The organism is Enterobacter sp. 241F3 (genome assembly GCF_034106785.1).
In the GTDB taxonomy this organism is placed as follows: Bacteria; Pseudomonadota; Gammaproteobacteria; order Enterobacterales; family Enterobacteriaceae; genus Enterobacter; species Enterobacter vonholyi.
The window spans coordinates 1-57,671 of record NZ_JAWNDD010000013.1; the positions used below are offsets into that span (position 1 = coordinate 1).

General features: G+C 54.6%; 46 protein-coding genes (1 of these 46 running past the window's edge). 11 read left to right on the plus strand and 35 right to left on the minus strand.

Features of this window, described 5'->3' with window-relative positions; translation table 11 throughout:
• Nucleotides 1–9: 9 nt before the first annotated feature.
• The 29 genes from UR504_RS20580 to UR504_RS20720 all read right to left on the minus strand — a co-directional run bounded on the left by UR504_RS20580 (nucleotide 10) and on the right by UR504_RS20720 (nucleotide 31,066).
• The gene (locus UR504_RS20580) at nucleotides 10–534 is read right to left on the minus strand and encodes an acyltransferase (RefSeq protein WP_233462372.1); all 525 of its coding nucleotides are present in this window, start codon (nucleotides 532–534) and stop codon (nucleotides 10–12) included.
• Nucleotides 535–596: 62 nt separating this feature from the next.
• Nucleotides 597–1,106, minus strand: a complete 510-nt coding sequence (locus UR504_RS20585) for an acyltransferase (protein ID WP_271369745.1) — start codon at nucleotides 1,104–1,106, stop codon at nucleotides 597–599.
• A 1-nt stretch (nucleotide 1,107) separates the two neighbouring features.
• On the minus strand, nucleotides 1,108–2,604 hold the full coding sequence (locus tag UR504_RS20590) for an oligosaccharide flippase family protein (RefSeq protein ID WP_302235149.1): 1,497 nt from the start codon (nucleotides 2,602–2,604) through the stop codon (nucleotides 1,108–1,110).
• Nucleotides 2,601–3,431 carry an NAD-dependent epimerase/dehydratase family protein gene (locus UR504_RS20595; protein ID WP_271369748.1) on the minus strand — a complete coding sequence of 277 codons (831 nt, stop codon included), beginning with the start codon at nucleotides 3,429–3,431 and terminating at the stop codon, nucleotides 2,601–2,603. The genes UR504_RS20590 and UR504_RS20595 overlap by 4 nt, the downstream gene beginning before the upstream one ends.
• 1 nt (nucleotide 3,432) lies before the next feature.
• Nucleotides 3,433–3,984: a dTDP-4-dehydrorhamnose 3,5-epimerase gene (rfbC, locus tag UR504_RS20600; RefSeq protein ID WP_210867544.1), complete on the minus strand. Its 552-nt coding sequence runs from the start codon at nucleotides 3,982–3,984 to the stop codon at nucleotides 3,433–3,435.
• A 14-nt stretch (nucleotides 3,985–3,998) separates the two neighbouring features.
• A complete protein-coding gene (gene rfbA, locus UR504_RS20605) occupies nucleotides 3,999–4,862 on the minus strand; it encodes a glucose-1-phosphate thymidylyltransferase RfbA (RefSeq protein WP_210867545.1) in 864 nt (287 codons plus the stop codon).
• Nucleotides 4,862–5,947 carry a dTDP-glucose 4,6-dehydratase gene (rfbB, locus tag UR504_RS20610; RefSeq protein ID WP_252093232.1) on the minus strand — a complete coding sequence of 362 codons (1,086 nt, stop codon included), beginning with the start codon at nucleotides 5,945–5,947 and terminating at the stop codon, nucleotides 4,862–4,864. The genes rfbA and rfbB overlap by 1 nt, the downstream gene beginning before the upstream one ends.
• A 355-nt stretch (nucleotides 5,948–6,302) precedes the next feature.
• Complete coding sequence (gene galF / locus UR504_RS20615; RefSeq protein ID WP_017383282.1) at nucleotides 6,303–7,199, minus strand: GalU regulator GalF; 897 nt, start codon at nucleotides 7,197–7,199, stop codon at nucleotides 6,303–6,305.
• A gap of 215 nt (nucleotides 7,200–7,414) precedes the next feature.
• Nucleotides 7,415–8,410: an NAD-dependent epimerase/dehydratase family protein gene (locus UR504_RS20620; RefSeq protein WP_211438253.1), complete on the minus strand. Its 996-nt coding sequence runs from the start codon at nucleotides 8,408–8,410 to the stop codon at nucleotides 7,415–7,417.
• A gap of 182 nt (nucleotides 8,411–8,592) precedes the next feature.
• Nucleotides 8,593–9,990, minus strand: coding sequence for a colanic acid biosynthesis protein WcaM (gene wcaM, locus UR504_RS20625; RefSeq protein WP_047652462.1), 1,398 nt, complete (start codon nucleotides 9,988–9,990; stop codon nucleotides 8,593–8,595).
• Nucleotides 9,991–10,002: 12 nt separating this feature from the next.
• Nucleotides 10,003–11,223: a colanic acid biosynthesis glycosyltransferase WcaL gene (gene wcaL, locus UR504_RS20630; RefSeq protein ID WP_302235146.1), complete on the minus strand. Its 1,221-nt coding sequence runs from the start codon at nucleotides 11,221–11,223 to the stop codon at nucleotides 10,003–10,005.
• The gene (wcaK, locus tag UR504_RS20635) at nucleotides 11,220–12,500 is read right to left on the minus strand and encodes a colanic acid biosynthesis pyruvyl transferase WcaK (RefSeq protein WP_127731616.1); all 1,281 of its coding nucleotides are present in this window, start codon (nucleotides 12,498–12,500) and stop codon (nucleotides 11,220–11,222) included. Before wcaK ends, wcaL begins: the two co-directional genes overlap by 4 nt.
• A gap of 17 nt (nucleotides 12,501–12,517) precedes the next feature.
• On the minus strand, nucleotides 12,518–13,996 hold the full coding sequence (wzxC, locus tag UR504_RS20640) for a colanic acid undecaprenyl disphosphate flippase WzxC (RefSeq protein ID WP_044596701.1): 1,479 nt from the start codon (nucleotides 13,994–13,996) through the stop codon (nucleotides 12,518–12,520).
• A gap of 1 nt (nucleotide 13,997) precedes the next feature.
• Nucleotides 13,998–15,392: an undecaprenyl-phosphate glucose phosphotransferase gene (wcaJ, locus tag UR504_RS20645; protein WP_115875793.1), complete on the minus strand. Its 1,395-nt coding sequence runs from the start codon at nucleotides 15,390–15,392 to the stop codon at nucleotides 13,998–14,000.
• Between the two features lie 46 nt (nucleotides 15,393–15,438).
• On the minus strand, nucleotides 15,439–16,809 hold the full coding sequence (gene cpsG / locus UR504_RS20650) for a colanic acid biosynthesis phosphomannomutase CpsG (RefSeq protein WP_302235141.1): 1,371 nt from the start codon (nucleotides 16,807–16,809) through the stop codon (nucleotides 15,439–15,441).
• Nucleotides 16,810–16,920: 111 nt separating this feature from the next.
• A complete protein-coding gene (cpsB, locus tag UR504_RS20655; protein WP_274240332.1) occupies nucleotides 16,921–18,357 on the minus strand; it encodes a mannose-1-phosphate guanyltransferase in 1,437 nt (478 codons plus the stop codon).
• 3 nt (nucleotides 18,358–18,360) lie between these two features.
• Nucleotides 18,361–19,584: a colanic acid biosynthesis fucosyltransferase WcaI gene (wcaI, locus tag UR504_RS20660; protein WP_271368674.1), complete on the minus strand. Its 1,224-nt coding sequence runs from the start codon at nucleotides 19,582–19,584 to the stop codon at nucleotides 18,361–18,363.
• On the minus strand, nucleotides 19,581–20,060 hold the full coding sequence (locus tag UR504_RS20665; RefSeq protein ID WP_115875796.1) for a GDP-mannose mannosyl hydrolase: 480 nt from the start codon (nucleotides 20,058–20,060) through the stop codon (nucleotides 19,581–19,583). Before UR504_RS20665 ends, wcaI begins: the two co-directional genes overlap by 4 nt.
• A gap of 2 nt (nucleotides 20,061–20,062) precedes the next feature.
• The gene (gene fcl, locus UR504_RS20670) at nucleotides 20,063–21,028 is read right to left on the minus strand and encodes a GDP-L-fucose synthase (RefSeq protein WP_045403007.1); all 966 of its coding nucleotides are present in this window, start codon (nucleotides 21,026–21,028) and stop codon (nucleotides 20,063–20,065) included.
• Nucleotides 21,029–21,030: 2 nt separating this feature from the next.
• On the minus strand, nucleotides 21,031–22,152 hold the full coding sequence (gene gmd, locus UR504_RS20675) for a GDP-mannose 4,6-dehydratase (protein ID WP_003863514.1): 1,122 nt from the start codon (nucleotides 22,150–22,152) through the stop codon (nucleotides 21,031–21,033).
• 24 nt (nucleotides 22,153–22,176) lie between these two features.
• On the minus strand, nucleotides 22,177–22,725 hold the full coding sequence (gene wcaF, locus UR504_RS20680) for a colanic acid biosynthesis acetyltransferase WcaF (protein ID WP_045908623.1): 549 nt from the start codon (nucleotides 22,723–22,725) through the stop codon (nucleotides 22,177–22,179).
• A gap of 15 nt (nucleotides 22,726–22,740) precedes the next feature.
• A complete protein-coding gene (gene wcaE / locus UR504_RS20685) occupies nucleotides 22,741–23,487 on the minus strand; it encodes a colanic acid biosynthesis glycosyltransferase WcaE (protein ID WP_008499420.1) in 747 nt (248 codons plus the stop codon).
• A 16-nt stretch (nucleotides 23,488–23,503) separates the two neighbouring features.
• The gene (wcaD, locus tag UR504_RS20690) at nucleotides 23,504–24,724 is read right to left on the minus strand and encodes a colanic acid polymerase WcaD (RefSeq protein ID WP_008499419.1); all 1,221 of its coding nucleotides are present in this window, start codon (nucleotides 24,722–24,724) and stop codon (nucleotides 23,504–23,506) included.
• Nucleotides 24,699–25,916, minus strand: coding sequence for a colanic acid biosynthesis glycosyltransferase WcaC (gene wcaC, locus UR504_RS20695; protein WP_111965782.1), 1,218 nt, complete (start codon nucleotides 25,914–25,916; stop codon nucleotides 24,699–24,701). Before wcaC ends, wcaD begins: the two co-directional genes overlap by 26 nt.
• On the minus strand, nucleotides 25,913–26,404 hold the full coding sequence (gene wcaB, locus UR504_RS20700; protein WP_115875801.1) for a colanic acid biosynthesis acetyltransferase WcaB: 492 nt from the start codon (nucleotides 26,402–26,404) through the stop codon (nucleotides 25,913–25,915). Before wcaB ends, wcaC begins: the two co-directional genes overlap by 4 nt.
• A complete protein-coding gene (gene wcaA, locus UR504_RS20705) occupies nucleotides 26,404–27,246 on the minus strand; it encodes a colanic acid biosynthesis glycosyltransferase WcaA (protein ID WP_023312403.1) in 843 nt (280 codons plus the stop codon). The genes wcaB and wcaA overlap by 1 nt, the downstream gene beginning before the upstream one ends.
• A 65-nt stretch (nucleotides 27,247–27,311) precedes the next feature.
• A complete protein-coding gene (wzc, locus tag UR504_RS20710; protein WP_111965784.1) occupies nucleotides 27,312–29,474 on the minus strand; it encodes a tyrosine-protein kinase Wzc in 2,163 nt (720 codons plus the stop codon).
• A gap of 2 nt (nucleotides 29,475–29,476) precedes the next feature.
• On the minus strand, nucleotides 29,477–29,920 hold the full coding sequence (gene wzb, locus UR504_RS20715; RefSeq protein WP_023312405.1) for a low molecular weight protein-tyrosine-phosphatase Wzb: 444 nt from the start codon (nucleotides 29,918–29,920) through the stop codon (nucleotides 29,477–29,479).
• A 6-nt stretch (nucleotides 29,921–29,926) separates the two neighbouring features.
• Complete coding sequence (locus tag UR504_RS20720; protein ID WP_014170829.1) at nucleotides 29,927–31,066, minus strand: polysaccharide export protein; 1,140 nt, start codon at nucleotides 31,064–31,066, stop codon at nucleotides 29,927–29,929.
• A gap of 692 nt (nucleotides 31,067–31,758) precedes the next feature.
• Between UR504_RS20720 and UR504_RS20725 the strand changes: the two genes are divergently transcribed.
• The gene (locus tag UR504_RS20725; protein WP_115875802.1) at nucleotides 31,759–33,342 is read left to right on the plus strand and encodes a TerC family protein; all 1,584 of its coding nucleotides are present in this window, start codon (nucleotides 31,759–31,761) and stop codon (nucleotides 33,340–33,342) included.
• 90 nt (nucleotides 33,343–33,432) lie between these two features.
• Here the strand turns inward: UR504_RS20725 and asmA are convergent, their stop codons facing one another.
• The 3 genes from asmA to udk all read right to left on the minus strand — a co-directional run bounded on the left by asmA (nucleotide 33,433) and on the right by udk (nucleotide 36,620).
• Nucleotides 33,433–35,283, minus strand: coding sequence for an outer membrane assembly protein AsmA (gene asmA, locus UR504_RS20730; RefSeq protein WP_320740093.1), 1,851 nt, complete (start codon nucleotides 35,281–35,283; stop codon nucleotides 33,433–33,435).
• Between the two features lie 22 nt (nucleotides 35,284–35,305).
• Nucleotides 35,306–35,887, minus strand: coding sequence for a dCTP deaminase (gene dcd, locus UR504_RS20735; protein ID WP_111965787.1), 582 nt, complete (start codon nucleotides 35,885–35,887; stop codon nucleotides 35,306–35,308).
• Between the two features lie 91 nt (nucleotides 35,888–35,978).
• The gene (gene udk / locus UR504_RS20740; RefSeq protein ID WP_008500855.1) at nucleotides 35,979–36,620 is read right to left on the minus strand and encodes a uridine kinase; all 642 of its coding nucleotides are present in this window, start codon (nucleotides 36,618–36,620) and stop codon (nucleotides 35,979–35,981) included.
• Nucleotides 36,621–36,963: 343 nt separating this feature from the next.
• Between udk and UR504_RS20745 the strand changes: the two genes are divergently transcribed.
• Nucleotides 36,964–40,293, plus strand: a complete 3,330-nt coding sequence (locus UR504_RS20745) for a diguanylate cyclase (RefSeq protein WP_320740094.1) — start codon at nucleotides 36,964–36,966, stop codon at nucleotides 40,291–40,293.
• Here UR504_RS20745 and alkA read toward each other — a convergent pair.
• On the minus strand, nucleotides 40,264–41,130 hold the full coding sequence (gene alkA, locus UR504_RS20750; RefSeq protein WP_271368670.1) for a DNA-3-methyladenine glycosylase 2: 867 nt from the start codon (nucleotides 41,128–41,130) through the stop codon (nucleotides 40,264–40,266). The two genes, UR504_RS20745 and alkA, sit on opposite strands and share 30 nt — an antisense overlap.
• 130 nt (nucleotides 41,131–41,260) lie before the next feature.
• On the opposite strand from alkA, the gene yegD reads away from it, so the two are divergent.
• The 7 genes from yegD to baeR all read left to right on the plus strand — a co-directional run bounded on the left by yegD (nucleotide 41,261) and on the right by baeR (nucleotide 53,763).
• Nucleotides 41,261–42,613 (plus strand): molecular chaperone, encoded by a 1,353-nt coding sequence (gene yegD, locus UR504_RS20755; RefSeq protein WP_127731634.1) that lies wholly within the window; start codon nucleotides 41,261–41,263, stop codon nucleotides 42,611–42,613.
• 212 nt (nucleotides 42,614–42,825) lie between these two features.
• The gene (locus UR504_RS20760) at nucleotides 42,826–44,028 is read left to right on the plus strand and encodes an MdtA/MuxA family multidrug efflux RND transporter periplasmic adaptor subunit (protein WP_320740095.1); all 1,203 of its coding nucleotides are present in this window, start codon (nucleotides 42,826–42,828) and stop codon (nucleotides 44,026–44,028) included.
• Nucleotides 44,028–47,150: an MdtB/MuxB family multidrug efflux RND transporter permease subunit gene (locus tag UR504_RS20765; protein ID WP_320740096.1), complete on the plus strand. Its 3,123-nt coding sequence runs from the start codon at nucleotides 44,028–44,030 to the stop codon at nucleotides 47,148–47,150. Before UR504_RS20760 ends, UR504_RS20765 begins: the two co-directional genes overlap by 1 nt.
• Entirely contained in the window at nucleotides 47,151–50,228 is a 3,078-nt protein-coding gene (gene mdtC / locus UR504_RS20770) for a multidrug efflux RND transporter permease subunit MdtC (RefSeq protein ID WP_115875809.1), read from the plus strand.
• Nucleotides 50,229–51,644, plus strand: a complete 1,416-nt coding sequence (locus tag UR504_RS20775) for an MFS transporter (protein ID WP_302235127.1) — start codon at nucleotides 50,229–50,231, stop codon at nucleotides 51,642–51,644. It abuts the gene before it with no gap.
• Nucleotides 51,641–53,044 (plus strand): two-component system sensor histidine kinase BaeS, encoded by a 1,404-nt coding sequence (gene baeS, locus UR504_RS20780; RefSeq protein ID WP_111965795.1) that lies wholly within the window; start codon nucleotides 51,641–51,643, stop codon nucleotides 53,042–53,044. Before UR504_RS20775 ends, baeS begins: the two co-directional genes overlap by 4 nt.
• Entirely contained in the window at nucleotides 53,041–53,763 is a 723-nt protein-coding gene (baeR, locus tag UR504_RS20785; RefSeq protein ID WP_115875811.1) for a two-component system response regulator BaeR, read from the plus strand. The genes baeS and baeR overlap by 4 nt, the downstream gene beginning before the upstream one ends.
• A gap of 55 nt (nucleotides 53,764–53,818) precedes the next feature.
• On the opposite strand, the gene UR504_RS20790 is transcribed toward baeR, so the two are convergent.
• Complete coding sequence (locus tag UR504_RS20790; protein ID WP_048976170.1) at nucleotides 53,819–54,820, minus strand: hypothetical protein; 1,002 nt, start codon at nucleotides 54,818–54,820, stop codon at nucleotides 53,819–53,821.
• A 419-nt stretch (nucleotides 54,821–55,239) separates the two neighbouring features.
• Here UR504_RS20790 and yegQ point away from each other — a divergent pair, with 419 nt between their 5' ends.
• On the plus strand, nucleotides 55,240–56,601 hold the full coding sequence (gene yegQ, locus UR504_RS20795; protein ID WP_023312421.1) for a tRNA 5-hydroxyuridine modification protein YegQ: 1,362 nt from the start codon (nucleotides 55,240–55,242) through the stop codon (nucleotides 56,599–56,601).
• A gap of 161 nt (nucleotides 56,602–56,762) precedes the next feature.
• On the opposite strand, the gene UR504_RS20800 is transcribed toward yegQ, so the two are convergent.
• Nucleotides 56,763–57,263 (minus strand): DUF523 domain-containing protein, encoded by a 501-nt coding sequence (locus tag UR504_RS20800; protein ID WP_115875813.1) that lies wholly within the window; start codon nucleotides 57,261–57,263, stop codon nucleotides 56,763–56,765.
• Between the two features lie 140 nt (nucleotides 57,264–57,403).
• Between UR504_RS20800 and yegS the strand changes: the two genes are divergently transcribed.
• Nucleotides 57,404–57,671, plus strand: partial view of a lipid kinase YegS gene (gene yegS, locus UR504_RS20805; RefSeq protein WP_047174536.1) — the 5' end (the start) only. It continues 632 nt past the right edge of the window; 268 of the gene's 900 nt are visible here — the first part of the coding sequence; it begins with the start codon at nucleotides 57,404–57,406; its stop codon lies off the right edge, out of view.

The following is a 57,671-nucleotide window of genomic DNA, read 5'->3' on the forward strand; positions in this document are numbered from 1 at the left end:
ATCTTAGGGTTATTCATATTTATAGCTTTCCCATGTGTTACTCTTTAAATTCAATGATTTTATAATTCGTGCAGGATTACCGGCCACTACGCAATTATCCGGTATATCTTTTGTAACAACCGATCGTGCCCCGACTACACAATTTTTACCTATTTTAACGCCAGGGTTGATATGTGAGCCAAAACCGATGAAACTATTATCACCGATTGAGACCGGCAATACTTTATTAGAAATACGATTACCAATTTTTTCTATTTCGTATTGCTCATCGAAAGGATGGATAATATCAACAATAGAGCAACAACCTGTGATAGAAACATTATTTCCAATTTTTATATGGTCTTTTGCTACAATATGCACATACTGTTCGATATTAACATTATCACCGATATCAATAACAACTCCCTTGCCACTATTCAAAACCTCAATTCTGGCACCATTGCGAATAAGAACATTTCGACCTATCGCAACACGCGAAGTATTCACCATAAGTAATGGTTTAATTATACGACTCCCATTGCCAAATTTAGCCATGATAATCCGATATCGTATAAGATCGATAAAATACATAATCTTATTACAGATTTTTTTTAATATCATGGCGCAACCCATTCACCGGTATTTTTATTGTAGTGTTTAATTATACGTGCCGGATTACCAGCAATCATAACAAAACCATCGGGAAAAGATTTTGTCACAACAGCGCCTGTCCCAACGATAGTCCAACTACCCAAGACTACCCCAGGTAGAACTTTTGCACCAAACCCAAGGAATACATTATCCTTAAGCACTATTTCCCCTTTATCAATATCTTTCTGGGAAAGAATTGGACCAGCAGAAGGCGCCATTCCATGCGCCAATGTGCTTAAAAAAACATAATCGCTTAGTACCGAGTTCTCACCAATGACAATTTTTGAATTTGTATGAATATTAGCATATCGACCGATATAAACGCCGGACGCAATCTCTATTGAAGCTTGCGAATTATCACGGATGATGAACGTTGCGCCATGATGAATAAATGCTGATTTATCGATATTAACTCTGCGATCCGTAAAGTATAAATATTTTATTTTGTAATATACGTTTAATATTCTGCTTAGCACATTACCTCCCTAATATATGTTTTATTTTTATTGTGTTTTTTAAAATAAATATTGCAGTCAACACTAAAAGTACAAACATAGACGTGGAAAAAAGTATATATTCTGTTCCATCTGTTATGTTCATTTTTACCTTCATAACCGAAAGGATTACCGTAAACAAAACTAATGGTCCACCTGCCAGCAGTAACCTATAGCGAAGCCTACTTCCTTCCTGAGCAGAGATTCCTATTAGTTTGAATGAATATATAAGCATGATAAGGGCTGTTGATATTGCCAAGGATATTGCAGAAGCATATATACCGTACTTGCTAACAAACACATATGTAAGAACCACACTTACTACTCCTTCGAGTAATGGTAAATACATAATCTCATTTTGTTTGCCCTTTGCCAGGTAAACGAGTCCCAGCGGGGAACCAATCAATCGAGTTAAGTTAGTCAACAGTAAGAATGAAAAAATGGGGTATGTCCGTATCGCCACATCATACCCTACCCATAATTCCATTACATATTTACCAATACAGAAATTAGCGATTAGGATAAAGAAAGAAAGATATAAAAGTGTTTGTGATAACAAAAACACAAAGCGATCAAGCGAATTTTTATCGTCCCGATGAACCATTTTAATCAAAGGCTGCAATACTGGAGTAATTGCTGCATTCAAAAAACCAACCACAGCAGTTACTAATGTAATCGACAATGCATAATATGCATATTCTTTGAATGCAAACTTGCCAATCAAAACACTATTTAGGTTTACAATTAAGAATGTGGATAGATTAAAAATGAAGACACCCAAACAATAATTAACAAACTCACTGAATTTAAAATTACTTATTGAATTTTTAGCTTGCGTATTCCCAATAGTTTTTAAAACGCTAGCTTTCCTATATAAAAGGTAAGTTATTATATAGGAAAAAATATTTATCAATAAAAATACACATGCCATCGTAAGCATACTGTTTCTTGCTGATAAATATATCCCCACCCCAAGAATTATGCGTGAAGTTAAGTTTATATATGCTGGTATTTCGTTTTTCTCAACCCCGGTAAAATAACCATTATATGAACTGGTAATTAATCCTAAAATAAAAGAGAGAGAAACAATAAAAAAAACAACAGGAGCAAAAGGAGAATCTTCCTGCTTTATAGCATTAAAGATTTCATAAAAATTATAATAGCTAAAACAAAGAACAGTAACTGATACCAGCACACCAAGCAAGGATATGATTAATCCGAAATTTATTACACGACGAACTTGTAGTTCATTCTGCTGTGCTTTCGCCAATGTTACGTAACGTGCAACTGATAATTGTCCAGTAAAACCAATTAATGAAAAAAATGCACCAACTTGCAAAGCCAAAGACCAAATGGCAAAATCATTTATTGATAGTATTTTAATCAATAAAGGGGATATAATTATCCCCAAGATTACATTTGAAAACCCATTTATTACATTTGATATGGCATTTTTTATGAGTCGATTAAACCCACTCATTGGTAGTTTACCATCTCAGCTCGGAAACGAGTCACCATATTTTCGATATCATCAAGTACGTTTCTTGGATTATATTCTGGCATAACAGATTTAAGAATACTGATGTCGTTAACGGGAAATACTTCTCTTGGGAAGTTACGCTCGTGCCAGGTTACTGTACAATTTGTTGTTTGAATCAGTACATCAGCAATCTGCTCTGCAGAAATATTATATCCAGCAGCTATATTATAAATATTCCCAGATGTATTCTTATTCTGTGATAAGTTGATGCAAGCTTCCGCCACATCCTCGACCGACACATAATCTTTTTCATAATGTCGATCAATGAACATGTCGATATGACCATTATTAATTGCATTACGTGTAATTGATGGTAAAAATAGCGGGCTATTCAAAGCTACCCCATAAACATTACTTGGTCTGACAATAACAATATCTTTTCCGCTTTTAAGGCATAGCTCTTCTGATACAAGTTTTGTCAGATTAAATAACCGACGAGCATCATCCTCACTAACAACCAAATCGGCATTTTCTCCTGTATCACTGCCATTCATGTAAACACGAGTAGAAGACATAAACACCAAGCGATTAAATTTCGAACGCTGCAAAACTTCAGACAGAAGTGCGCAGTTAGCCTGGAAGACATTAAATGGTGTGTTTTGACAATCACCATTGCCGGCACAATAAATGACGGTGCCCAAGTCTTTTGTAAAGAGGGTTTGCTCGTCTCGTTGTGGAACCCAAACATCGTGTTTTAGTTCTTTTAACTGTTCGACGATCTCGTTACCAATGAATCCCCGTCCTCCAATTACTGTATACTGGGCCATTTTACCATCCCTCCTTAATATTTTTAGTTATTTGTTCTAATGAAGGAAGAATTTTGTCTTTCTCAGATAGAATTGGATCTTTAATTGGCCAATCAATATTCACAATTGAGTCGCTCCAGATTAATCCGCCTTCATCAGATGGATCGTAGAAATCTGTGCATTTATATTGAAAATCAGCACTATCACTTAACACACAAAAGCCATGAGCAAACCCCGGGGGAATGTAAAACTGAATTTTATTCTCTCCGGTTAACACAATAGATTCATACTGGCCAAATGTCGCAGAACCAAATCGGAGATCAACCGCGACATCGAAAACTTCGCCCTGAGTGACTGTTACCAATTTTCCTTGGGGTTTCGTTTTCTGGAAATGGAGTCCTCGTAATACGCCTCCTGTTGAACGAGAGCGGTTATCCTGAACAAATTCCTCCTTAATACCCGCGTCTTTGTAGCGTTTTGCATGAAATGTCTCATAAAAGAACCCACGTTCATCGCCGAAAACTCGAGGCTCAATAACCAGTACACCTTCCAACTTTGTTTTAATAACGTTCATGATGAAATGGACTCTTATTTTACGAGATTTAACAAGTAGTTACCGTAACCAGTTTTAGATAAAGTGTTGCCAATAGACTTGACCATTTCTTTATCTAACCACCCTTGGTTGTATGCAATTTCTTCGAGGCACGCAATTTTAAAACCTTGCCGTTTCTCGACAGTTTGCACAAATTGTGATGCCTCAAGTAACGAATCATGCGTACCGGTATCCAGCCATGCGAAACCACGACCTAGTTGCTCAACTTTCAGCTCACCCATTTCGAGATATTTTTGGTTAACACTAGTTATTTCAAGCTCGCCCCGCTCCGAAGGCTGTACTTTCTTAGCAATATCAACAACACGATTATCATAAAAATAAAGGCCCGTAACGGCCCAATTTGATTTTGGCGCTTTTGGTTTCTCTTCTATGGATATTGCATTAAAATCTTTATCAAATTCAACGACCCCAAAACGTTCAGGATCCATAACTTTGTAACCAAACACTGTCGCACCATTAAGATTTTCGACTGCATGTTTAAGTTGTTTTCCAAAAGACTGACCAAAGAAAATGTTGTCACCTAGCACCAGGCAAACACTATCATCACCGATGAAATCTTCACCCAAAATAAATGCCTGAGCGAGCCCATCTGGAGTAGGTTGAACCTGATACTGTAAATTGATACCAAACTGATTACCATTGCCAAGAATACGTTTAAAGCTTGCCTGATCTTCCGGTGTCGTAATCAATAAAATGTCGCGAATCCCGGCCAGCATCAGCACCGACAGAGGATAATAAATCATAGGTTTGTCATAAATAGGTAATAACTGCTTAGACGTACCCAATGTAATCGGATGCAAACGCGAACCAGAACCGCCCGCAAGAATAATGCCTTTCATTAATTATTATCCCCATATTGTTTTGAAAGCCATGAAGCATATGCTCCACTTTTTACATTATTTACCCACGATTCATTAGATAAATACCACATAACTGTTTTACGAATACCACTCTCGAAAGTTTCTTGAGGATGCCAACCAAGCGCATTGCCAATTTTAGTTGCATCGATTGCATAACGACGATCGTGCCCAGGCCGATCCTTAACATAAGTAATCTGATCGCGATAAGATCCTTCTTTAGGCACAATTTCATCCAGCAGGTCGCAAATCGTATGCACCACCTCGAGGTTCTGCTTCTCGTTATGACCGCCGATATTGTACGTTTCACCCGGTTTCCCCTGAGTGACAACGGTGTACAGTGCGCGCGCATGATCTTCGACATACAACCAGTCACGGATCTGATCGCCTTTACCGTAAATTGGCAGAGCTTTACCTTCCAGCGCATTCAGAATAACCAACGGGATCAGCTTTTCAGGGAAGTGGTACGGACCGTAGTTATTCGAACAGTTGGTGACAATAGTTGGGAAACCATAGGTACGCAACCAGGCACGAACAAGATGGTCGCTTGAGGCTTTCGACGCTGAATACGGGCTGCTAGGTGCATAAGCCGTGGTTTCGGTGAAGAGCGGCAGCTTAGTTGATGCCGGATGCTCATCAGGATGTGGCAAATCACCATACACTTCGTCGGTAGAGATATGATGGAAACGAAACGCTTTCTTCGCCTGTTCCTCCAGCGTTGACCAATACGCACGAGCGGCTTCCAGCAGCACATACGTGCCGACGATATTGGTTTCGATAAACGCAGCCGGGCCGGTAATAGAACGATCGACGTGACTTTCAGCGGCCAGGTGCATCACCGCATCAGGCTTATGCTTTGCGAAGATGCGATCTATAGCGTCTTTATCACAAATGTCCGCATGTTCAAAGGCATAGCGGTCGCTTTCGCTGACTTCACTAAGCGACTCAAGATTACCGGCATAGGTCAGCTTATCCACATTGACGACATCGTCTTGGGTATTTTTAATAATATGTCGTACAACTGCTGAGCCGATAAAGCCGGCCCCCCCCGTCACAAGAATTTTCACGTTATCTGTTCCGTCTAGTGTATATGTCTGGATACTGGCGTTCTGAAACCTGAGCTTGTATAAGCGGTTTCAGAAATTGAGCACGCTACCGCCCCTGGCTTAACAGCTACCAGTGCACTGAGCGATGTTTGATTAAATGATTTTTCTCGTCTGTTTACAGACAAAAAACTGCCGTTAATTGTCGTCCTAAACGACCTCAGAAACAAGCACAAATCGCTACAAAGCGGTCCAGGAGCGGTCTGGATAACTCTATGTAAATATTGAATTTATAACAAAAAACGGCAGTCATCATTTTGGTTGGATATTAACACACCAAAATAATGACTGCCGCTTGCTCAGGTCGGAGACAGAAATATCAGTCGTTAGCCAGCAGCTTCTCAATGCGGCTTCTGAACTTCGCCCCTTCCTTCAGGTTACGCAGGCCATAGTTCACGAACGCCTGCATATACCCCATTTTCTTACCGCAGTCGTAGCTGTCGCCGGTCATTAACATCGCGTCGACAGACTGCTTCTTCGCCAGTTCGGCAATCGCGTCGGTCAACTGAATACGATCCCAGGCGCCTGGCTCAGTTTTTTCCAGTTCTGCCCAGATATCTGCGTTCAGAACGTAACGGCCTACGGCCATCAGATCTGAATCCAGCGTCTGTGGTTGATCCGGTTTTTCGATAAACTCAACGATGCGGCTCACCTGCCCTTCCGTCTCCAGCGGTTCTTTGGTCTGGATGACGGAGTACTCAGAAAGATCGCCTTTCATGCGTTTCGCCAGGACCTGGCTACGGCCGGTTTCATTGAAACGTGCTACCATTGCCGCCAGGTTGTAACGCAGCGGATCGGCAGAAGCGGTATCGATGATGATGTCCGGAAGAACAACAATGAATGGGTTATCACCCACAACCGGACGGGCACACAGAATAGAGTGCCCCAGACCCAGCGGCTGCGCCTGACGGACGTTCATAATGGTCACGCCCGGTGGACAAATAGACTGTACTTCCGCCAGCAGTTGGCGCTTAACGCGCTGCTCAAGCAGCGCCTCAAGTTCGTAAGAGGTGTCGAAGTGGTTTTCTACCGCGTTCTTGGACGAGTGAGTAACCAGGACGATTTCTTTGATCCCTGCAGCAACAATCTCGTCGACAATGTACTGAATCATTGGCTTGTCGACGATCGGCAGCATCTCTTTTGGAATGGCTTTTGTGGCCGGCAGCATATGCATGCCCAGGCCTGCTACCGGAATGACTGCTTTCAAATTGATCATTATCTCTTCCACCTTAATATGGTTGACGAAGTATAAACTGTGTCAGGAAAAATGCCTGTAGAAGAAAGTCTACTTCGTCGAATGCAAATCACGTTTGGCTCATAACTCTGATTACTAAAGCTCATTACGCTATAAGTGTGACCCAGAATCGTCGGAAACCCTACCAATAAAGAAGAAGAAAAACGTGTTTCCGACAAATCCCAGATTCTAAGTCATTACTCCGAAACGAACGTGATGTCATCTTTCTTCTCATGTACGAACTCATACTTCAACGTACGGTCCAGCCCTTGAGATAAGGTATAAGGCGCTTTAAAACCTGAGGCGTGCACTTTCGTCGCATCAAATTGAGTGGTGGCACAGAATTTTTTGACACGCACGGAACTGATCGCATACTTCTTTCCGGTGACTTTGCTAAGAATATCAAAGCAATAACCGCCAAGCATCCCTAAAGGATAAGGGAGATGAACTGATGGGATTTTTTTGCTAAGGCTCTTTTCTACCTCGGCAACGAGCTGATTCATATTCAGATCGGGTTTATCTACATAGTTGTATACGTCGTAACCAGGTTTGACGTTGCTCAATCGGAATTTGATAAACTCAACAATATTACCGACATAAGCCATAGACTTATAGTTAGTTCCGGCACCTACCATTGCGAATTTTCCACCCGCAATTTGCTTAAGAAGATTGAAGACATTGCCTCGATTGCGTTCACCAAAAATGACCGTTGGACGAACAATTGTCAGAGATCGCTCTTCTGGAGCTTTGTTGAACCATTCGCGCAGTACCTCTTCCGCCTGCCACTTACTTTTACCATAGTGGTTAAAAGGATCGTGCGGGTGAGATTCATCAGGATTGACTTTATTTAGACCATAAACGGCAACTGAGCTGGTAAAAATAATGTTCTTAACATTATTTTTTTCCATAGCTGCCAGTACGTTACGCGTTCCCTGAACGTTTACATCGTAGTAAAGCGAGGTTGGGCTAACATCATCACGATGTTCGGCAGCGAGTAATACTACCGTGTCGAAACCGGCAAGAGCATGATCGAGTTGCTCCTGATTGCGTACATCTCCGGAGACAGTAATCTCAGGGTAGAAATGGCTTTGCTGCTTGTCGAAGTTGGTAACATCAAACTCAGCCTTAGAAATCTCGATCAAACGAGTCCCAACGAAACCGGACGCGCCAATAAACAAAACTTTATCGTTCATAAACCACTCAGTGCGTTATGTGTGTTTGGCAAACCTCCGGTAATCACTGTATTCCCTGAGGTATCGCTAAAGATAAGACAGAACTGACGAAAATGTGGCACGGATTATAAACCCTAAAATCGCTGAGTTCAGTAACAAATTTTAGGGGTTACCGCGCACTCAATGAGATGTGACGTCAATACTTACTTTCTGAAGGAAGGAAGCGCAAAGTTCAGCCTTTCCACATTCACTACCTGCTGGTCGACCCGGTCAATATCCACCGAACTCTGCCCCTTCTCATTCACAGCTTTTATGTTCGCCAGTGACAGCAACGTCTCGTCTTTCGCCATAAACTTGCCCCGCACATCCTTGCGCAGGTCGAAGTTGATCTTCAGGGCAGGACCCACGGCGGCTTCCTGCATCACATTGATATTGCGTAAGAAAAGATGCTGCGGTTTGTTGTGCAGTTCCAGCGTTGCACGCTGCATTTCCACATTGGTTATCGCCACAAACGACGTGGCGTTGCCGGATGAAATCTGTATTCCGCGCAATTTATACGCAAGCTGGCGGTTATCGAGGTGAATATTATTGAGCTTGAAGTTCTGCGGGATGGACAAATAATCGCCTTTTATAACCCCATAGCCGATTAACATTCCGGCACTGTTAACCATGTCGACATTATCAATAATGAAATTATCACAGCCATAAATGGCCACGGTGGCGTTGTCTATTCCCGCTTTTTTACTGAAGTCGGGAGTAATATTTTTGGCTTTGATATTACGAATAACAAAATGCTTACCGTTTTCAACATGCACCAGCTGGCGACAGTTGCTGCCGGTGATGTTTGCCACCACGAAGTTCTTAACGGTTTGTTTTTCCGGGTAGTCGTTGTCGTAGGTGCTGCCGGCGAGGCCAATACCGATGCCCCAGTTGATTTTGCCGTTGGTGCAGTTGATGTTGTCGATAACATGGTCGGAGATCAGGATATTGCGATCGTTGATGGCGACGTTCCACTCGATTGCATCGCCCTGCAGATGGCTAAATTTGCTGTTGGTGATGCGGGCGCCATCCACCTGGTTATGGAAACCCTGGCGCAGAATGGCGTAGTTGGCCTGGCTCACGCTAATGTTGTCAATCAGCAGATTGCGCATCACGCTGGGTTTCTTGCCGCCGATGTAGATCTGCGTCACCGGGCCAAAACCGCTCATGGCCAGCCCTTTGATAACGCAGTCAGAGCCGCGAACGTCGAGCGTAATGTTCTCCGTGCGACCAGCACCTTCGCCTATCACTTTGCTGCCTTCCTGCAGAACAAAGCGGCCGCGCCCGTTGCCGGTTAACGCCCCGCGGATCAGCAAGGTTTTACCGTCGGGAATGAAAATACCCGTATTGATGTTTTCGCAGGTGAGCCCGGCCGGGACCACGACGGTGTCACCGTCATTAAACGCCTGCTTAAAAGCGGCGATCCAGTCGTTGTTATTGTACTGATTGACAGAGACCGTTCTGCCGCTTGCCGCCCGCGCAATGCGGGACGACAGCAGGGGCGTGGCCGCCAGAACGGACAGAGAAGAGACAAAGGTGCGTCGGGTAATCTTTTTCAGCATACATCCTCGGCGTTACAGCGTTTGCAGCAGGCTCGCTAGCTGGCGGTTAATCACCTGCTGGTTAAAATCGGCTTCAACTTTTTGTCGGGCGTTGTGGAGCACGGGCTCCAGCGCCTGCTGGTCGATGTCGCTGAAGGCAGCTAATCGGTCCGCCAGGGCCATCGCGTTATTCTCCGGCACCAGCCAGCCGGAATGGTCAGACTTGATCAGCTCCGGGATCCCGCTGTGCAGAGTCGATACCACCGGAATACCTACGGCCATCGCCTCCATCAGCGCCACCGGAATGCCTTCCATATCGCCATCGGCGCCCGTCACAGAGGGCAGCAGAAACACATCCGCCTCGTCGAGCATGGTCTTGACCTCGTGGCTCGGCTTAAAGCCCGGCATCTCTACGACATCTTCCAGCTGATACTGTTCGATAAGCGTGCGCAGGCGGCGCTCCCACGGCCCAATGCCGAGAATGCGGTAGTGGAAATCCACCCCGCGCGCTTTCAGCTGGCGGCAGGCTTCAATCGCCACATGCAGGCCTTTCTTCTCGGTCAGACGGGCTACGGAGATGATCTGCAGCGGTTTGCCCGGCACCTTCACCGGACGGCGGGTAAAGCGCGTTAAATCGACGCCCATGCGCGAAACGGCAATTTTCTCTCCCGGGCAGCCCATGTTTTTCAGGCGTCCGGCCCACAGGTCGCTGATGGGCAGCATCATGTCACCGCGTCTGAACAGCTGCTGATACTCCGGCGTGTAGTGGTTCAGCACTTCTCGACTGGAGATATCGATACCGTGGAAGATGGTCGCAATTTTACCGTCAATCACGCCCAGTTCGCGCAGCTTCGCGGCGGTGACGCCCGCTGGGCCAAAGTGGGCGATAAACACGTCGGCACGATACGGCTGCGCCGTTTGCCCGCAGATGGCCGACAGGATCAAATTGCGGGATTCGGACCCATAGCGGGAAATATTCAGCGCCCGCCACGTCGACGCGCGGTGGATCCCGCGCAACGTCTGGCTGGCCCGGTGGCGTAGCTTGCTCAGCTTCCCGGACGGCTCATCCTGCAGCCAGCGGGTTTTAGCCTCCAGCCCATACTGGGTATATGCCGCATGGGTATTTTGGGTATCGCCCTTTTGCAGGGCGATAATCTCCACGTCATATCCCATATCGATAAACGCGGTGATTTGGTTCAGGACAAACGTTTCAGACGACAGCGGAAATTTCAGTAAGAAGAAACCAACCTTCATTTCCCCTCCCGCACGCGGTCAAGTACCGATTTCACCATTCCAATGCCTTTTTCGCGCTCTGCTTTCACCGCAACGGCCAGACGCTCATTGATCGCAGGCAGCTGGCCGAGCGTATCCCCCACCATCGCGCCAAGGGAACCATCCAGGAGATGACGAATATCCACGGCCATTTCCGGCATACCGAGCTGCTGCATGATCCCGGCGGACTTGTGTTCGTAGTTGATGGCTATGGCAGGCGTGCCAAAGTTCATGGAGATAATCGCCGAGTGCAGACGCGTGCCCACCGTCAGATCGCAGGCGGAGAGCAGCTTGCCCATCTCCAGGTCGTTCAACTCGTCCATCACCACATGATAGCGGGACGGATCGTTCACCTGGTTGCGCAGGTTCAGCGCCACCATACGATCGTCTTTGTTGTAGCTGTCGATACCGGTGCAGGTAGAAAGCGCCAGCACCTGATAACCGCTGTCCAGCACGCGGTTCACCACGTCGGCGAACGCTTGCTCATACGCCGCCTGCGTCGTGCCTAAACGTTTATCGAAGGGCGCCAGCTCGCGCAGGGTAATCGCGACGGTTTTCTGTTTCGCCGCCACGTCGAGCCAGTGCTTCACCGCGTAGCTCGGCTGGAAGCTGTCGTCCTGGTGATCCACCAGCCAGGCGGTGTCCACGCCGTGCTCAACTTTTGAGGTGTCTATTTCGCTGCGCTTCATCATGTCGAGGCTGACCGACTCGCGCAGGATCAGCGCGTCGCAGTGGCCGAAGACATAGTTTGCCAGCTGGTTAAACTGCGGATCCTGGAATGGCCCCACGCTGTGGCCAATCATAAACAGCGGCTTTTTCGCCATAAAGGTGCAAAGCGCATGCTCAAACTGCGGCACGCCGTAGAGATCGACGAAGAACGAACCGCCAACCTGGATAATAGCGTCATAGCCGGACAGCAGACGAACAAAGTCGGTGAAGCCCTGCGCGATCGCGATGTTGCGCAGCTTGCCGGTATCGGTCACGCGGGAAAGCAGCACCTGGTGCTGGTAGCGACGACGCAACACTTTCTTCACGCGGCCCATCACGCCCGCGGCGTTATTGTGCTGTTTCATCTGGCTGTAGAGCGGGTCGCCCATCACCGGGCGGTTCAGTAACCAGGATGAGCTAACCGGATAACGGCTCATCACGTCCACTTCGGTCTCAGGCTTAAGGGTGTTGATTGCATCCAGTAAACCGCGCAGAATGGCGCTGTCGCCACGGTTGCCGCAGGTATGGTTGCCAAGAATTAATAATTTCATAATGGCCTCTTAAATAACTAGCCTGCGCGAAGCAGCGTTTTCATTTTTTCGTTACGGCAAAACTGGCGCTTCATCTCCACCACCAGCGCATTGCGTGACAGCACAATCATCACGCCAAATGCCAGCGCGCCCGCGGCAACCTGCACCGCCAGCAGCGCGGCCAGCGGCAGGTGACCGCTGAGGATGATGCCCAGGCCGTAGCTCACCGCCAGGGTCGGCAACGAGAGATAGAACGGCAGCCACAGGCTCAGGATGTACTGACGGTAGCTGGAGCCCAGCACCGGCTTGATCATGATGAAGTAGCTCAGAACGGTATTGACGATCTGCACCAGCAGGAAGCCCAGCGTGACGCCGATGGCGCCCGCCATATGCCCGCCGACGATAATCGCCGGAATAAACAGGAAGGTTTTGAACACGTTGAACTTAAAGCTGATATCCACGCGCGCTTTTGCCATCAGCAGGGAACCAATCGGATTCCCCACGGAGCGCAGGAGCCCCACCACGCACAGCAGCTGCAGGATCGGGATGATGCCGTTCCACTTCTCGCCAAACACCAGCGGCACGAAGTTGCTGGAAACCACCATCAGCCCCAGCAGCACCGGGAAGTTAATAATCCCCACCACGGAAAGCAGTTTGTAGAAGTTGACGCGCAGCTTCTCGGTGTCGTCCTGAATCTTGGCAAACGCCGGGAACAGGACGCGGGTGATTATCGGGTTCAGCTTCATCGGCGGCACCACCGCGACGTTGTAGGCCAGGTTATAGCCCCCCGCCACGCTCGCGCCAAGAATACGCGCCAGCACCAGCGTCGACAGGTTGGTATTCACATAGTTGATGATGCTGTCCGCCGTCAGCCACGCGCCAAAGCGCAGGTTGGACGAGACGGACGCAAGAGAGAAATGAAGCCCGGGACGGTAAATTTTGCGGCCAAAGTAGCCGAACAGCAGCGTACGCACGGCAGAGTTAACCAGGTATCCCAGGATTGCGGTCATCGCCAGCGGCCAGAAATGGGCGCTCACGACGGTAAAGGTAAAGCCCGCCAGCACGGCGCTGGTCTCGATCATGCCGATCTTGTTGAACTCCAGCTCTTTCTGCATCAGCGCGCGGAACTGCTGCCCGTGCGGGATCACCACGAAAGCAAAGGACAGCGTGCGCATCAGCGGAGCGAGATCCGGGTTGTGCAACACGCTGGCGATGGTGTCGCTCAGCAGGAATACCAGCACGAACACGAAAATCCCCAGCCCCACGTTCAGCCAGTAGAGCGTGGTCAGCTCAAGATGGCTGATCTCTTTGCGCTGGATAATCGAGTTGGCGATACCAAAATCAGACAGCGTATCGGCCAGCGCGATAATCACCAGCGAGACGGTCAGCAGGCCGAACTGGTGGTTATCAATGATGCGCGCCAGTACGGTCATCTGCACCAGGCCGAGGCCAATGATGACGATGGTCGCCATCGCTGACCACTTCGCCCCGCTGATGGTTTTTTCACGTAAGCTCATCTTAGTACGCCGCTTTGTTCACGAAACCTTTGAAGATGGTCAGAAAAACAATCTTGATATCGAACCAGATACTCCATTCACGGATGTACTCCAGATCGAATTCGATGCGTTTTTCCATTTTTTCCAGCGTGTCGGTTTCGCCGCGCCAGCCGTTGATCTGCGCCCAACCGGTAATGCCCGGCTTCACCTTATGGCGCAGCATGTAGCCTTCAATCAGCGAGCGGTACTGCTCGTTATGCGCCACCGCGTGCGGACGCGGGCCAACAATCGACATTCCGCCGGTAAAGACGTTGATAAACTGCGGCAGTTCATCCAGCGAGGTACGGCGCAGGAAGTTCCCCACGCGGGTGACGCGCGGATCGTTCTGCGTCGCCTGGGTCACCACCTTGTCATTTTCCATCACCTTCATGGAGCGGAATTTCCACACCATAATCGGCTTACCGTCCATACCGTAGCGGGTCTGGCGGAAAATAACCGGGCCGGGAGAGCTCAGCTTCACCGCCAGGGCAATGCAGCACAGCACCGGGGAGATGAGCAGTAAAATCAGCGAGGAGAGCACGATATCTTCCACGCGCTTGAGCACGCGGTTAATGCCCGACAGCGGGGTGTCGTACAGCGGTACCACCGGCACGCCGTTCACCTCTTCAATGCGTGAATGAAGGATGTTGAAGGTAAAGACGTCCGGGATGAGGATCACCGAACAGGTAGTGTCCGCCAGCTCGCGCATCAGCTGCTTAATGCGGGATTCGTCTCTCATCTGCATGGCGATGTAGACGTTGTGAATTTTACCGGCTTTCGCGTCTTCAATAAGCTGTTCGTAATTGCCCGCCCAGTCCGACGGCACGCCGCCCGGCTTCGCATCGTGGTAAATCCCGACCACTTCAAACCCTAACCACGGCTCTTTGCGGAAGCTGTCGAGCAGAACCTTACCAACCGGCAGATCGCCTGCTACGGCAACGAAGCGACGGTTATAGCCGCGGTTACGCAGCCAGCCCGCACCGAAGCGGATTAGAGAACGGCACACCACCATGCCGACGCTGCTTATTAAATACCAGCAGAGATAGGTGACGAGGCGATTATCAAAATCATGGCTGAACGCCACCAGGCCTGCGCTAAAGATCAGGCTGAGGGTCCAGTTCTGCAGCAGCAGCATCAGTTCGGTGGTCATTTTCACGCCGCGCCACGAGCGGTAGAAATCGGTCATTCCGCCGATCATCTGAAACACGACCAGCGCAATCAGGGCCATCAGTAGATGCATGTATAAGAACGGCAGCCCGCCGATCCGACACACCGCCCACAATCCACCGACCATGATGGTGATATCAGAAAAACGCTGCACCATAGAGATTAACGATGCATTCGTTCTCGCTCGTTCGCGTTTTTTTAGATTCGTCATCGTTGTTCCTGTATTCGGTTCCCCCTCCCACCGGGAGGGGCAAGTATTACTGATTCAACAGCGCCAGAATGTCCTTCGTTCGGGCTTCCATCAGCGCCGTGTCAGCACGGGACTCCACGTTCAGGCGCACCACCGGCTCGGTATTGGACGAGCGCAGGTTAAAGCGCCACTGCGGGAACGCCATGCTGATGCCGTCCGTACGGTCAATTTCCAGCGCGTGAATCGCAAAGTGCTGCTCCACGCGGGCAATCGCCTCGGCCGGCTCCGCCAGCTTGCTGTTGATCTCCCCGCTCGCCGGGAACGCCGCCATACGGTCGCGCACCAGCTCGCCCAGCGTCTGCCCCTTCAGGCACAGCAGCTCGGTCACCAGCAGCCACGGGATCATCCCGCTGTCGCAGTAGGCAAAGTCACGGAAGTAGTGGTGGGCGCTCATCTCGCCGCCGTAGATGGCGTCCTCTTCGCGCATGCGCTCTTTGATGAAGGCGTGGCCGGTTTTGGACATCACCGGCGTGCCACCTGCCGCTGACACCACGTCGACGGTGTTCCAGGAAAGGCGCGGGTCATGAATGATTTTCGCGCCCGGGTTTTTCTCAAGGAACGCTTCCGCCAGCAGGCCGACAATGTAGTAGCCCTCGATGAACTGCCCTTTCTCGTCAAACAGGAAGCAGCGGTCGAAGTCACCGTCAAAGGCGATGCCCATGTCCGCACCGTGCTCAATCACCGCGTTGCGGGTGTCGTCGCGGCACTCCGGCAGCAGCGGGTTAGGAATACCGTTCGGGAAGTTGCCGTCCGGGGTGTTGTGCACTTTCACGAAGGTCACCGGCACGTTCAGGGCCTTAAAGCGCGCTTCCAGGGCATCGACAACCGGGCCGGCCGCGCCGTTGCCGGAGTTAATCACCAGCTTCAGCGGCTTCAGGTTTGCCACGTTGATGTAGCCCAGCAGGTGGTCGATGTACTCTTTCTGCAGGTTGATTTTTTTGTAGCTGCCGCGCTTCGCCTCATTCACCGGCGGGAAATCGTTGGCTTCCGCCAGGCGCTGTACGTCGCGCAGGCCGGTGTCGCCGCTGATAGGACGGGCGCCCTTGCGCACCAGCTTCATCCCGTTGTAGTCCATCGGGTTGTGGCTGGCCGTCACTTCGATACCGCCGTCCACGCCCAGGTGGAAGGTGGCAAAGTAAATCTCTTCGGTTCCGGAAAGACCGATGTCCAGCACGTCCACGCCCGCGTCCTGCAGCCCTTTCGCCAGCGCCAGCTTGAGGGATTCACTGGTCAGACGCACGTCGCCGCCCAGCACGATGGTCTGCGGTTTTAAATATTCGCCGTACGCGCGGCCAATGCGCCACGCAATGTCTTCATTCAGCTCTTCGCCCAGCTTGCCGCGAATATCGTAGGCTTTAAAACAGGTTAATTTATCCATGATGACCCCTTTTTCAGGCAACAGTCGGTCCTGACCACTAAATGGCCAAATTAATTTTTTTGTCATTCGTAGGCCCGGTAAGCGCAGCGCCACCGGGCATGATGCAGAGAGCTACACTCGCCCGTAGCGGTCCTGGAAGCGCACGATATCGTCTTCTTCCAGATACGAGCCGGAGCGCACCTCAATTAAGTCGAGAGGAATTTTCCCCGGGTTCTCCAGACAGTGCGTCGCCCCCAGCGGAATATAGATGGACTCGTTTTCGCCCAGCAGTTTCACTTCACCGTCGATGGTGACTTTGGCGGTACCCGCGACCACCACCCAGTGCTCGGCGCGGTGATGGTGCATCTGCACCGACAGCCCCTCGCCCGGCTTCACGGTGATGCGTTTCACCTGATAGCGGTCACCGGCGTCAATGGAGTCATATTTACCCCAAGGACGGTAGACTTCACGGTGAATGTGGTGCTCGTGGCGTCCATCCGCCTTGATCTTCTCCACCACTTTTTTAACGTCCTGCACGGCGTTACGGTCAGCAATCAGCACCGCGTCTTTGGTCTGGACCACCACCAGATCCTTCACCCCAACCGTGGTGACCAGGCCGGACTCGGCGTAGACGTAGCTGTTTTCCGTTTTGTGGCTAATGACATCGCCGTGGTGGACGTTACCCTCCGGGGTATGGGCGCTGATCTCCCACAGGGAGGACCAGGAGCCCACGTCGCTCCAGCCCGCATCCATCGGCACCACAACGGCGTCCGCCGTGCGTTCCATCACCGCGTAGTCAATCGACTCTTCCGGGCAGGCGAGGAACGCCTCTTCATCCACGCGGATAAAGTCGAGATCCGGGTCCACCACCGCCATCGCTTTCTCGCAGGCGTGCAGAATATCCGGGCGATATTTGCTCAGCTCTTCCAGATAGCGTCCGGCACGGAACAGGAACATCCCGCTGTTCCAGTAATACTCACCGCTGGCGACATACGCCTGCGCGGTTTCCAGATTCGGTTTTTCAACGAACTGCGCCACGTCAAACGCCACGCTGTCGTCTTCACCCGGCGTCACGTTGCCGCGACGGATGTATCCGTAGCCGGTTTCCGGCAGATCCGGCACGATACCGAAGGTCACCAGCTTGCCGTTTTCAGCGTAAGGAATGGCTGCACGCACCGCGTCGCGGAAGGCCTCTTCCTGCTGGATGACATGGTCTGCCGCCAGCACCAGCATCAGGGGGTCACAGTTCGGGCTGCTGCGTTTTGCCGCCAGCGCCGCCAGGGCGATCGCTGGCGCAGTGTTGCGTCCGGCAGGCTCCAGAATGATGTTTTCTGTAAGTTTGTTCAGCTGACGCAGCTGCTCGGCAACGATAAAACGGTGCTGTTCGTTACAGATCACCACCGGGCTTTCACACTCCACGCCGTGGAGACGGTTCACCGTCGTCTGCAGCATGGTGAGATCCCCTTTCAGGCAGAGGAACTGTTTTGGATAGAGCACGCGGGACAGCGGCCACAACCGGCTACCAGAGCCACCAGCCATCACAACCGGATACAAAGTGGTTTGACTCATGATTTATCCCCGTATATCTGCAATAAATTGGCTCAGCACGTTCTCTTTCTCGAGCGTGCGTTCGGCATATTCACGTGCCACCGTGTTCACTTTTGGCATGGCAAGTGCCTGCTCAATTCCGGTGACCAGCGCCGGAACCGATTCCGGCTCTACGCACACGGCAATCCCCGGATAGCTGTCACACAGCTGGCCTAATTCAGTTTCGGCTTCGGCCGTAATCACCGCGTTGCCGCCCACTGCCAGAATGTTGGTCAGCTTGGACGGCAGCACCGCATCCGCCGCGCCGCGTTTTTGCACTACCAGATGGCAGTCGCCCATCTTCAGCAGCGCAGGCAATGCCTCGTAAGACTGAAGCGGGAAGAATTTCACGTTGGTCAGGCCGCGTTCGCTGACCATTTTTTCCAGACGCGCTTTCCCACCGCCCTGCCCGACAATCACAAACGTCCATGGATGTTCGTTCAGCAGTTGAGCCGCCTCGATCACGCTCTCCAGCCCCTGCTTTTCGCCGATGTTGCCTGAGTAAAGAATGATTTTTTGATCTTCAGGCAAACCGAGCTGCGCGCGCAGCGCCTGAGCGTCTTGCTCAGTCACGTCGCGAAAACGCGCCACTTCAGACCAGTTCGGGAAGAAGATCACCTTCTCCGCCGGGACGCCTTTCTCCTGCGCCTTGTTCATCATCGAGCGCGAGATAGTTGAGACGTAATCCACGTTGTGTAAGCCACTGCGCTCAAAGGCGCTGGCGAGCTTCGCCACCTTTCCACCTTTGCTTTTGCCTGCCATCCCCAGGCCCAGCATGGCGTCCACTTCATAATCCTGAATGTGCAGCAGGGTGCGCGCGCCGGAGAGTTTGCCCAGCAGGCGCATGCCCGGCGTGCAAAACAGCGTCGGCACCACGCCGATAATGCGATCCGGCTTCCAGCGCCGCTGCGCCATCAGCGGGAAGAAGCTGCTCAGAGCAAAGCTGCCGAGATGAATCAACCGCTTCAGCGTCGAGGGCTGCTTAGGCACATACAGGGGGCAGCGCCAGACGGTCGCTGCGCCCTCTTCGCGACGGTAGCGCCAGCTTGAGTAGCGCTCCCCCACTTTCCATTCCGGGTAGTACGGCGGCGCGGTAATGACCCGCACGTCATGTCCCTGGCTCGCCATCCACTCGACCATCTCGCCGGTGTATTTCCCGATGCCGGTTAATTCCGGCGAGTAGTTGATTCCGTATACGAGGATCTTCATAAGCCCGGCACCCCGGACTGACGTTCAGCGAGGAAATAGGCGCGACTGTTGTCGTGCACATTATCGCTGGCCAGCAGCGCCTCTGGCGTCTGCCAGCGGTAGTCGTCATGCTGAGAATCAGGCAGACGCAGGTCTGCCTCACTCACCTTCAGGCGGAACCCCAGCACGATGTAGTGCGTGGTGAACCCGGTGCCTGAAAAGTTATCGTCATAGAAGTGCTGCCAGACCCCGTAAAACTGGCCCGCTGCCATCGGCAGCTGCAGACCCAGTTCCGCCAGAGTGAGACGCTCAAACGCATCGGCAAGCGTCTCATCCTTTTGCACGCGCCCACCGGGCACGAACCAGAAGCCCTGCGCAGGACGGTTGGTTCGTTTCCCCAGCAAGAACTCGCCGCGTTCGTTCTCCACGATCAGATCAATTGAGATGAGCGGAGTGGAACGCACTACCGTGGCAAAATCTTCCTGACTTAAAAACATCGTTACCCCCGGAAGCGGTGCTGGTTTTCCAGGAACCACTGGTAGGTACTGGCCAGACCCTGCTCCAGTGACACCTCGTGATACCAGCCCAGCTGATGCAGACGGGTCACGTCCAGCAGCTTGCGCGGCGTGCCGTCCGGTTTCGTGGCGTCAAACACCACGCGGCCTTTATAGCCCACCACCTGCGCGATGGTCTGCGCCAGCTCGCGAATGGTGCAGTCCACGCCGGTACCGACGTTGATGTGCGACAGCATCGGCTCGGTGTTCTCCTGCCACACCTCGCGATCCAGCTCCATCACGTGAATGCTGGCCGCAGCCATGTCGTCCACGTGCAGGAATTCACGCATCGGCGTACCGCTGCCCCACACCACCACGTCCGGGGCGTTCTCGGCAGTCGCCTCGTGGAAGCGACGCAGCAGCGCCGGGATCACGTGCGAGTTGCTCGGGTGGAAGTTGTCGTGCGGTCCGTACAGGTTGGTCGGCATCACCGAACGATAGTCGCGGTTGTACTGACGGTTGTAGGACTCGCACAGCTTGATCCCGGCAATCTTGGCAATCGCGTACGGCTCGTTGGTGGCTTCCAGCGTGCCCTGCAGCAGCTCGCTTTCGGCGATCGGCTGTTTCGCCATTTTCGGGTAAATACAGGATGAGCCGAGGAACAGCAGCTTGTTCACGTTGTGCAGATGCGCCGCGTGAATAATGTTGCTCTCAATCATCATGTTTTCGTAGATGAAATCCGCCGGGTAGGTGTTGTTGGCAACAATGCCACCCACCTTAGCCGCCGCCAGATACACCTGGTCAATGCGTTCGTTCGCAAAGAAGTCCTGTACCGCACGGCTGTCGAGCAGGTTCAGCTCGTCGCGCGTGCGTACAACCACTTCGACGTCACCGCGCTGTTCGAGCAGGCGTTCAATCGCGGAACCCACCATTCCGCGATGACCGGCGACAAAAATACGTTGTTTTGTCATTCTCAGGACTCCAGCGCGATGGCAACCTCGTAGCCATGAGACTTGAGCAGGGAGTGTTTTTTCGCTGCTTCAAGATCTTTGGCTACCATCTCGGAAACCATCTCCTGCAGAGTGGTTTCTGGTTTCCAGCCCAGCTTCTCGTGCGCTTTGGTTGGGTCGCCCAGCAGGGTTTCTACTTCAGCAGGACGGAAGTAGCGCGGGTCAACCTGCACAATCACGTCGCCAGGCTTCACGCCCGGTGCGTCATGGCCGGTCACGGAAACCACGATGCCCTTCTCTTCCACGCCGGTGCCTTCGAAGCGCAGCTTGATGCCCAGCTGTGCGGCAGCCATTTCAACGAACTGACGAACGGAGTACTGCACGCCGGTCGCGATCACGAAGTCTTCTGGCTGTTCCTGCTGCAGCATCATCCACTGCATTTTCACGTAGTCTTTGGCATGGCCCCAGTCACGCAGGGAATCCATGTTGCCGAGGTGCAGGCAAGACTCCAGACCCTGCGCGATGTTGGCGATAGCGCGGGTGATTTTGCGGGTCACAAAGGTTTCGCCGCGACGTGGGGATTCGTGGTTGAACAGAATGCCGTTACACGCGTACATGCCGTAGGATTCACGGTAGTTCACGGTGATCCAGTAAGCGTACAGTTTTGCCACCGCGTACGGAGAGCGCGGGTAGAATGGCGTGGTCTCTTTCTGCGGGATTTCCTGCACCAGACCGTACAGCTCAGAGGTGGATGCCTGATAGAAACGGGTTTTCTTCTCGAGGCCCAGGAAGCGAATCGCTTCCAGCAGACGCAGCGTGCCCATGGCGTCAACGTCAGCGGTGTACTCCGGGGATTCGAAGGAGACCGCAACGTGGCTCATCGCGCCCAGGTTGTAGACTTCATCCGGCTGCACTTCCTGCAGGATACGGGTCAGGTTGGAGGTATCGGTCAGGTCGCCGTAGTGCAGGTGGAATTTCGGGTTCGCCGCGTGCGGATCCTGATAGATGTGATCCACACGTTCGGTGTTGAAAGAAGACGCACGACGCTTAATACCGTGTACTTCATAACCTTTTTCCAGCAGTAATTCTGCCAGGTAAGAACCATCCTGCCCGGTAACGCCGGTGATGAGAGCGACTTTAGACATGTTTATATTCCTCTACTTATGAATTTAATCAGTTTCAACGCGTTCGCGTATCACCACTGCGGGGTTGCCACGGCAAACTTTATTTGCCGGTAGCGATTTAAAAACGCTGCTGCGGGCACCGACTACCGTGCCATCGCCAACAGAAACACCCGGTGCAACAAAAACATCCGTTGCCAGCCAGCATTTTTCGCCAATCACAATAGGCGAGGCGGTAATATCAAAATGCTGACTCATAAAGTCATGGCTTCCGGTACACAAATAACATTTCTGTGAAACCACCGAATTTGCGCCAATCGTAATCTCGCCAAGGGTATATAACACCGCGTCATCCCCTACCCAGGCATAATCCCCGAGCGTTAATTTCCACGGATAGGTAATTTTCACCGAAGGCCGAATGACTACGTTTTTTCCTATTTTTGCGCCAAACAGGCGCAATAAAAATGCTCGCCAGCGGTACAGTATTTGCGGTGACCAGGCAAATAAGGTGGCCTGAACGGCCCACCATAGCTGCACTTTAATACCGCCCGCCCCCCGAAAACCTTTCGGTACGGAGAAACCGTTCAGATCCTGCATTACGTTTCCTTATATTCAGGCTTTGTTATATAAGGCTTTCGTTTTACTCGTGGTGCGCACGCGTAAAAAATAAGATAATTCCGCCCAGAACCCCGGCACGCGTAATATTTTACGCTGTACATTTTTGGCATCCTGGCACAACTCCAGATTATTCGAGGTTGACACACCACCCATTGAAAATTCAGATACTAGCCCTTTAATTCGGCGGAACGGGTAACCTGACTTATACAGACTGGCTGCCAGCGCATAATCGGATGACACTTTATACTGCAAATCGTAAGGCTGTTTTTTCAGACCTTTTACCGGAAAGAAAATGGCCTGATGGCTGGCGGGCAAACTATGGTAGATATACCAGCCCGGCTTCGCGCTGCGGCACACTTTATGTCCGTCGCCAAAATCAAGCAGCGCATCGCCAATATACATGGCGTCCTCTTTCTGGCGCGCCAGCTGACGGGCAAACAGCGCCACGTCGTCATGGAAAATATCACCCGAATTCAGGAAGATGGCATAACGGCCTTGCGCCATATTGATGCCTTTGTTCATCGCATCGTAGATGCCTTTATCTTTCTCGCTGATGTAGCGTAAGTTGAACTCACCGTTGAGTTTTTCCAGAAACTCCGCCGTGCCATCGTTCGAGCCGCCGTCGACCACAATCCACTCAAAGGTGAGGCTTGGATCGCGCGCCAGGTTGCGCAGCGAGCGCCAGGTTTTTACCACCCCTTCGTAATTACGAAAAGCGACAGTAATGACGCTAAGAAACATAAATCACCTCATTTCGTCATACGTGCGTAATATTAAGCGCTTTGCGCAGAATAAACGGACAGACAATCAAGAAAGCATATTCCGGGCTAAATATTGACCCGGTAAAAAACAGCGACACCGGCGTAAACAGATAAAGCTGAACGCGAAAGTTCTGGTTATCACCAAACGCGTTAATCATCATTTTGAAAACTTTAAACAGATACCACAGCGTCAACAGTACGGCGAACCACGAAAAATAAATAATTAACAGATACAGACCATTGTCTATGGTTTTACCGACATCCGCACCGTTAAAGATTCCGAATGATGCAACATATTCGTAAAGTGAGCCGAATCTTACTACACCATCAATATGGGTTAAGGAATAACCCACCATCACCAGCGGTCCAATGATGCGATAATAGGACGAAGACCCTTCCGTTCCCAAATCACCCAGACGTTCTGAGATGTACGGGAAGGCAAATATCACGCCCACCATAAATACCGTCAGGGAGATAATCGCCAGCGGCAGTTTTTTCTTAATCGCATCTTTGTTCAGGTACTGAAACGCCCATTCCAGCAGGTAAAACAGGATAAATGTCATTACCCCTGAGAACGATCCAGACAGAACAATTCCTGCAAGAATCATAGCATCGGTCTTAGGCGTTTTGATACCAAACTGTTTGATGCTGAGCCAAATTGAGATTAACGCCAGAGCGAAAAACGCCGGTTCAAAATAGAGGGCCGTGGTACGCTTCCCGCCGAACTTGATGAAGTTCAATACATAGCTGTTGCTGTAAATGAGATATTTCGAAATTATCTCCATCAGGCTGCTGCCGCCGGTAAGAATAATTTGCGCCATCTCCATGGCAGCAAGCATAACAATTAACGCAACGGCAATATAAAAGAACCTGAGGATTTTCCGATAATTGTGTGGAGAAATCGTTTTGAAGCGAATACTCCAGACCATTCCGATAATAATAACGATATAAACAAACAGCATGGTCGAGGTGACGTATTTACTGGCATCCAGCGACTGGCCAAAGATGTAGTTAAACAGCGTCAGGCCCGTGCCCAACCCTAAGGCAATCATCAGCTTCTTAAGGTTGATTTTATCGACATACAGCAAAAGCAGAACGGGCAAGAAGGTGACGATGGTTATCGGAAAGCTTTCGCCGAGCTGGGCAATTTTGACGTTGACCAGCAGGTAGATCAGCGGCAGCAGCAGATAACTACAGATTCTGATAGAACGAGACATATTCCTCCAGCATCTGTTGTCCACTGTAGGCCTTGCGGCTGCGGTTGCGGAACGATTCCAGGTCAGTGCCAAAAACGGCCTGAGCGATCTGCGCCTTCGGCAGCTGAACCAGCGGCAGAACCTCCTGCTCGGCAAAAGTTTTGCCGCCGGATTTTTCCAGCACTTCACGTGCCGCATCGCTGTGGGTGGCAATCACCGGCACGCCGATGGAGAGCGCTTCACAAAGGATCAGCGGGTAGTTATCCACGCGTGAACTGAATACCAGCGCATCCATTTCATTAAGCGCGCTCATCAGCTTGCGCTTATCGGTTTCAAACCCGTGGTTCACCACGTTAGCCCCTTCGAACGGGGAAAATTTGCCGAAGGTATGAAGCTCAATTTTGTCACCCAGCGCCATCATATCGCGCACCAGCTGCTGGTTGGTTTTCCCGTCGTAGCGCAGGTCATGCGCAACGATAGCGATTTTCGGTTTGCCCGCGGTTTCTGCCACCGGCGTCAGCTCGGCGAGAATGGCTTCCGTCGCCACGTCGATGCCGTTGTTGATAATCTGACAGCGCCCTGCCCCGTACAGGCTGTTGAAGGCATCGGCCACGTGCTGGCTCGGGGAGATAAACGTACAGCCGAGCGACAGCATGTCGCGGAAAAGCTGGCGCTTTCCGGCCACCAGCTGATGCGCGCGATCCACCTTCACCGGCGGATAGTTGCTCAGCGTCGGGCATTTCTGGCAGTTGTTTTTCCAGCCTTCGCAGCCGTCGGTAAACGCGCAGCGTCCGGTTACGCTCCAGTGATCGTGCAGCGTCCAGACGAAGCGGGTGTCGGGCTTGTGGGCCTGCACCTTCTGACAGAACGCCACCACCTCTTCCAGATTCAGCCAGTAGCTGTGCAGCACGTGAAAATGCAGCACAACCGGGCCGGTGGTACGGGTTACCGTGCGGTACAGCGTGTTCAGGTTGCCAAACAGATCGCGGTTAAACAGACGGAACAGCGCAATGTTAGCAATCGAGGTCAGGCGCGGCGTGTGCTTATGCACCTGCGGGAAATTATCGTGGCTAACGCTTTTCTTGCCGCCTTTGCCATAGCCGTAAATAAAACGAGACTGGAGTCCTTTTTGCAGCGCGCGCTGGTGCAGATCCAGCGCCACGCCTGCCGCCCCGCCTTCTGCGAGGCGTACGTTAAATTGCAGAATGTTCATTTAATCACCTTCACGCGGGCTTTTTCTCCCACCACCAGCGCGTTATCCGGAATGCTGTCCAGCACCACGCTGCCAGCACCAATCGTGACGTTATTACCAATCGTAATGTCACCGATGATCACCACGTTCGCGCCCAGCTCGACGTTATTGCCGATAACCGGGCAGGCCAGGCTGTCCGGCCCGCGGTTGCCAATCGTCACCCCATGGCGGATGGTGAAATCATCCCCGGCGACCACGAACTTGTTGATCACCACCGCATAGCCGTGATGGATGGTAAAGCGGCGGCCAATGGTGGCAGCGGCCTGAATTTCATAGCCAAAAAAGCATTCGGTAATGATGCGGTACAGCACCAGCACGGGTGCCGCCCAGATATTGTTCAGCACATTTTTCTTGCGCCACACCGAGCAAAAGTGCGCGATGCGGTACGCCAGAACCATGCAGCACGGACGCAGGCTCCAGCTGTTAGCGCGGCAATCTTCCAGAAACATTATTTCCCCCGAAGTCCATCAGCCAGACGCTTGCCGTTACGCACGGACAGCAGCGTCAGCAGCGTGCGCCAGTTCATGCGCTTATTGCGGATCTGATAGAGGGTAAAGAGCTGATATTTACGGCTGGCACGGTCAAACTTGTCCTTGTGCTTGCGGTAAAAATGGAAGTAGCCGGAGAACTTCTTCGGCGAGGAGGTGATTTGCATCTCCCCGTGGTTGATGTGCAGGATTTGCGTAGCCTCTTCCACTTTCCACGGCTCGCCGTATTCCACCACCATGCGCAGGAAGATATCGTAATCCTGCGCGGCCTTGAGTTCGGTATCGAACAGGCACTCTTTGAAGCGCCAGGCCCAGGTGAATACCTGGTTACCAATAATGTTGCGCTTGTAGAACAGGCGGCGTGAGTACGGTGATTTCGGGTACAGCGGCAGGCTGGCGGGCTGCGAGTAGACCTCGCCCTGGCAGACATAGTCGTTGGCGTACAGGAAAGCGTGCGTAACCAGCTGTTCTTTATGCGACAGGAAAATAGACAGGCGGTTAGGCGTCCATTCGTCGTCGTCGTCAATTCCGGTGAGATACTGCCCTTTGGCCTGCATAATCGCCTGATTACGCACCGCACAAGCGCCGGAGTTGATGGCGTTGTGGGTATAGACCACCCGCGGGTCGTTGAGGTCAGTCACAAACTTTTGCAGCTGTTCATACGAGGAAGAGCAGTCATCAACGATGATCAGCTCCCAGTTATCGTAATCCTGACGTAACACCGACTTGATTGCGCGGATCGCCAGCTGCTGACGATTCCATGTCGGCATATAGATTGAAACTAAAGGGCGTTGTGTGGTCATGATCTTCCCCTGATCCCTCACCCCGCCCCTCTCCCCTCGGGAGAGGGTTAGGGTGAGGGGGATTGTTATTTGCTGTCAGACTTATATTCGTACTCGTAATACCCGTAATCCTGGTACCCGGTCGCGCGGCGGAAGATGGAGTTCAGGATCACCCCTTTCACCTCAATCCCGTTCTGCTCGAAGCGGCTCAGGCTGGTTTCCACCTCTTTGAGGGTATTCACCGCGTAACGCGCCACCATTAGCGTCGTACCCGCATGGCGACCCACAACGGCAGCGTCGGTCACGGCCAGAATCGGCGGCGTATCGATCAGCACCAGGTCGTAGTTTTTGCTCGCCCACTCCACCAGTTCGGTGAAGCGTTCGCTCATCAGCAGTTCGGACGGGTTAGGCGGCACCTGACCGCGTGGGATCAGATCGAATTTCGGCACCGTTGTAGGTTTCGCGCTCTGGCTGATGTCACCTTTACCGAGCAGGATTTCCGACAGACCGTTAACGTTGTTGGTGCCCAGCAGTTCGTGGGTGTAGCCCTTACGCATATCGCAGTCGATCAGCAGCACGCGCTTGTTGGTCTGGCTGACAACGGCCGCCAGGTTGGCGCAGACGAAGGTTTTACCGATTGACGGGCTAACGCCGGTTAACATCAGGACGTTGTTTTTGGCCTGCATCATCGCGAAGTGCAGGCTGGTGCGCAGGCTGCGGATCGCTTCGATAGCAAGGTCGGTTGGGTTACCCACCGCCAGAAGCTGGCTCTGTTTGTAACGCTTAACGCCCTTGATGGTTTTCACGCTGTCACGGGATTTTTGCCACTCAGACAGCGGAATGCTGGCATAGACGTTGATACCGCTCTCTTCCAGCACCTGCGGGCTTTCGATTCCGCGGTTGAACAGCGAACGCAGCAGTACACCGACGATGGAGAGCATCAGGCCGAGAATAATACTGCCGAGAATAATCAGCGCTTTCTTCGGCTTCAGCACCCCTGGCTGGGTAATCGCCGGATCGACGATACGCACGTCACCGACGGTACTGGCTTCGGTGATTTTCAGCTCCTGCTGCTTGTTCAGCAGCTGCATGTAAACCTGCTGTCCGGACTCCACGTCGCGGGTCAGACGCACGATCTCCTGCTGCGTTTTCGGCATCGCGGTCACGCGGTCATTGAGCTTCGCCTTCTCCTCTTCCAGCGTACGGCGTTTCTCCAGCAGCGTGCGGTAGGCCGGGTGGCGTTTGGTATAAAGCTTGGAAATTTCCGCCTCTTTGAAGGTCAGCTCGTTGAGCTGCGCATCAATGTTGACCATCGAATCAAGGACTGATTTTGCCTCCAGCGGCAGGTCAACGGAGTCTTTATCCTGACGATAAGCGTTCAGCTTGTTCTCGGCTTCATCCAGATGGGCGCGCACTTCCGGAAGCTGTTTTGACAGGAACGCCAGGCTTTTCGCCGCTTCCGCCGACTTACGCTCGACGTTCTGCTCAAGGTAGTTGCGGGTAATGCTGTTCAGGATGTCGCGGATTTGATCCTTATCTTCACCGGTAAAGGTCATGCTCAGCACGCCGGTGTCCTTACCGTTTTCGGTGACGGTCAGGTTGTTTTGCAGATTGTTGATCATCCCCAGCGTGGAGAATTTGGTGACGGTGAATTCACCGCCCTCCTGGGCGTTAATCGCGCTGACCATCATGCTGACGCCGTCTTTGGTCAGCATCTGCCCCACTTCACCGCGGGCGCTAAAACCTGCGTCGCTGGTTAGCTGATACTGTTTCGGGCCAAGCACCGTCAGGGTAAACGTCTGATCGGCAGCCCCTTTCGGCAGCACGAAGTCAGTGACTTTCACCGTGTCATTGCTTCGCCCCATCAGACGGTCCCAGCCGGCACCAAAGACTGGGAAGGTATTTTTGGTAACGGAGATATCGAGCCCGAGATCGTGAACCGTTTTACCCAGCACCAGACGTGACTGGATGAGCTGAATTTCAGCGTCGGATGCCGGCGGCTTGTTCGCCAGCGCGGAGCCGATATCCTGCACCAGCGAGTTACCGGTATTCTGCTCGATCTGCACCAGCGCGTCGGCGCTGTAGATAGGGGTGGCGAACAGCGTATAAACGACGGCCGCCGCGGCGAATACGGCGGTAATGCCAAGCACCCACCACTTTGCCTCTACAACAGTGCCGACCAGGCGCCCAATATCAATTTCATCACTGCCCGAAGTCGGGGCGGCAGAAGGTCTTGTTTTTTCTGTCATTGTTATCCCTGCTGAACTTTCAGTGCCTGCGCCCACTGTTGGGCAGACTGGTCAAGTAAGGTGTAAACCGCCTCAAAGGCCTCATGGCTTTTGCGATACGGATCGGGGATTTCACGTTCATTGTCCCAGTGACCAAACAGCATCACCTTGCCGCGCATCTCCGGAGCGATATCGCACAGCGCATGAATATGGCGTTTTTCCATCGTCAGGATCAGGTCATACTCCCGGCACATGCGGCCAGTGACCTGGCGGGCCACGTGACCGTCAAGAGAGAGGTGATGATCCCGCGCTACGCTCGTTGCGCGCTCATCGGCACCTTTACCGACCAGTGCACCCAGCCCTGCCGAATCAACGGTCAGTTCGGGCTGGTAGTGTTTCAACAACCGCTCAGCCGTAGGGGAACGGCAAATGTTCCCCACGCATACCACCAGAATTTTGTTAAACATCGCGGATTACCAGGTATGAATGTCGCGCGCCGTATCCGTCATGTAGCGAACGCCACTGATGGTTGGCAGCAACTGGTTGATCAGACGGTTCCAGCGGGCAACCGGCGCGGTGGTGACGTACACCACATCGTATGGCTGGAGACGGAACTCCGTCGCCATCACCAGAGAGGTCGCATCGGACATATCCAGCTGGTAGATGTTGGCAATCTTGCCTTTCGCGCTGCCCTCACCTTTCAGCGGACGGATCACGAAGATACCGGTCGCGTTAGAGGTCGTCAGATCGATACCCTCAGCATTGCCCAGCGCTTCGGTCAGCGTCATACCGCTGAAGTCCATCTTGAGGGTGCTCTGTTTCTTCACTTCACCCATCACGAAGACTTTCAGATCGTCATTGCGCGGCACGTAGAGAATGTCGCCCGGATAAAGCAGGCGGTTCTGGGTCAGATCGCCGTTTTGCATCAGCGCCTGCAGCGAAATGCGCTGCTCCTTCCCGTTGTGGGTGAGCACGACGTTGCGCCAGTCGGCGCCGTCGGTTAACCCGCCCGCGGCGTTGATGGCATCCAGTACGGTCAGAGGAACGTTGGTGATGGCCTGCTGGCCGGATTTGTTCACCTGGCCGGAGATATAGGCTTTTTGCGAGCGGAATGCGGCGATATTAACGTCCACCTGCGGATCGGCGATGTACTGCGCTAAGCGGCCGGTAATATCACTACGGATCTCGGCAAGCGTTTTCCCCGCAACATGGACTTTACCAATGTAGGGATAGAACATGGTGCCATCTGACTGCACCCAGTTACCGGTGTCGCTTGAGCTGCGGTACTGGCCCGCAGGCGTGGTCAGTTCGGGGTGGTCCCAGACGGTCACGTTGATCACGTCACCCGGCCCCACGCGATACTGGTAGGACGCAATTTCCTGGTCCAGCGACATATTCGGCTGGGCAACATTCGGACGTGGACGTAATTGTTCGACCAGACGAGGCGTAAGTGGATAAACATTCACCATTTTGTCGAGATCAAAATCGGCATCCTGTTGCTTGATCACATCCTTACCCATTGTTGACATATTGCTGCCGGGAAAGACCGTGCAACCACTCATCAAGGTCACAGACACCAATAATGGCATCAATTTCATTTTGGATTTCATCATTGATTATTTATCACTTTGGCAGAGTAATTATCCTGTGCAATTTAAATAAGCTCGAGTCGTATTGGGTTTCAGCATGCAGTTAATCAAATAGAAATATAACTGGCATCAGTCCTAAAAAAAGCTTATTCATCCATTGGCTCTTGACAGAATAATCGAGGCTGATTCACACGCTTTCAGGCACGCTACCGCCCTTGGCTTTCAGTTACCAATCCACTGACTAAACAATGTGTTATGGATAGACACCCTCTTGAGCAAGGTCTTCTGGAAATATATCAGTCGCTTGAGAAACCCGACGAATAATGAATAACCATCCCTGAAGACCGAACATTAATAGCAACACCGAGATTTAACATTTGATGCTGGGAGAATTGTTGCAGCTAACCTAATAGCAGGCAAGGAGACAACTGTCCTAATATCGGTTTTTAAGATTAATATTAAGAGCAAATTTTTGACCTTTTAGGATTTTCTTTATATTGACAAAATGAAAGCAAAAATCATCACCTGCGATATATCCTAAAATGCTTTCCCTGTAATTAAATATACGTATTTCGCTTATTTACAGATTATTGAGAATGCTCTCTTTTTTACCCGTCGTATTAAGAGAAATCTCAGCCCGGCATTGCAATTTCCCCCAGCTTTATCCATGATCGAAGTGTGACATTTGTCATATTACAGAAGGTATTGCTATTACTATGGAATGGATTGCCGATCCCTCAATCTGGGCCGGGCTGGTTACGCTGGTCGTCATCGAGCTGGTGCTCGGGATTGATAATCTGGTCTTTATCGCCATCCTCGCTGAAAAACTGCCTCCTTCCCAGCGCGACCGCGCGCGCGTAACGGGTCTGCTGCTGGCAATGGTGATGCGGCTACTGCTGCTGGCCTCTATCTCCTGGTTGGTGACACTCACTCAGCCTCTGTTCTCCATTCACGGTCTGAGCTTTAGCGCCCGCGATTTGATCATGCTCTTCGGCGGGTTGTTCCTGCTGTTTAAAGCCACGGTGGAGCTCAACGAGCGGCTGGAGGGCAAAGACAGCGAGAACCCGACCCAGCGCCGCGGGGCGAAATTCTGGCCGGTGGTGGCTCAAATCGTGGTGCTGGATGCGGTATTCTCCCTTGACTCGGTGATCACCGCCGTCGGGATGGTGGACCACCTTGCGGTGATGATGGCCGCAGTCATTATTGCCATCACGCTGATGGTAATGGCCAGCAAGGCGCTGACCCGCTTCGTGAACAGTCATCCGACCATCGTGATCCTCTGTCTGAGCTTCCTGCTGATGATTGGCTTTAGCCTGGTGGCCGACGGCTTTGGCTTCCATATTCCGAAAGGCTACCTGTATGCCGCCATCGGATTCTCCGTCATGATTGAAGCGCTTAACCAGCTGGCGATATTTAACCGCCGCCGCTTCCTTTCCGCGAATCAGACCCTGCGTCAGCGCACGGCCGACACGGTTATGCGCCTGTTAAGCGGTAAGAAAGAGGATGCCGAGCTGGACGCCGAATCCTCCGCCATGCTGGCCGATCACAGCGACGGGCAGATCTTTAACCCGCAGGAACGGCTGATGATTGAGCGGGTGCTCAATCTCAATCAGCGGACGGTTAGCAGCATCATGACATCGCGACATGACATTGAACATATCGACCTGACGGCCCCGGAAGCGCACGTTCGCGCCCTGCTGGATAAAAACCAGCACACCCGCGTGGTGGTGACCGGCGGTGAAGAGGAAGATGAGCTGCTGGGCGTGGTGCACGTTATTGACCTGCTCCAGCAGCAGCTTCACGGCGAGCCGCTCAATCTCCGCGTCCTGGTTCGCCAGCCGCTGGTATTCCCGGAAGGGCTACCGCTGCTTTCCGCCCTGGAGCAATTCCGTAACGCGCGCACGCACTTTGCCTTTGTAGTAGATGAGTTTGGTTCAGTGGAAGGGCTGGTCACGCTCAGCGACGTGATGGAAACGATCGCCGGTAATCTGCCTAACGAGGTGGATGAGATTGACGCGCGCCACGACATTCAGAAAAACGCAGACGGCTCCTGGACGGCTAACGGCCACATGCCGCTGGAAGACCTGGTGCAATACGTGCCGCTGCCGCTGGATGAAAAACGAGAATATCACACCATTGCCGGCCTGCTGATGGAGTACTTGCAGCGTATCCCGCAGCCGGGAGAAGAGGTTCAGGTGGGAGACTATCTGCTCAAAACGCTGCAGATTGAAAACCATCGAGTGCAGAAGGTTCAGCTCATTCCGCTGCGGGATGAAGAAGAACTGGATTTTGAGGTATAAAAAAGCCGGGTGGCGCTTCGCTTACCCGGCCTACGATGTTCGGTTTTTGTAGGCCGGGTAAGGCGAAGCCGCCACCCGGCGCAACGGACATCACAGCTTATCCAGCAGCTTTTTCACATCCTTGCCGTCCTGTGAATCTTTATTACGATCCGCCCAGCCGCTAAGCCGACGTTTCGCTTCATCCTGCAGATGCTTGCGCAGGATCTGATCCACCTGCAGGCTGTAATTCAGTGCCTGCCATTTGCCGTATACGGTCAGCGGGACCGGCGTCTCTTTCAGGAAGTCGATGAGCTTGCTTTCACCCTGCCAGCCGGAAAGTACCCGAACGTTAAAGCGCGTATCCGCCGTCTCTTTCACCAGATCCAGCTTGCCTTCACCGGTCACTGATAAGAGTGAAGAGGCGCCCTGCATTCCGTCGAGAGTAAGCTGGCCGTTGTCCAGCGTCAGGTCCGCGGTGAAGCTCTCGAGGCGGGTGGCGCTGTCGTAGTTATCCTGGGCTTTTACATCGCTGCTGCGCTCAACCGCCTGCTGCACCAGCTGCTGGAAGTTAAGCCCTTCCATACGGGAATTTTTCAGATCGAGATGCGCCTGCCCCTGCCACTCGCGGCGGAAAGCATCGGCATCAATTTGCGAACCTGAGAAGTCACCCGCGAGCGTCAACTGCCCCGTCAGGGATATCGGGTAGTTAAAAGCCTTCAGGATGGTGCCTATCTCAACATTGTCGAGACGCGGCTGGAATTCGGCGCTGGCAACGTCTTTACGGACATCCAGCGTACCGGGCAGCGAGAGGTTCCCTGCGCCCATCTTACCGCTCAGTTCGGAGATCACCAGCAAACCGTTATGGTTAAACATCTGGCTGCTCACGTCGGTAAAGTCCATGCCTCGCCAGCGCAGGCTATTGGCTTTCAGCAGAATATCCGCCGTGAATCCACGCAGGGCGTTATAGTCGGGCTGATCGAGATTAGACGAGATAACCGGACGTGATACCGGAGCCTGGCTTTGCCCCGTCTGCGTGGCATCGCTGTCCGTGGCGCTGGCTGGCAGAGGCGGCAACAGGTTTTCAAGGTTGAACCTGTCAAACTGCAGATTCAGCACCCACTTCGGCTTTTCTTCGAGCGTGACGCTCGCCTGCCCCTTCAGGCTACTGTCATTAGCCTGCAGATTGAGATTATCCAGCTCCAGCTGTTTTTGTTCTTCGCGCCATACGGCCTGCAGCGTTCCCTGCCCGGCGATGCCCTGGGCGGGAAGATCGGCCCCCGTCAGCTGCCAGTTAAGCTGCTGGATATCAGCCGTGAGCTGATGCGGGTAGTCTGACGCATTCACATTCGCATTCAGCGACAGGGTCAAATCACGCTGATCGCGATTCACGCGCCCGCTAAACTCTACCGTCGCAAGGTGGTGAGCATCCTGTTCCATCTGTAGGTTAATGTCGCGAACGGTCACCTGCTCCTGGTGTTCATGCTGGAAAACCAACACGCTATCGGCAACTTTCAGCTTGCCGATATCAAAAGACCAGCCAGTATCGGACGGCTCATCAGGCAGGGTATTCTCGCGCGGCGCGACCGGCGCATTTGCATCACGCACGGCTTCGGTTTGTGGGGTGAGCTGAATCACCGCGCCTTTCAGCATCACCTGCTTAACCTGCAGCTGATGGGAAATGAGCGGGATCAGCGCCACATCAAGGCGCATGTTGTCTGCGGACACCAGCGGCTGGGACGCTCCCGGCGCGGTGAGCGACATGCGGCCAGAGAGAATGCTGAGCTGCGGCCAGACGTGCCAGCGCAGCGGCCCGTCAAGATTCAGTTGATAACCACTGCGTGCCTCGACCTGCCGCACCATGTAAGTGCGGAAATCGTTGGGGTTAACCAGCAGAACCAACGCCGAAAGGCCAGCCACCAGCACCACCAGCAAAATCATCAGCGTTGTCAGAACTCTTCTCATGGCATCCTCAATGGGCTAACGATCAGTCTTTATCAATGCGGCTGGCAACCGCGCCCTGCTGGTCGCGATATTTTGCGTCCTGCCGACGGTTATAAGGACGATCTGCCGGGCCTGACAGCGGTTCAAAACTTAACGCGCCGATCATCATTCCCGGCCGCAGCGCCAGCGGCAATTTACCGGCATTGAAGAATTCCAGAACGATACGCCCCGACCAGCCGGGATCTATACGGTGCGCGGTCACGTGAACCATCAGCCCCAGTCTCGCCAGCGAAGAACGGCCATCAAGCCAGCCGACCAGGTCCGCAGGCAGGGTTACAGATTCAAACGTCACCGCCAGGGCCAGTTCACCCGGATGCAGATAAAAAGCTTCGCCCTCGTCGATAACGATTTCGTCACTCATCACACGATCGAGCGCAGCGCTGACTTCGTCCTTCGGCCCGCTGAGGTCAATGAACGGTGCGGTATGGCCGCTAAAGGTGCGGAATTTATTCCCCAACCGTACATCAACGGTCACACCATTGATACGCTCAATGGGTGGACGTGGGGTAATAGACAAACGGCCTTCATCCAGCCAGGCTTCTATATCGCGATCACAAAGACGCATGGCACTTTCTCCTTTCATGCATCGTACCCTGAGGCGGTAAGCGCTCAGGGTAAAACCAGGTTATCTCTGAACGGTACACAATTCACGCGGCTTATTCAAAAAACTGGCTGATTTTCGCTTTTAAGATATCTATAGCAATGCGGTTTTTACCCCCGCGCGGCACAATGATATCGGCGTATTGTTTGGATGGCTCAATAAACTGCAGGAACATCGGGCGAACCGTTTTCTGGTATTGCGCCATGACGGAGTCCATCGAACGGCCGCGCTCATTCACGTCACGCTTGATGCGGCGCATCAGGCAGATATCCAGCGGAGTATCAACGAAAATCGAGAAGTTCATGGATTCACGCAGGCGGGCGTCGGTCAGAAGCAGGATGCCTTCGAGGATAATGACCTTTTTCGGCTCGATGCGGATGGTTTCCTGGGTGCGGGTGTGTTCTACGTAACTGTAAACGGGCAGTTCAATCGCCTGGCCGCTTTTGAGCGCTTCTAAATGCTGGAACAGCAGGCTGTGATCCATTGCATTTGGGTGGTCATAGTTCGTTTTAACGCGCTCTTCCATCGACAGATGGGATTGATCTTTGTAATAGCTGTCTTCGGGAATGACGCCGATATGCTCATCACCTACTTGTTCACGCAGTTCGCGATAAAGCGTACTGGCAATTAGACTTTTACCTGAAGCCGATGCGCCGGCGATGCCTATAATGACGCACTGATGAGACTTATCAGTCATAAATTTAGCGACCTGATTAACCTGGATGTTAAGGAAGGACGACGCCGGAGCGTCAAACGCGGCAATTATAGGGATTTCGCGGGCGTGATACCAGTCGAATGCACAGGTTCTGCGAGACTGGCTTAAAAGTGACGTCTTATTCCCTGAGTGAAATTTAAATGAGCGTTTTTTCAGCGTTTAACCGTTTTTTTTCACGGAGCTTCTATTTAATAAGTCTGTGGTGTCAAATTCTGAGCGGTCACCATATGAATTGTAAATTGTTTGTACTAGCATAAACCAAATTATCAAATTCACGCGTTCGGACATCTTCCCTGACGGCATGGCGTCTCTGGATAAAGCGGTAATGAATAAACAATACCAGCGGGTTTTGGTTACCACCCCACATCCTTTAATACGACTTGTCTGTCTGGGCCTGGTCACCTTTATCTTTACCTTATTTTCGCTGGAGCTCACCCGGTTCGGCACCCTGCTGGCCCCGCTCTGGTTCCCCACCGCCATTATGATGGTGGCGTTTTACCGCCATGCAGGAAAAATGTGGCCGGGAATCGCCCTGGCCTGTTCGTTCGGCAATATTCTGGCCACATGGATGCTGTTTTCGTGGGGATCGATAAACCTCACCTACACCTCAATTAACGTGGTTGAAGCCTTTACCGGTGCGTTATTGCTGCGCAAATTGCTGCCGTGGTACAACCCGCTGCAGAATCTGAATGACTGGATCCGGGTGGCCATCGGCAGCGCCGTGATACCGCCCCTGGTGGGCGGCGTCCTGGTATCTCTGCTGGCGCCCGGCCCTGAACCAGCGCGTAATTTCTTCGTCTGGGTGTTGTCTGAAGCCATTGGCGCGCTGGCGGTGGTACCACTGGGACTGTTGTTTAAACCGCATTATCTGCTGCGCCACCGTGACCCACGATTGCTGCTGGAAACCCTGACCACCCTGGCCGTGACGCTGGCCCTCAGCTGGGCAGCCATTACCTGGCTGCCGTGGCCTTTCACCTGCGTTATCGTTTTGCTTATGTGGAGCGCGGTGCGCTTGCCGCGAATGGAAGCATTCATGGTGTTTCTTGTCACCGTGATGGTTGTATCGCTGATGATTGCCCGGAACCCGGTGGCGCTGACAACCCAACACGTCGGGCCGATGTTGAACGCCCCCTGGCTGCCGTTCCTGATGCTGCTCCTGCCTGCCAACGTGATGACCATGGTGATGTACGCCTTCCGCGCCGAGCGCAAGCACATTACCGAAAGCGAGGAGCGTTTCCGCAATGCGATGGAGTATTCCGCCATCGGTATGGCGCTGGTCAGCATCGAAGGTAAATGGCTTCAGGCTAACAAGGCGCTGTGTAATTTCCTCGGTTACAGCCAGACGGAGCTCCAGTCGCTGACCTTCCAGCAGCTCACCTGGCCGGAAGATCTGAATACCGACCTGGAGCAGCTCGAACAGCTGGTCAACGGCGACATCAACACTTACACCCTCGAGAAGCGCTACTACACCCGCGACGGGGAAGTGGTCTGGGCGCTGCTTGCCGTCTCCGTCGTGCGCCATGTCGACGGCTCGCCGCTCTATTTTATCGCCCAGATTGAAGATATTAACGACCTGAAGCAGACCGAGTGGGTCAATAAACGCCTGATGGAGCGCATTACGCTTGCTAACGAAGCGGGCGGCATCGGCATCTGGGAGTGGGATCTCGAGCCAGACATCATCAGCTGGGACAAGCGGATGTTTGAGCTGTATGAAATCCCGCCGCATATCAAGCCTACCTGGCAGCTCTGGCACGATACGATGCTGCCGGAAGATCGTGCCCACGCTGAGAAGGTGCTGCGGGACTCGCTGATATCCCGTCTGCCGTTTAAGCTGGAATTCCGCATCCGCGTGAAGGAAGGCGTGCGCCATATTCGCTCCCTGGCGAACCGGGTGCTCAATAAGCAGGGCGAAGTCGAACGGCTGCTCGGTATCAACATGGACATGACCGAGGTTAAGCAGCTTAACGAGGCGCTTTTCCAGGAAAAAGAGCGGCTACACATTACGCTCGACTCTATCGGTGAAGCGGTGCTGTGCACCGATATCAACATGAACGTCACCTTTATGAACCCGGTCGCGGAGAAAATGAGCGGCTGGCTGCAGACTGAGGCTATCGGCCAGCCGATCCTGAAGGTGTTACACATTACCTTCGGTGAAAAAGGGCCGCTGATGGAGAATATTCACAGCGGCGATATGTCCCGTTCCGATATCGATCAGGATGTGGTGCTGAACTGCCGTACCGGCGGCAATTTTGATATCCACTACAGCATTACGCCGCTCAGCACGCTGGATGGACAGAATATTGGCTCGGTTATCGTGATTCAGGACGTGACAGAGTCGCGCAAAATGCTGCGCCAGCTGAGCTACAGCGCCTCCCACGATGCCCTGACCCATCTGGCAAACCGGGTCAGCTTCGAAAATCATCTCAAACGACTCCTGCAGACCGTTCGCGAAACGCGACAGCGCCATGCCCTTGTCTTTATCGATCTCGATCGCTTTAAAGCCGTCAACGATACGGCGGGCCATGCGGCGGGCGATGCCCTGCTGCGGGAACTCTCTTCTCTGATGCTGACCATGCTCCGCTCCAGCGACGTGCTGGCGCGCCTGGGCGGGGATGAGTTTGGGTTACTGTTACCGGACTGCAATATTGAAAGCGCGCGCTATATTGCCGGTCGCCTGATTCATGCCATCAACGACTATCACTTTATGTGGGAAGGCCGCCTGCACCGGATCGGCGCCAGCGCAGGTATCACGCTGATTGATGAAAATAACCATCAGGCGTCGGAGGTAATGTCGCAGGCGGATATTGCCTGTTACGCCTCAAAAAACAACGGGCGCGGTACTGTGACGGTTTACGAACCCCAGCAGGAGCGGGATCACAACACGCGCAGCATGATGTCGCTTGATGAACAGTGGCACATGATTAAAGACAATCACCTGATGATGATCGCCCGCAGCGTCGCCTCCCCGCGCATCCCGGAAAGCAGTAATTTCTGGCTGCTTTCGTTACGCCTGTGGACCAGCCAGGGCGAAGTACAGGAGGAGCATGCCTTCCGCTCGGGCCTGGCGGAGCCTGAGCTTTTGCACGCCCTCGACAGACGTATCTTTAGTGAATTTTTCCGTGCCTTCGCCGCGCAGGTGGCCAGTAAAGGCATGGGCGTGGCACTGCCGCTTTCTGAGGCCGGTTTAGCCAGCGTAACGCTGGTCGATGAACTTCTCGAGCTGCTGGATAAAAGCCCCATGCCGGGCCGTCTCCTGCATCTGGTTATCTCTGCCGACGTGGTGTGCAGCCCGGATAAAAACCTGCAACGGGGTCTGCAAAAGCTTCGCCAGGCGGGCTGCCGTGTGATCTTCAGCCAGATAGGACGCGACATGAACGTCTTTTCGCACCTGAGCCCGAACATGGCCGACTATCTGATGCTGGACGCAGAGGTGGTCAGCAACGTCTATGGCAACCTGATGGATGAGATGATGGTGACCATTGTTCAGGGCCACGCCCAGCGTCTGGGGATGAAGACCATAGCAGGGCCGTGTAATCAGCCCATCATGATGGATACGCTCTCGGGCATCGGCATTGATTTTATCTATGGCGACACTATCGCCGAGCCGCAGCCATTAGATCTTCTGCTAAACACCAGCTATTTCGCCATCAACTGACGGTGCCCAGCCGTCGGTATACCAGATGTGCAGCAGCGCGTAGGAGCGCCACGGTTTCCAGCGTTCGGCATAACGACGAATTTGCGCGGGCGTCATTCCTGCGAAGCGTTGCTTAATCAGGTAATCATCCGGCAGAAACACATCTTTCGCCTGCCAGCCGCGCAGGGCCAGATAATTTGCGGTCCAGCGCCCTATCCCCGGCCGCTGCTGTAGCGCCTTCATCCCCTCTTCTATATTCACGGGCGGGAAAAGCGGAAACGTTCCGTCGATAACCGACTGCGCCAGATGAATCAGCGACTCCGCGCGTTTTACGGGCATGCCCAACGCTTTCAGCGCCAGCGGGTCCGCAGCCGCCAGCGCCTGCGGCGTGGGGAAGCAGAGATACCCCGGGCAATCCGCCACCGGTTCGCCGCATAACGCCACCACGCGCGACGCCAGCTTCGCCGCCATCGCCACGCTCACGAGCTGCCCGAGGATCGCCCGGACGCCCTGCTCGTACGCATCCATCGATCCCGGCAAACGTAAGCCCGGCCTTGCAGCTCCGAGATCGCCCAGCGTATCCGCTATGTGCTGCGGGTTGCAGGAGAGATCGAACAGGCGTTCTATGCGCTCGAGGCATGCCTGCGCAATCGGAATCAACCCCGGACTGAGCGTCACGGTCAGCGTATGGGCAGCGATATCCGGCGTCACGCGAAATATTCCCTGATGCCCTTCGCAGGCAAAACTGCGCTCGTAGTAGTCGCTTGTGACGGTTTCAATGCCCGTCACCGCACGCGCGCCAAGAAAGCCAAACATCCACTGCCAGTCGTAAGGGGGAAGCCAGTTCAGGGTGTACATCGTCTCTCCTTTTGGGTTCTTCACAGCATAAACGGAAAGGTCCTGTTTCGCCTTGCTTTCATATTCCTGTTGTCGCCATGCGGACATTTCGTTAAAGTCTCGCCCCTTCTCACCGGCATGGGGATTCATCGTGTTTATTGGATTTGACTACGGTACGGCAAACTGCTCGGTTGCGATTATGCAAAACGGGCAGCCACGGCTCCTGAAAATGGAAAAAGAGAGCACGCTGCTGCCGTCAATGCTCTGCGCGCCGACGCGTGAAGCGGTGAGTGAATGGCTGTTCCGCCACCACCAGGTTCCGGCCACGGCGGCGGAGACCCAGGCGCTGCTGCGCCGGGCGGTCAGCTTTAATCGCGAGGAAGACATCGACGTTTCGCCGTCCAGCGTGCAGTTCGGCCTCTCTTCGCTCGGGCACTACATTGAAGACCCCGAAGAAGTCTATTTCGTTAAGTCGCCAAAATCCTTCCTCGGCGCCAGCGGCCTGAAGCCGCAGCAGGTCGCTCTGTTCGAAGACCTGGTGTGTGCGATGATGCTGCATATTCGCAATCAGGCGCAGACGCAGGTCACCGATGCGATTACCCAGGCGGTGATTGGCCGCCCGATCAACTTCCAGGGGCTGGGCGGCGACGAGGCCAACCAGCAGGCGCAGGGGATCCTTGAACGCGCGGCGCACCGCGCAGGCTTCCGCGATGTGGTATTCCAGTATGAACCGGTTGCCGCGGGGCTGGACTTTGAAGCCACGCTGACGGAAGAGAAGCGCGTATTAGTCGTGGATATCGGCGGGGGCACGACGGACTGCTCGTTGCTGCTGATGGGCCCCGAATGGCATAACCGTCGCGATCGTGAAAACAGCCTGCTCGGGCACAGCGGCTGCCGCGTAGGCGGTAACGATCTCGATATCGCGCTGGCATTCAAAAGCCTGATGCCGCTGCTCGGCATGGGCGGTCAGACGGAAAAAGGCATCGCCCTGCCGATCCTGCCGTGGTGGAATGCGATTGCTATCAACGATGTGCCTGCGCAAAGTGATTTTTACAGCACCGCGAACGGCCGCTTCCTTAACGATCTGGTTCGCGATGCCCAGGACGCCGAAAAAGTCGCCCTCCTCTATAAAGTGTGGCGCCAGCGTCTGAGCTACCGCGTGGTGCGTACCGCGGAAGAGAGCAAAATCGCCCTTTCCGACCGCGCCGAGCATGCGGTCTCCCTGCCGTTCATCAGCGACGAACTGGCCACCGCCATTTCGCAGGACGGTCTGGAGACGGCGCTTGCCCAGCCGCTGCAGCGCATTCTGGAACAGGTGCAGCTGGCGCTGGAGAACGGCAAAGAGAAGCCGGACGTCATCTACCTGACCGGCGGTAGCGCCCGTTCACCGCTGATTAAGAAAGCGCTGGCCGAACAGCTGCCGGGTATTCCGATTGCAGGGGGCGATGATTTTGGTTCCGTTACAGCCGGTCTGGCGCGCTGGGCGCAGGTGATGTTTAGCTAGCGTTGTTGCGGTGCGGTCTGGTGCCCTCACCCCGGCCCTCTCCTAGAGGGAGAGGAATAAAACATCAAAAACGGCAGCGGATGTTGCCGTTTTGCGTTTACCTCCATTCAGACCATTCCTGACAGTCTTCCATATTTCCTCCATTTTTCCGCTGTGTTAGCTGACTAAACTAGTATCATTCCCCGAAGTCTTCAGGATGAGAACGTATAACGATGAAAGGCAGTAACAAATCCCGCTGGGCAATCGCCGCTGGCATCATTGTGGTGACCCTTGCCGCCGCCTGGTACTGGCACAGTCAATCCGCGAACTCCGCAGCTCCCGCCGGTGCCAGCAATCAGGCACAGCGCCCGGCAGGCGGAGGGCGTCACGGCATGCGCGGCGGAGCCCTGGCGCCAGTACAGGCGGCGACGGCGGTGAATAAAGCCGTTCCTCGCTATCTCACAGGTCTCGGGACCATTACCGCCGCCAATACCGCCACGGTGCGCAGCCGCGTCGACGGCCAGCTCGTCGCGATCCACTTCCAGGAAGGGCAGCAGGTCAAAGCCGGTGATTTACTGGCGGAAATCGATCCGAGCCAGTTTAAGGTCGCCCTCGCCCAGGCGCAGGGACAGCTCGCGAAAGACAGAGCCACTCTCGCCAACGCCCGTCGCGATCTGGCCCGCTACCAGCAGCTGGTGAAAACCAACCTTGTGTCTCGTCAGGAGCTTGATACCCAGCAGTCGCTGGTCAGCGAAACGCAGGGCACCATCAAAGCCGACGAGGCCGCCGTTGCCAGCGCCCAGCTGCAGCTGGACTGGAGCCGCATCACCGCGCCGATTGACGGACGCGTCGGCCTGAAGCAGGTCGATATCGGCAACCAAATCTCCAGCGGCGACACCACGGGCATCGTGGTGATCACCCAGACCCACCCGATTGATTTAGTCTTTACCCTGCCGGAAAGCGATATCGCGACCGTCATGCAGGCGCAAAAAGCCGGTAAAGGCCTGGTAGTGGAAGCCTGGGACCGCACCAACAAGCAGAAATTGAGCGAAGGGTCCCTGCTCAGTCTGGATAACCAGATCGACACCACCACCGGCACCATCAAGCTGAAGGCGCGCTTTAATAACCAGGACGATGCCCTCTTCCCGAACCAGTTCGTCAACGCGCGCATGCTGGTCGCGACCGAAGAGAACGCGGTGGTGATCCCTACCGCCGCGCTGCAGATGGGTAATGAAGGTAACTTCGTCTGGGTGCTGAACAGCGACAATAAGGTCAGCAAGCACCTGGTAAAAACCGGGATTCAGGACAGCCAGACGGTGGTGATCAGCGCTGGCCTTTCGGCTGGCGACCGCGTGGTCACCGACGGTATTGACCGTCTGACCGAAGGAGCCAAAGTGGAAGTGGTTGAACCGGCGAAACAGGGAGCGACCTCCTGATGCAGGTGCTGCCGCCAGGCTCTACAGGTGGGCCTTCACGCCTGTTTATCCTTCGTCCTGTCGCCACCACGCTGCTGATGGTGGCGATCCTGCTCGCCGGGATTATCGGCTATCGCTTCCTGCCCGTATCGGCGCTGCCGGAGGTGGATTACCCAACCATTCAGGTGGTGACGCTCTATCCCGGCGCCAGCCCGGATGTCGTGACGTCCGCCATCACCGCCCCGCTTGAGCGCCAGTTCGGCCAGATGTCGGGGCTAAAACAGATGTCCTCCCAGAGCTCCGGCGGCGCATCCGTCGTGACGCTGCAGTTCCAGCTGACGCTGTCGCTGGACGTCGCCGAGCAGGAGGTGCAGGCGGCCATCAACGCCGCCACCAACCTGCTGCCTTCAGACCTGCCTAACCCGCCGGTCTACAGCAAGGTGAACCCGGCGGATCCGCCGATCATGACGCTTGCCGTCACCTCCTCCGCCATGCCGATGACCCAGGTCGAAGACATGGTCGAAACGCGCGTGGCGCAAAAAATTTCTCAGGTTTCCGGCGTCGGCCTCGTCACCCTGGCGGGTGGGCAGCGCCCCGCCGTGCGCGTCAAGCTGAACGCGCAGGCGATTGCCGCGCTGGGGCTCACCAGTGAAACCATCCGCACCGCCATTAGCAACGCCAACGTCAACTCGGCGAAGGGCTCGCTGGACGGCCCAACCCGCGCCGTGACGCTCTCGGCGAACGACCAGATGCAGTCCGCCGACGAATATCGTCAGCTGATTATCGCCTACCAGAACGGCGCGCCGGTGCGTCTGGGCGACGTGGCGACCGTAGAACAAGGTGCGGAAAACAGCTGGCTGGGAGCCTGGGCCAACAGGCAGCAGGCGATCGTGATGAACGTGCAGCGCCAGCCGGGCGCGAACATCATCGAAACCGCCGACAGCATCCGCACCATGCTGCCGCAGCTGATCGAAAGCCTGCCGAAATCGGTCAGCGTGAAGGTGCTTTCCGACCGTACCACCAACATTCGCGCGTCGGTCACCGACACCCAGTTTGAGCTGATGCTGGCAATTGCGCTGGTCGTCATGATCATCTATCTGTTCCTGCGCAACGTTCCGGCAACCATTATTCCCGCCGTCGCCGTACCGCTCTCGCTGGTCGGCACCTTTGCGGTGATGGTGTTCCTCGATTTTTCGATCAATAACCTGACGCTGATGGCGCTCACCATCGCCACCGGGTTCGTGGTGGATGACGCCATCGTCGTCATCGAGAACATCTCGCGCTATATCGAGAAAGGCGAAAAACCGCTGGCCGCCGCGCTGAAGGGCGCAGGGGAAATCGGCTTTACCATTATCTCGCTGACCTTCTCGCTGATTGCAGTGCTGATCCCGCTGCTGTTTATGGGCGATATCGTCGGGCGGCTGTTCCGCGAGTTTGCCGTGACGCTGGCGGTCGCCATTTTGATCTCCGCCGTGGTGTCGCTGACTCTGACGCCGATGATGTGCGCCCGCATGCTGAGCCACGAGTCCCTGCGCAAGCAAAACCGCTTTTCGCGCGCCTCCGAGCGCATGTTCGAGCGCATTATTGCCGCCTATGGTCGCGTGCTGGCGAAAGTCCTGAATCATCCGTGGGCAACGCTCGGCGTGGCGCTCGGCACGCTGGCGCTCAGCGTGATGCTGTGGATTTTCATTCCGAAAGGCTTCTTCCCGATCCAGGACAACGGCATTATCCAGGGCACGCTTCAGGCCCCGCAGTCGGTCTCCTTCGCCAATATGGCACAGCGCCAGCAGCAGGTGTCTGAAATCATCATGAAGGATCCGGCGGTCGAGAGCCTGACCTCCTACGTGGGCGTCGACGGCACCAACCCGTCGCTTAACAGCGCGCGTCTGCAGATCAACCTCAAGCCGCTGGATGAACGCGACGATCGCGTCAACGCCGTTATTGAGCGTCTGCAAAACGCCGTCGCGCGCGTGCCGGGCGTTGAGCTTTACCTGCAGCCGATTCAGGATTTGACCATTGATACGCAGGTCAGCCGCACGCAGTACCAGTTCACGCTGCAGGCCACCACGCTGGATGCCCTCAGCACCTGGGTGCCGCAGCTGGTGAACAAGCTTAACACCCTGCCCCAGCTCTCCGACGTCAGCAGCGACTGGCAGGACAAAGGGCTGGCGGCGTACGTTAACGTCAACCGCGATACCGCCAGCCGTCTGGGTATCACCATGGCGGACGTGGACAACGCCCTGTACAACGCCTTCGGTCAGCGCCTGATCTCCACCATCTACACCCAGGCGAACCAGTACCGCGTGGTGCTGGAGCACAACACGGAGAACACGCCCGGCCTGGCGGGGCTGGACTCGGTGCGCCTGACCAGCAAAGACGGCGGCATTGTGCCGCTGAGCGCTATCGCCACGGTGGAAGAACGCTATACCCCGCTGTCGATCAACCATCTGGATCAGTTCCCGTCCACCACCATCTCCTTTAACGTGCCGGACAGCTATTCTCTGGGCGAAGCGGTGGAGGCCATTCAGGCGGCGGAAAAAGATCTCAGCTTCCCGTCCGATATTCAGAGCCAGTTCCAGGGCAGCACCCTGGCGTTTCAGGCCGCGCTGGGCAACACCATCTGGCTGATCGTCGCGGCGGTTGTGGCGATGTACATCGTGCTCGGCGTGCTGTATGAAAGCTTTATCCACCCGATCACCATCCTCTCTACCCTGCCGACGGCGGGCGTGGGGGCACTGCTGGCACTGATGCTGGCGGGAAGCGAGCTGGACGTGATTGCCATCATCGGCATCATCCTGCTTATCGGGATCGTGAAGAAAAACGCCATCATGATGATCGACTTCGCCCTGGCCGCCGAGCGCGAGCAGGGCATGTCGCCGCGCGATGCGATTTTCCAGGCCTGCCTGCTGCGTTTTCGCCCTATCCTTATGACCACGCTGGCCGCCCTGCTGGGCGCGCTGCCGCTGATGCTCAGCACCGGCGTCGGCGCGGAGCTGCGCCGGCCGCTGGGTATCGGCATGGTCGGCGGTCTGCTGGTGAGCCAGGTGCTGACGCTGTTCACCACGCCGGTGATCTACCTGCTGTTTGACCGCCTGGCGCTGTGGACCAAAAGCCGCTTCCCGAAACGTGAAGAGGAGGCATAAGTGAAGTTTTTCGCCCTCTTCATTTATCGCCCGGTGGCGACGATTTTAATCTCGCTCGCCATTACCCTCTGCGGCGTGCTGGGCTTCCGGCTGCTGCCGGTGGCCCCCCTGCCGCAGGTGGATTTCCCGGTGATCATGGTCAGCGCCTCGCTGCCGGGCGCCTCACCGGAGACCATGGCCTCGTCGGTTGCCACCCCGCTGGAACGCTCGCTCGGGCGGATTGCGGGGGTCAACGAGATGACCTCCAGCAGCTCGCTGGGCAGCACGCGCATCATTCTGGAGTTCAGTTTCGACCGGGATATCAACGGCGCGGCGCGCGACGTGCAGGCGGCCATCAACGCCGCACAGAGCCTGCTGCCGAGCGGGATGCCGAGCCGTCCGACCTACCGCAAGGCCAACCCGTCCGACGCGCCGATCATGATCCTGACGCTGACCTCGGATACGTACTCACAGGGGCAGCTGTACGACTTTGCGTCTACCCAGCTGGCGCAGACAATCTCACAAATTAACGGCGTCGGCGACGTGAGCGTCGGCGGGAGTTCCCTGCCCGCGGTGCGCGTGGGGTTAAACCCGCAGGCGCTGTTTAACCAGGGCGTGTCGCTGGACGACGTGCGCTCCGCCATCAGCAACGCCAACGTGCGTAAACCGCAGGGGGCGATTGAGGACGGCAGCCACCGCTGGCAGATCCACACCAACGACGAGCTGAAAACCGCGGCGGAATATCAGCCGCTGATCATCCACTATAACAACGGCGCGGCGGTCCGATTAAGCGACGTTGCCAGCGTCACCGATTCGGTGCAGGACGTGCGCAACGCCGGGATGACTAACGCAAAGCCGGCGATTCTGCTGATGATCCGCAAGCTGCCGGAGGCCAACATTATCGAGACGGTGAACAGCATTCGCGCCCGTCTTCCGGACCTGCAGGAGACCATACCGGCGGCGATCGATCTGCAAATTGCCCAGGATCGCTCCCCGACCATTCGCGCCTCGCTGGAAGAGGTCGAGCAAACGCTGGTGATCTCCGTCGCGCTGGTGATCCTGGTGGTCTTCCTGTTCCTGCGCTCCGGCCGCGCGACGCTTATTCCGGCGGTGGCCGTGCCGGTCTCGCTGATCGGTACCTTTGCCGCCATGTACCTGTGCGGGTTTAGCCTCAACAACCTGTCGCTGATGGCCCTGACGATTGCGACGGGCTTCGTGGTGGATGACGCCATCGTGGTGCTGGAGAACATTTCCCGCCATCTGGAAGCGGGCGTGAAACCGCTGCAGGCCGCGCTGCAGGGCACGCGCGAGGTGGGCTTTACGGTACTCTCCATGAGCCTGTCGCTGGTCGCGGTGTTCCTGCCGCTGCTGCTGATGGGCGGGCTGCCGGGCCGGTTGCTGCGCGAGTTTGCCGTCACTCTCTCCGTCGCCATCGGCATTTCGCTGGTTATCTCCTTAACGCTGACGCCAATGATGTGCGGCTGGATGCTCAAGCGCAGCAAACCCCATTCGCAGCCGCGCCGCAAAGGCTTTGGCCGTTTCCTGATGGCACTGCAGGAAGGCTATGGTAAATCGCTGAAGTGGGTGCTGAACCATACGCGTCTTGTCGGCCTGGTGCTGATGGGCACCATCGTGCTCAACGTCTGGATGTATATCACCATCCCGAAAACTTTCTTCCCGGAGCAGGATACCGGCGTGCTGATGGGCGGCATTCAGGCGGACCAGAGCATTTCATTCCAGGCGATGCGCGGCAAGCTGCAGGACTTTATGAAGATCATTCGTGAAGACAAAGCCGTGGATAACGTCACCGGCTTTACCGGCGGGTCACGCGTCAACAGCGGGATGATGTTTATTACCCTGAAACCGCGCGGCGAGCGCAACGAAACCGCCCAGCAGGTGATTGACCGCCTGCGGGTGAAACTCGCCAAAGAGCCGGGGGCAAACCTGTTTTTGATGGCCGTTCAGGATATCCGCGTCGGTGGGCGACAGGCGAACGCCAGCTATCAGTACACGTTGCTCTCGGACGATTTGGCCGCCCTGCGCGAGTGGGAGCCGAAGATCCGCAAGGCGCTGGCTGCCCTGCCGGAGCTGGCGGACGTGAACTCCGATCAGCAGGACAACGGCGCCGAGATGGCGCTGACCTATGACCGCGAAACCATGTCGCGGCTGGGTATTAACGTTGAAGCCGCCAACAGCCTGCTGAACAACGCCTTCGGCCAGCGCGAGATCTCCACCATCTACCAGCCGATGAACCAGTACAAGGTGGTGATGGAAGTTGACCCGCGCTACACCCAGGACATCAGCGCCCTGGACAAAATGTTTGTGATTAACAACGACGGCAAGGCGATTCCACTCTCCTACTTCGCTAGCTGGCAGCCTGCCAACGCGCCGCTGTCGGTGAACCATCAGGGGCTATCGGCGGCATCGACCATCTCCTTTAACCTGCCCGCCGGTTCGTCGCTTTCTGAGGCCAGCGATGCTATCAACCGCGCGATGACGCAGCTTGGCGTGCCGTCCACCGTGCGCGGAAGCTTTGCCGGCACCGCGCAGGTGTTCCAGGAGACGATGAATTCGCAGGTGATTTTGATTCTGGCCGCCATCGCCACGGTTTATATTGTGCTGGGCGTGCTGTACGAGAGCTACGTTCACCCGCTGACCATTCTCTCGACGCTGCCGTCGGCGGGCGTGGGGGCGCTGCTGGCGCTGGAGCTGTTCGGCGCGCCGTTCAGCCTTATCGCGCTCATCGGGATCATGCTGCTGATCGGTATCGTGAAGAAAAACGCCATCATGATGGTGGACTTCGCGCTGGACGCCCAGCGCAACGGCAACCTCTCGCCGGAAGAGGCCATCTTCCAGGCCTGCCTGCTGCGTTTTCGTCCGATCATGATGACCACCCTGGCGGCGCTGTTTGGCGCGCTGCCGCTGGTGATCTCGGGTGGCGACGGCTCAGAGCTGCGCCAGCCGCTGGGGATCACCATTGTCGGCGGCCTGGTGATGAGCCAGCTGCTGACGCTGTACACCACGCCGGTGGTCTATCTGTTCTTCGACCGCCTGCGGCTGCGCTTCTCGCGTAAAAACAGAACCACGGTGACCGAGTAAATGACCGATCTCCCCGCTAACGTTCGCTGGCAGTTATGGATAGTCGCCTTCGGCTTCTTTATGCAGTCGCTGGATACGACCATCGTCAACACCGCCCTCCCCTCCATGGCGAAAAGCCTGGGGGAGAGCCCGCTGCATATGCACATGGTGATTGTCTCCTACGTGCTGACGGTGGCCGTGATGCTGCCCGCCAGCGGCTGGCTGGCCGATAAAGTGGGCGTGCGGAACATCTTCTTTATCGCCATCGTGCTGTTTACTACCGGCTCGCTGTTTTGCGCCCAGGCCAATACCCTCGACCAGCTGGTGACGGCGCGCGTGCTGCAGGGCATCGGCGGGGCGATGATGGTGCCCGTCGGGCGGCTAACGGTGATGAAGATTGTGCCGCGCGAGCAGTACATGGCGGCGATGACCTTTGTGACCCTGCCCGGTCAGGTGGGGCCACTGCTGGGTCCAGCGCTGGGCGGCATTCTGGTGGAGTACGCCTCGTGGCACTGGATCTTCTTAATCAACCTGCCGGTGGGCATCATCGGTGCCATCGCCACCCTGGCGCTGATGCCGAACTACAAAATGCAGACGCGGCGCTTTGATTTCTTCGGTTTTATCCTGCTGGCGTCGGGCATGGCTACGCTTACCCTGGCGCTGGACGGGCAAAAAGGGCTCGGGATTTCCCCCCTGACGCTGGGTATTCTGGTCGCTCTCGGCGTCACCGCTATTCTGTGGTACCTCCGGCACGCCAGAGGAAACGATAAGGCGCTGTTCAGCCTGAACTTGTTTAAAAACCCCACCTACCGTCTGGGCCTGTCTGGCAGCTTCGCCGGACGCATCGGCAGCGGGATGCTGCCGTTTATGACGCCCGTTTTTCTGCAAATTGGCATGGGCTTTTCGCCGTTCCACGCGGGCCTGATGATGATCCCGATGGTGCTCGGCAGCATGGGGATGAAGCGCGTTGTGGTGCAGGTGGTCAACCGCTTTGGCTATCGACACGTGCTGGTGGCCGCTACGCTGGGGCTGGCGCTGGTCAGCCTGCTGTTTATGGCCGTGGCGCTGATGGGCTGGTACTACGTCCTGCCGCTGGTGCTGTTCTGCCAGGGGATTATCAACTCCATGCGCTTCTCGTCGATGAATACCCTGACGCTGAAGGACCTTCCTGACGATCTGGCGAGCAGCGGCAACAGCCTGCTGTCGATGGTGATGCAGCTCTCCATGAGCGTGGGCGTCACCATTGCCGGCCTGCTGCTCGGCATGTACGGCCAGCACCATCTCAGCGTCGACACGCCGGTGGCGCATCAGGTCTTTTTGTATACCTACCTCAGCATGGCGATCATCATCGCCCTGCCCGCTTTCATCTTCGCCAGAGTGCCGGATGATACCAGCAAGAACGTCGTGATTAGGCGCGGCAAAAGGAGTGGCTCATGAAATTCTGGCGTCCGGGTATTACCGGCAAGCTCTTTGTAGCGATCTTCGCCACCTGTATCGTCCTGCTGATCACCATGCACTGGGCGGTGCGGGTAAGCTTCGAGCGCGGCTTTATTGATTACATCAAGCATGGCAATGAACAGCGTTTACAGGGCTTAAGCGATGCGCTGAGTGAACAGTACGCCCAACACGGCAACTGGCGTTTTCTGCGCAATAACGACCGCTTTATTTTCCAGATCCTGCGCTCTCTGGAGCACGATACCGGTGACGATCGCCCTGGGCCGGGCATGCCGCCACACGGCTGGCGCACCCAGTTCTGGGTGATCGACCAGGATATGCGCCCCCTGGTTGGGCCGCGCGCGCCGATACCGCCGGACGGCACCCGGCGGGCAATTAAAGTGAATAACGCCACCGTGGGCTGGGTGATCGCCTCGCCGGTGGAGCGCCTGACGCGCAACACCGACATCAACTTTGACCGCCAGCAGCGCCGCACAAGCTGGCTGATTGTCGCCCTCTCCACGCTGCTCGCCGCGCTCGCCACCTTCCCGCTGGCGCGCGGTCTGCTCGCCCCGGTAAAACGGCTGGTGGAGGGTACGCACAAGCTCGCAGCCGGGGATTTCACCACCCGCGTCGATACCCGCAGCCAGGACGAACTGGGCAAGCTGGCGCAGGACTTTAACCAGCTCGCCAGCACGCTGGAGAAGAACCAGCAGATGCGCCGCGACTTTATGGCCGATATCTCCCACGAGCTGCGCACCCCGCTGGCGGTGCTGCGGGGCGAGCTGGAGGCCATTCAGGACGGCGTGCGCCAGTTTACGCCCGAATCGGTGGCTTCCCTGCAGGCGGAGGTGGGCACGCTCACCAAGCTGGTGGACGATCTCCACCAGCTCTCCATGTCCGACGAAGGCGCGCTGGCCTACCAGAAAGCGCCGGTGGACGTGATTAATATTCTGGAAGTGATCAGCGGCGCGTTCCGCGAGCGGTTTGCCAGCCGCAACCTGAAAATCGATCTCTCCCTGCCGGACAGCGCGGTGGTGTTCGGCGACAAAGACCGGCTGATGCAGCTGTTCAATAACCTGCTGGAAAACAGCCTGCGCTACACCGACAGCGGCGGAGGGCTGCACATCTCCGGCAGACAGGAAAACGGGCGCTTTGCCCTCACCTTCGCGGATTCCGCCCCCGGCGTGCAGGACGCGCAGCTGGAAAAACTGTTTGAACGTTTCTACCGTACCGAAGGCTCCCGCAACCGCGCCAGCGGCGGCTCCGGCCTGGGGCTGGCGATTTGCGTTAACATCGTCGAGGCGCATAATGGCACGATCCGCGCCGCCCATTCGCCTTTTGGCGGGGTTAGCATTACAGTAGAGTTACCTCTGGAACGGGATTTATCGAGAGAAGTATGACCGAGTTACCGATTGACGAAAACACGCCGCGCATTTTGATCGTTGAAGACGAACCCAAGCTGGGACAGCTGCTAATCGACTACTTACGCGCGGCCAGCTATGCCCCGTCCCTGATAAGCCACGGCGACCAGGTGCTGCCGTACGTGCGCCAGACTCCGCCGGATCTGATCCTGCTGGATTTAATGCTGCCGGGCGTTGACGGACTGACCCTGTGCCGGGAAATTCGCCGCTTCTCCGACGTGCCGATCGTCATGGTCACCGCCAAAATTGAAGAGATTGACCGCCTGCTGGGGCTCGAAATCGGCGCGGACGACTACATCTGCAAGCCCTACAGCCCGCGCGAGGTGGTAGCCCGCGTGAAGACCATTCTGCGCCGCTGCAGGCCGCAGCGCGAGCTTCAGGTGCTGGACGCTGAAAGCCCGCTGATTGTGGATGAAAGCCGCTTCCAGGCAAGCTGGCGCGGCAAGCTGCTGGACCTGACCCCTGCGGAGTTCCGCCTGCTCAAAACCCTCTCCCACGAGCCGGGCAAAGTCTTCTCCCGCGAACAGCTGCTGAACCACCTGTACGACGATTACCGCGTAGTGACCGACCGCACCATCGACAGCCATATCAAAAACCTGCGCCGCAAGCTGGAAGCGCTGGACGCCGAACAGTCGTTTATTCGCGCGGTGTATGGCGTGGGGTATCGCTGGGAAGCGGATGCGTGCAGGATAATGTGAGAATATTGCCCCGCAGCACTGCGGGGCAGAGACTCCAGACATTAAAACTGTGGCCTTACCAGGAACGAAAAGGTGTAGCATAAGCAAAAAGTCGCGCTAATACATCGCGACGCTCGGTGCCAGTTATCATCGCCAGGAAAGCGAAGCTAATAACGTTCAAATCTTGCTGAGAAGGATGTTTATGCATTTTCTTCAAAATAGCATTAACCTTTTTATCATCAAAAAAACTCCAGATAGCCAAAAGTGCCCATCGTTTCCCGGCGGATAAATTTATTATATCGTCTGAAGTATCCCAGTCCGGTGGTAATTCATTAATATTGCTTACACTGTTAATACCGGCAGCAGGAATAATGAAATAATCTGAAAACATATGGACGGCATCTTTCCATGCCTGCAAGAACATAGGTTCATGGATATCATTCATCGCCTTCTCATTTGCATACTGTGCAGCTAAATTAGCATTACAGGCGTAGACCCGTGGCTCGTAGTCACTATAAACATCCGGGACTATCCAACCTGAAGAATGACGCACTGCGTCACAGGATGTGAAGGTGGGCAGTAGAGCAATAAATTGTGGTAATATATTTTGTACTGAGCGAGGAAAAAAACGCTTTGCTAACTGAAAGCCCGCATGATTTTCCAGTAATAAGGTTTCAATATCCTCTGAATTATAAATCTGGTACAAAATCCCTTTTTTAGCTTTCAGTCGCTCCAGTTTTTGCTCAAGTCCGGACGATGCAATGGTGGAATAAAATCCAACAAACTCATCACATTCAAATTCAGCAAGTCTGTCCTGAATGTCCTCTTCATCACTGCGACCAACGGACTTTTTAGAAGGAGCGTAGTGTTTGCAGCTAACAAGTTTGGCAATTCGACATCCGGCAATATCAAACTCAACCCGTATATCTATGCCACCATCCGCCCCGCGGCTTGGGCCTTTAGTTACAATCCCTCCCAAAATTTTTTCCATGAATATTTTTGCGAACTTCTCAAATTGGTCGCTATCTGCAGTATCTGCGCTTGCAGAAGCAAGTTCACAGAAATCCAGCCTCGCCATACTCTTCCCCTGACTAATGGTAACGGTTCATAAACAGATTCCGTCTTTTTCTCTTCATTAATCAAGCTACGTATTCAGATAGGTTCCTGAACAGACGACTTGATGACGCTCAAAAGTTATACACGATCTCAATATCAGTTAGTTTTCCTGTATCTGGTTGATTCGAATTAAGCAAAAGCAATGATGTTCAGTCCACGCTTGTACTGAAAGCGGGAAACGGCATTGCCTCGGTCTTTCAAGCCAGATGGTAAAGACAATACCTAAAAATATGCGTACACGCCGGATGGGCGGTGATACGACTCGACGCTTTACCTCCCTGCCCCGCAGCGCTACAATGCCCGCCCTTAAAGTGGGGGATCTCCCCTTACCGCTGCACCGGGTGCACGCGGATCTGACCTGTCATCAGAACGAGAACAAACATGTTTAAACCGGAACTCCTTTCCCCGGCGGGAACGCTGCAAAATATGCGTTACGCTTTCGCCTATGGCGCCGACGCCGTGTATGCGGGCCAGCCGCGCTACTCGCTGCGCGTGCGTAACAACGAATTCAACCACGAGAACCTGCAGCTCGGCATCAACGAAGCGCATGCCCTGGGCAAAAAATTCTACGTGGTCGTGAACATCGCGCCGCACAACGCCAAGCTGAAAACGTTCATCCGTGACCTGAAGCCGGTGGTGGATATGGGGCCGGACGCGCTGATCATGTCGGACCCGGGTTTAATCATGCTGGTTCGGGAGAACTTCCCGGAGATGGATATTCACCTCTCCGTGCAGGCAAACGCCGTCAACTGGGCAACGGTGAAGTTCTGGAAGCAGATGGGGCTGACCCGCGTCATTCTGTCTCGCGAACTGTCTCTGGAAGAGATCGAAGAGATCCGCACCCAGGTGCCGGATATGGAAATCGAAATCTTCGTCCACGGCGCGCTGTGCATGGCCTACTCCGGCCGCTGCCTGCTCTCCGGCTATATCAACAAGCGCGACCCGAACCAGGGCACCTGCACCAACGCCTGCCGCTGGGAATATAACGTTCAGGAAGGCAAAGAGGATGACGTCGGCAACATCGTCCACAAGCATGAGCCTATCCCGGTGACCAACGTTGAGCCGACGCTGGGCATCGGCGCGCCAACCGACAGCGTGTTTATGATTGAAGAAGCCAAACGTCCGGGCGAGTACATGACCGCCTTTGAAGACGAGCACGGCACTTACATCATGAACTCAAAAGATCTGCGCGCCATCGCCCACGTAGAGCGTCTGACCCAGATGGGCGTGCACTCCCTGAAGATCGAAGGCCGCACCAAATCCTATTACTACTGCGCGCGTACCGCGCAGGTGTATCGTAAAGCCATCGACGATGCGGCCGCCGGTAAACCGTTCGATACCAGCCTGCTGGAAACTCTGGAAGGCCTGGCGCATCGCGGCTATACCGAAGGCTTCCTGCGCCGTCATACCCACGACGACTACCAGAACTACGAGCACGGCTACTCCGTTTCCGAGCGCCAGCAGTTTGTCGGTGACTTCACCGGCGAGCGTAAAGGCGCGCTGGCGGCCGTCGCGGTGAAAAACAAGTTCACCAAAGGCGACAGCCTGGAGCTGATGACCCCGCAGGGCAACATGAACTTCACGCTGGAGCATCTGGAAAACGGCAAAGGCGAAGCGATTGACGTGGCGCCGGGCGACGGGCATACCGTATGGCTGCCGGTTCCGGAAGAGGTGGAGCTGAAGTTCGCGCTGCTGATGCGTAACTTCAACGGTGAAAGCACCCGAAACCCACACGGCAAATAGTCAATCAGGGAAATTTTTTCGCGCTGGGATAATTCTTAGAATCGGATCACATACCGCTTCGTTCAATACGGGTATTATCCCCCCGCTGAAAAACATAACCCATAAATGCTAGCTGTACCAGGAACCACCTCCTTAGCCTGCGTAATCTCCCTTACGCGGGCTTATTTTTTGCCTTCTCTTTCCTCAATCCAGGCAATGAGTTCGTCGATTTGCTTCTCTGAGAACACGGCGATCCCATGCTCAGCGAGCAACGATGCCGCAACTCCCCTCCCCGCTTTATGTATTCCGCGAAAAGAACCGTCATAAATGAACTCACTGCCGCACGTTGGGCTGCCATCGGTTAACAATGCAGCGCTACACCCCGACTCCTGAGCAGCGCGTAGCGCAAGCCAGGCTGCAAGCTGATAATGTGCGGTCACATCCTGCCCGGTATTTTCAATAATTCTGGCTTGCCCGCGCATTACGTCTTTGCCATCAGCGGACATAATCTCTGCCGGAGGACGCGGTACAGGCAGCCCGGCAGCCAGTTCAGGGCAGTGGATAACCAGACGTTGTTCCTGTTGCCAACGAGCGAGTTGCGCGTTCATTCTCGCTTTTTCACTTGCGTTATAACGAACCCTGAAGCCCATCAGGCACGCGCTTACCAAAATTTTATTCATCATCACTTTCCTGTGATTAGTTCATATCATCGCTGGAGTGTAACGCGCTTTCGGGCATATTTCGTTCCTTTCATCCTGTTCTTACCCGCTTTTTTCCTCTCTGCTATACACTCTTACTAACGCTAAAAAAGGGAGCAGCGCGGATGGCAACCTATCCAGACAGTTTATTGATTCTCAATGGCAAAAGTGCAGGCAACGATCTGTTGCGTCAGGCAATTCACGGCTTGCGCGACGACGGCGCGCGGATCCACGTCAGGGTAACCTGGGAAAAAGGCGACGCGGCACGCTATATCAATGAAGCCCTCGGGCTTGGCGTTGAGACCATCATTTCCGGCGGCGGCGATGGCACCATCAATGAGATCGCGTCAGCGCTGATCGACCTGCCCCCGGCAAACCGCCCGGTGATGGGCA

Coding starts and splice junctions, on each gene's coding strand:
- yegQ (WP_023312421.1), top strand. CDS start 55,240: ATGTTTAAACCGGAACTCCTTTCCCCGGCGGGAACGCTGCAAAATATG.
- baeR (WP_115875811.1), top strand. CDS start 53,041: ATGACCGAGTTACCGATTGACGAAAACACGCCGCGCATTTTGATCGTT.
- udk (WP_008500855.1), bottom strand. CDS start 36,620: ATGACTGATAAGTCTCATCAGTGCGTCATTATAGGCATCGCCGGCGCA.
- wcaC (WP_111965782.1), bottom strand. CDS start 25,916: ATGAACATTCTGCAATTTAACGTACGCCTCGCAGAAGGCGGGGCGGCA.
- UR504_RS20790 (WP_048976170.1), bottom strand. CDS start 54,820: ATGGCGAGGCTGGATTTCTGTGAACTTGCTTCTGCAAGCGCAGATACT.
- rfbC (WP_210867544.1), bottom strand. CDS start 3,984: ATGAACGTTATTAAAACAAAGTTGGAAGGTGTACTGGTTATTGAGCCT.
- wcaD (WP_008499419.1), bottom strand. CDS start 24,724: ATGTCTCGTTCTATCAGAATCTGTAGTTATCTGCTGCTGCCGCTGATC.
- fcl (WP_045403007.1), bottom strand. CDS start 21,028: ATGACAAAACAACGTATTTTTGTCGCCGGTCATCGCGGAATGGTGGGT.
- wcaM (WP_047652462.1), bottom strand. CDS start 9,990: ATGCTGAAAAAGATTACCCGACGCACCTTTGTCTCTTCTCTGTCCGTT.
- UR504_RS20760 (WP_320740095.1), top strand. CDS start 42,826: ATGAAAGGCAGTAACAAATCCCGCTGGGCAATCGCCGCTGGCATCATT.
- rfbA (WP_210867545.1), bottom strand. CDS start 4,862: ATGAAAGGCATTATTCTTGCGGGCGGTTCTGGTTCGCGTTTGCATCCG.
- cpsB (WP_274240332.1), bottom strand. CDS start 18,357: ATGAGTCAAACCACTTTGTATCCGGTTGTGATGGCTGGTGGCTCTGGT.
- dcd (WP_111965787.1), bottom strand. CDS start 35,887: ATGCGTCTTTGTGATCGCGATATAGAAGCCTGGCTGGATGAAGGCCGT.
- galF (WP_017383282.1), bottom strand. CDS start 7,199: ATGATCAATTTGAAAGCAGTCATTCCGGTAGCAGGCCTGGGCATGCAT.
- UR504_RS20595 (WP_271369748.1), bottom strand. CDS start 3,431: ATGGCCCAGTATACAGTAATTGGAGGACGGGGATTCATTGGTAACGAG.
- cpsG (WP_302235141.1), bottom strand. CDS start 16,809: ATGGATAAATTAACCTGTTTTAAAGCCTACGATATTCGCGGCAAGCTG.
- wcaA (WP_023312403.1), bottom strand. CDS start 27,246: ATGACCACACAACGCCCTTTAGTTTCAATCTATATGCCGACATGGAAT.
- UR504_RS20580 (WP_233462372.1), bottom strand. CDS start 534: ATGGCTAAATTTGGCAATGGGAGTCGTATAATTAAACCATTACTTATG.
- wzc (WP_111965784.1), bottom strand. CDS start 29,474: ATGACAGAAAAAACAAGACCTTCTGCCGCCCCGACTTCGGGCAGTGAT.
- wcaB (WP_115875801.1), bottom strand. CDS start 26,404: ATGTTTCTGGAAGATTGCCGCGCTAACAGCTGGAGCCTGCGTCCGTGC.
- UR504_RS20775 (WP_302235127.1), top strand. CDS start 50,229: ATGACCGATCTCCCCGCTAACGTTCGCTGGCAGTTATGGATAGTCGCC.
- wcaL (WP_302235146.1), bottom strand. CDS start 11,223: ATGAAGGTTGGTTTCTTCTTACTGAAATTTCCGCTGTCGTCTGAAACG.
- UR504_RS20745 (WP_320740094.1), top strand. CDS start 36,964: ATGAATAAACAATACCAGCGGGTTTTGGTTACCACCCCACATCCTTTA.
- wcaF (WP_045908623.1), bottom strand. CDS start 22,725: ATGCAGGATCTGAACGGTTTCTCCGTACCGAAAGGTTTTCGGGGGGCG.
- wcaJ (WP_115875793.1), bottom strand. CDS start 15,392: ATGACGAATCTAAAAAAACGCGAACGAGCGAGAACGAATGCATCGTTA.
- UR504_RS20590 (WP_302235149.1), bottom strand. CDS start 2,604: ATGAGTGGGTTTAATCGACTCATAAAAAATGCCATATCAAATGTAATA.
- UR504_RS20725 (WP_115875802.1), top strand. CDS start 31,759: ATGGAATGGATTGCCGATCCCTCAATCTGGGCCGGGCTGGTTACGCTG.
- UR504_RS20800 (WP_115875813.1), bottom strand. CDS start 57,263: ATGATGAATAAAATTTTGGTAAGCGCGTGCCTGATGGGCTTCAGGGTT.
- wzxC (WP_044596701.1), bottom strand. CDS start 13,996: ATGAGCTTACGTGAAAAAACCATCAGCGGGGCGAAGTGGTCAGCGATG.
- gmd (WP_003863514.1), bottom strand. CDS start 22,152: ATGTCTAAAGTCGCTCTCATCACCGGCGTTACCGGGCAGGATGGTTCT.
- alkA (WP_271368670.1), bottom strand. CDS start 41,130: ATGTACACCCTGAACTGGCTTCCCCCTTACGACTGGCAGTGGATGTTT.
- wcaK (WP_127731616.1), bottom strand. CDS start 12,500: ATGAAATTATTAATTCTTGGCAACCATACCTGCGGCAACCGTGGCGAC.
- baeS (WP_111965795.1), top strand. CDS start 51,641: ATGAAATTCTGGCGTCCGGGTATTACCGGCAAGCTCTTTGTAGCGATC.
- wzb (WP_023312405.1), bottom strand. CDS start 29,920: ATGTTTAACAAAATTCTGGTGGTATGCGTGGGGAACATTTGCCGTTCC.
- UR504_RS20665 (WP_115875796.1), bottom strand. CDS start 20,060: ATGTTTTTAAGTCAGGAAGATTTTGCCACGGTAGTGCGTTCCACTCCG.
- asmA (WP_320740093.1), bottom strand. CDS start 35,283: ATGAGAAGAGTTCTGACAACGCTGATGATTTTGCTGGTGGTGCTGGTG.
- UR504_RS20720 (WP_014170829.1), bottom strand. CDS start 31,066: ATGATGAAATCCAAAATGAAATTGATGCCATTATTGGTGTCTGTGACC.
- UR504_RS20620 (WP_211438253.1), bottom strand. CDS start 8,410: ATGAACGATAAAGTTTTGTTTATTGGCGCGTCCGGTTTCGTTGGGACT.
- UR504_RS20765 (WP_320740096.1), top strand. CDS start 44,028: ATGCAGGTGCTGCCGCCAGGCTCTACAGGTGGGCCTTCACGCCTGTTT.
- wcaE (WP_008499420.1), bottom strand. CDS start 23,487: ATGTTTCTTAGCGTCATTACTGTCGCTTTTCGTAATTACGAAGGGGTG.
- wcaI (WP_271368674.1), bottom strand. CDS start 19,584: ATGAAGATCCTCGTATACGGAATCAACTACTCGCCGGAATTAACCGGC.